Origin of the sequence: Xanthomonas sp. WHRI 10204 (assembly GCF_040202875.1) — a bacterium.
In the GTDB taxonomy this organism is placed as follows: Bacteria; Pseudomonadota; Gammaproteobacteria; order Xanthomonadales; family Xanthomonadaceae; genus Xanthomonas.
Window position 1 is genome coordinate 1,055,009 of the sequence record NZ_JBEGDW010000001.1, and the last position, 54,323, is coordinate 1,109,331.

General features: G+C 64.7%; 47 protein-coding genes, 3 other RNA genes and 1 pseudogene. 27 read left to right on the forward strand and 24 right to left on the reverse strand.

Annotated features, from left to right (window positions below):
• Positions 1-147 precede the first annotated feature (147 nt).
• A complete protein-coding gene (gene aroB, locus ABQZ00_RS04510) occupies positions 148-1,260 on the reverse strand; it encodes a 3-dehydroquinate synthase (protein WP_323537474.1) in 1,113 nt (370 codons plus the stop codon).
• Positions 1,257-1,799 carry a shikimate kinase gene (locus ABQZ00_RS04515; RefSeq protein ID WP_055850381.1) on the reverse strand — a complete coding sequence of 181 codons (543 nt, stop codon included), beginning with the start codon at positions 1,797-1,799 and terminating at the stop codon, positions 1,257-1,259. Before ABQZ00_RS04515 ends, aroB begins: the two co-directional genes overlap by 4 nt.
• A 229-nt stretch (positions 1,800-2,028) precedes the next feature.
• Between ABQZ00_RS04515 and pdxH the strand changes: the two genes are divergently transcribed.
• From pdxH to ABQZ00_RS04560, 9 genes are all read left to right on the forward strand, one after another.
• Positions 2,029-2,628, forward strand: a complete 600-nt coding sequence (pdxH, locus tag ABQZ00_RS04520; RefSeq protein WP_323537473.1) for a pyridoxamine 5'-phosphate oxidase — start codon at positions 2,029-2,031, stop codon at positions 2,626-2,628.
• A 335-nt stretch (positions 2,629-2,963) separates the two neighbouring features.
• Positions 2,964-3,380, forward strand: a complete 417-nt coding sequence (locus tag ABQZ00_RS04525; RefSeq protein ID WP_323537472.1) for a YjfI family protein — start codon at positions 2,964-2,966, stop codon at positions 3,378-3,380.
• A gap of 12 nt (positions 3,381-3,392) precedes the next feature.
• Complete coding sequence (locus ABQZ00_RS04530; protein ID WP_323537471.1) at positions 3,393-4,166, forward strand: PspA/IM30 family protein; 774 nt, start codon at positions 3,393-3,395, stop codon at positions 4,164-4,166.
• Positions 4,167-4,232: 66 nt separating this feature from the next.
• Positions 4,233-4,308, forward strand: a non-coding RNA gene (locus ABQZ00_RS04535) — sX9 sRNA.
• Positions 4,309-4,339: 31 nt separating this feature from the next.
• A complete protein-coding gene (locus tag ABQZ00_RS04540) occupies positions 4,340-5,419 on the forward strand; it encodes a potassium channel family protein (RefSeq protein ID WP_323537470.1) in 1,080 nt (359 codons plus the stop codon).
• On the forward strand, positions 5,416-6,093 hold the full coding sequence (locus ABQZ00_RS04545) for a YjfK family protein (protein WP_323519797.1): 678 nt from the start codon (positions 5,416-5,418) through the stop codon (positions 6,091-6,093). Before ABQZ00_RS04540 ends, ABQZ00_RS04545 begins: the two co-directional genes overlap by 4 nt.
• A gap of 34 nt (positions 6,094-6,127) precedes the next feature.
• Positions 6,128-6,532, forward strand: coding sequence for a DUF350 domain-containing protein (locus ABQZ00_RS04550; protein WP_115513533.1), 405 nt, complete (start codon positions 6,128-6,130; stop codon positions 6,530-6,532).
• Positions 6,533-6,545: 13 nt separating this feature from the next.
• Positions 6,546-7,118 (forward strand): DUF1190 domain-containing protein, encoded by a 573-nt coding sequence (locus ABQZ00_RS04555; protein WP_115513532.1) that lies wholly within the window; start codon positions 6,546-6,548, stop codon positions 7,116-7,118.
• Position 7,119: 1 nt separating this feature from the next.
• Positions 7,120-8,286 (forward strand): glutathionylspermidine synthase family protein, encoded by a 1,167-nt coding sequence (locus ABQZ00_RS04560; protein ID WP_323537469.1) that lies wholly within the window; start codon positions 7,120-7,122, stop codon positions 8,284-8,286.
• A 465-nt stretch (positions 8,287-8,751) separates the two neighbouring features.
• On the opposite strand, the gene ABQZ00_RS04565 is transcribed toward ABQZ00_RS04560, so the two are convergent.
• Positions 8,752-10,122 (reverse strand): MFS transporter, encoded by a 1,371-nt coding sequence (locus ABQZ00_RS04565; RefSeq protein WP_323537468.1) that lies wholly within the window; start codon positions 10,120-10,122, stop codon positions 8,752-8,754.
• Positions 10,123-10,219: 97 nt separating this feature from the next.
• Here ABQZ00_RS04565 and soxR point away from each other — a divergent pair, with 97 nt between their 5' ends.
• On the forward strand, positions 10,220-10,666 hold the full coding sequence (soxR, locus tag ABQZ00_RS04570; RefSeq protein WP_055850382.1) for a redox-sensitive transcriptional activator SoxR: 447 nt from the start codon (positions 10,220-10,222) through the stop codon (positions 10,664-10,666).
• Between the two features lie 589 nt (positions 10,667-11,255).
• On the forward strand, positions 11,256-13,262 hold the full coding sequence (locus tag ABQZ00_RS04575; protein ID WP_323537467.1) for a M1 family metallopeptidase: 2,007 nt from the start codon (positions 11,256-11,258) through the stop codon (positions 13,260-13,262).
• Between the two features lie 618 nt (positions 13,263-13,880).
• Here the strand turns inward: ABQZ00_RS04575 and ABQZ00_RS04580 are convergent.
• A non-coding RNA gene (locus tag ABQZ00_RS04580) (sX9 sRNA) lies at positions 13,881-13,957 on the reverse strand.
• 174 nt (positions 13,958-14,131) lie between these two features.
• Here ABQZ00_RS04580 and ABQZ00_RS04585 point away from each other — a divergent pair.
• The 4 genes and pseudogenes from ABQZ00_RS04585 to ABQZ00_RS04600 all read left to right on the forward strand — a co-directional run bounded on the left by ABQZ00_RS04585 (position 14,132) and on the right by ABQZ00_RS04600 (position 21,091).
• Positions 14,132-17,287, forward strand: a pseudogene (locus tag ABQZ00_RS04585) (TonB-dependent receptor).
• A 450-nt stretch (positions 17,288-17,737) separates the two neighbouring features.
• The gene (locus ABQZ00_RS04590; protein WP_323537466.1) at positions 17,738-18,499 is read left to right on the forward strand and encodes a SapC family protein; all 762 of its coding nucleotides are present in this window, start codon (positions 17,738-17,740) and stop codon (positions 18,497-18,499) included.
• A 4-nt stretch (positions 18,500-18,503) separates the two neighbouring features.
• Positions 18,504-19,532: a cupin-like domain-containing protein gene (locus ABQZ00_RS04595; RefSeq protein WP_323537465.1), complete on the forward strand. Its 1,029-nt coding sequence runs from the start codon at positions 18,504-18,506 to the stop codon at positions 19,530-19,532.
• Positions 19,533-19,573: 41 nt separating this feature from the next.
• Positions 19,574-21,091 carry a tryptophan halogenase family protein gene (locus ABQZ00_RS04600; protein ID WP_323537464.1) on the forward strand — a complete coding sequence of 506 codons (1,518 nt, stop codon included), beginning with the start codon at positions 19,574-19,576 and terminating at the stop codon, positions 21,089-21,091.
• Between the two features lie 90 nt (positions 21,092-21,181).
• Here ABQZ00_RS04600 and ABQZ00_RS04605 read toward each other — a convergent pair whose 3' ends face one another.
• From ABQZ00_RS04605 to ABQZ00_RS04615, 3 genes are all read right to left on the reverse strand, one after another.
• Positions 21,182-21,553, reverse strand: a complete 372-nt coding sequence (locus tag ABQZ00_RS04605; RefSeq protein ID WP_323537463.1) for a hypothetical protein — start codon at positions 21,551-21,553, stop codon at positions 21,182-21,184.
• A 131-nt stretch (positions 21,554-21,684) separates the two neighbouring features.
• Complete coding sequence (locus ABQZ00_RS04610) at positions 21,685-22,677, reverse strand: MBL fold metallo-hydrolase (protein WP_323537462.1); 993 nt, start codon at positions 22,675-22,677, stop codon at positions 21,685-21,687.
• A 67-nt stretch (positions 22,678-22,744) separates the two neighbouring features.
• Complete coding sequence (locus ABQZ00_RS04615; RefSeq protein ID WP_323537898.1) at positions 22,745-23,152, reverse strand: hypothetical protein; 408 nt, start codon at positions 23,150-23,152, stop codon at positions 22,745-22,747.
• Between the two features lie 487 nt (positions 23,153-23,639).
• Here ABQZ00_RS04615 and ABQZ00_RS04620 point away from each other — a divergent pair, with 487 nt between their 5' ends.
• The gene (locus ABQZ00_RS04620; protein ID WP_323537461.1) at positions 23,640-24,284 is read left to right on the forward strand and encodes a hypothetical protein; all 645 of its coding nucleotides are present in this window, start codon (positions 23,640-23,642) and stop codon (positions 24,282-24,284) included.
• 300 nt (positions 24,285-24,584) lie between these two features.
• Here the strand turns inward: ABQZ00_RS04620 and ABQZ00_RS04625 are convergent, their stop codons facing one another.
• Together ABQZ00_RS04625 and ABQZ00_RS04630 are read right to left on the reverse strand one after the other, a co-directional pair.
• Positions 24,585-25,982: a trypsin-like serine peptidase gene (locus ABQZ00_RS04625; RefSeq protein ID WP_115513523.1), complete on the reverse strand. Its 1,398-nt coding sequence runs from the start codon at positions 25,980-25,982 to the stop codon at positions 24,585-24,587.
• A 445-nt stretch (positions 25,983-26,427) separates the two neighbouring features.
• The gene (locus tag ABQZ00_RS04630; RefSeq protein WP_323519747.1) at positions 26,428-27,810 is read right to left on the reverse strand and encodes an APC family permease; all 1,383 of its coding nucleotides are present in this window, start codon (positions 27,808-27,810) and stop codon (positions 26,428-26,430) included.
• A 189-nt stretch (positions 27,811-27,999) separates the two neighbouring features.
• On the opposite strand from ABQZ00_RS04630, the gene ABQZ00_RS04635 reads away from it, so the two are divergent.
• From ABQZ00_RS04635 to cydB, 8 genes are all read left to right on the forward strand, one after another.
• On the forward strand, positions 28,000-28,764 hold the full coding sequence (locus ABQZ00_RS04635) for a helix-turn-helix transcriptional regulator (RefSeq protein WP_115528581.1): 765 nt from the start codon (positions 28,000-28,002) through the stop codon (positions 28,762-28,764).
• Between the two features lie 405 nt (positions 28,765-29,169).
• Entirely contained in the window at positions 29,170-30,111 is a 942-nt protein-coding gene (locus tag ABQZ00_RS04640) for a proline iminopeptidase-family hydrolase (RefSeq protein WP_323537460.1), read from the forward strand.
• Positions 30,112-31,022: 911 nt separating this feature from the next.
• Positions 31,023-32,084 (forward strand): pectate lyase family protein, encoded by a 1,062-nt coding sequence (locus ABQZ00_RS04645; RefSeq protein WP_115513519.1) that lies wholly within the window; start codon positions 31,023-31,025, stop codon positions 32,082-32,084.
• A gap of 536 nt (positions 32,085-32,620) precedes the next feature.
• Positions 32,621-34,000 carry an amino acid permease gene (locus ABQZ00_RS04650; protein ID WP_115513518.1) on the forward strand — a complete coding sequence of 460 codons (1,380 nt, stop codon included), beginning with the start codon at positions 32,621-32,623 and terminating at the stop codon, positions 33,998-34,000.
• A gap of 412 nt (positions 34,001-34,412) precedes the next feature.
• A complete protein-coding gene (locus ABQZ00_RS04655; RefSeq protein ID WP_323537459.1) occupies positions 34,413-35,642 on the forward strand; it encodes a membrane dipeptidase in 1,230 nt (409 codons plus the stop codon).
• A gap of 150 nt (positions 35,643-35,792) precedes the next feature.
• Positions 35,793-35,868, forward strand: a non-coding RNA gene (locus tag ABQZ00_RS04660) — sX9 sRNA.
• A gap of 275 nt (positions 35,869-36,143) precedes the next feature.
• On the forward strand, positions 36,144-37,541 hold the full coding sequence (locus tag ABQZ00_RS04665; RefSeq protein WP_115513516.1) for a cytochrome ubiquinol oxidase subunit I: 1,398 nt from the start codon (positions 36,144-36,146) through the stop codon (positions 37,539-37,541).
• The gene (gene cydB / locus ABQZ00_RS04670; RefSeq protein WP_115513515.1) at positions 37,541-38,557 is read left to right on the forward strand and encodes a cytochrome d ubiquinol oxidase subunit II; all 1,017 of its coding nucleotides are present in this window, start codon (positions 37,541-37,543) and stop codon (positions 38,555-38,557) included. The genes ABQZ00_RS04665 and cydB overlap by 1 nt, the downstream gene beginning before the upstream one ends.
• 165 nt (positions 38,558-38,722) lie before the next feature.
• On the opposite strand, the gene ABQZ00_RS04675 is transcribed toward cydB, so the two are convergent.
• From ABQZ00_RS04675 to ABQZ00_RS04745, 15 genes are all read right to left on the reverse strand, one after another.
• On the reverse strand, positions 38,723-39,562 hold the full coding sequence (locus ABQZ00_RS04675; protein ID WP_323537458.1) for a carboxylesterase family protein: 840 nt from the start codon (positions 39,560-39,562) through the stop codon (positions 38,723-38,725).
• Positions 39,563-39,659: 97 nt separating this feature from the next.
• Complete coding sequence (mgtE, locus tag ABQZ00_RS04680) at positions 39,660-41,021, reverse strand: magnesium transporter (RefSeq protein WP_055849537.1); 1,362 nt, start codon at positions 41,019-41,021, stop codon at positions 39,660-39,662.
• Positions 41,022-41,311: 290 nt separating this feature from the next.
• Positions 41,312-43,042, reverse strand: coding sequence for a phosphoenolpyruvate--protein phosphotransferase (gene ptsP / locus ABQZ00_RS04685; RefSeq protein ID WP_323537457.1), 1,731 nt, complete (start codon positions 43,040-43,042; stop codon positions 41,312-41,314).
• A gap of 58 nt (positions 43,043-43,100) precedes the next feature.
• Positions 43,101-43,370, reverse strand: coding sequence for an HPr family phosphocarrier protein (locus tag ABQZ00_RS04690; protein WP_005913389.1), 270 nt, complete (start codon positions 43,368-43,370; stop codon positions 43,101-43,103).
• Positions 43,363-43,755: a PTS sugar transporter subunit IIA gene (locus ABQZ00_RS04695; protein ID WP_055849544.1), complete on the reverse strand. Its 393-nt coding sequence runs from the start codon at positions 43,753-43,755 to the stop codon at positions 43,363-43,365. The genes ABQZ00_RS04690 and ABQZ00_RS04695 overlap by 8 nt, the downstream gene beginning before the upstream one ends.
• A gap of 493 nt (positions 43,756-44,248) precedes the next feature.
• The gene (gene rapZ, locus ABQZ00_RS04700; RefSeq protein WP_055849548.1) at positions 44,249-45,121 is read right to left on the reverse strand and encodes an RNase adapter RapZ; all 873 of its coding nucleotides are present in this window, start codon (positions 45,119-45,121) and stop codon (positions 44,249-44,251) included.
• On the reverse strand, positions 45,118-46,068 hold the full coding sequence (gene hprK, locus ABQZ00_RS04705; RefSeq protein WP_016904610.1) for an HPr(Ser) kinase/phosphatase: 951 nt from the start codon (positions 46,066-46,068) through the stop codon (positions 45,118-45,120). Before hprK ends, rapZ begins: the two co-directional genes overlap by 4 nt.
• On the reverse strand, positions 46,065-46,523 hold the full coding sequence (locus ABQZ00_RS04710) for a PTS sugar transporter subunit IIA (protein WP_323537456.1): 459 nt from the start codon (positions 46,521-46,523) through the stop codon (positions 46,065-46,067). Before ABQZ00_RS04710 ends, hprK begins: the two co-directional genes overlap by 4 nt.
• A gap of 21 nt (positions 46,524-46,544) precedes the next feature.
• Positions 46,545-46,862, reverse strand: a complete 318-nt coding sequence (hpf, locus tag ABQZ00_RS04715) for a ribosome hibernation-promoting factor, HPF/YfiA family (RefSeq protein ID WP_011037930.1) — start codon at positions 46,860-46,862, stop codon at positions 46,545-46,547.
• 87 nt (positions 46,863-46,949) lie between these two features.
• A complete protein-coding gene (locus ABQZ00_RS04720; protein WP_323537455.1) occupies positions 46,950-48,389 on the reverse strand; it encodes an RNA polymerase factor sigma-54 in 1,440 nt (479 codons plus the stop codon).
• 40 nt (positions 48,390-48,429) lie between these two features.
• Positions 48,430-49,149 carry an LPS export ABC transporter ATP-binding protein gene (gene lptB / locus ABQZ00_RS04725; RefSeq protein ID WP_055849562.1) on the reverse strand — a complete coding sequence of 240 codons (720 nt, stop codon included), beginning with the start codon at positions 49,147-49,149 and terminating at the stop codon, positions 48,430-48,432.
• Entirely contained in the window at positions 49,149-49,703 is a 555-nt protein-coding gene (lptA, locus tag ABQZ00_RS04730; RefSeq protein WP_115513511.1) for a lipopolysaccharide transport periplasmic protein LptA, read from the reverse strand. The genes lptB and lptA overlap by 1 nt, the downstream gene beginning before the upstream one ends.
• Positions 49,681-50,256 carry an LPS export ABC transporter periplasmic protein LptC gene (gene lptC / locus ABQZ00_RS04735; protein WP_323537454.1) on the reverse strand — a complete coding sequence of 192 codons (576 nt, stop codon included), beginning with the start codon at positions 50,254-50,256 and terminating at the stop codon, positions 49,681-49,683. Before lptC ends, lptA begins: the two co-directional genes overlap by 23 nt.
• Positions 50,253-50,801 carry a KdsC family phosphatase gene (locus tag ABQZ00_RS04740; RefSeq protein ID WP_323537453.1) on the reverse strand — a complete coding sequence of 183 codons (549 nt, stop codon included), beginning with the start codon at positions 50,799-50,801 and terminating at the stop codon, positions 50,253-50,255. Before ABQZ00_RS04740 ends, lptC begins: the two co-directional genes overlap by 4 nt.
• A gap of 48 nt (positions 50,802-50,849) precedes the next feature.
• Positions 50,850-51,851, reverse strand: a complete 1,002-nt coding sequence (locus tag ABQZ00_RS04745; protein ID WP_115528567.1) for a KpsF/GutQ family sugar-phosphate isomerase — start codon at positions 51,849-51,851, stop codon at positions 50,850-50,852.
• Positions 51,852-51,904: 53 nt separating this feature from the next.
• Here ABQZ00_RS04745 and ABQZ00_RS04750 point away from each other — a divergent pair, with 53 nt between their 5' ends.
• From ABQZ00_RS04750 to ABQZ00_RS04760, 3 genes are all read left to right on the forward strand, one after another.
• Positions 51,905-52,132, forward strand: coding sequence for a BolA family protein (locus ABQZ00_RS04750; RefSeq protein ID WP_017157709.1), 228 nt, complete (start codon positions 51,905-51,907; stop codon positions 52,130-52,132).
• 131 nt (positions 52,133-52,263) lie between these two features.
• Complete coding sequence (gene murA, locus ABQZ00_RS04755) at positions 52,264-53,538, forward strand: UDP-N-acetylglucosamine 1-carboxyvinyltransferase (RefSeq protein ID WP_055849581.1); 1,275 nt, start codon at positions 52,264-52,266, stop codon at positions 53,536-53,538.
• Positions 53,535-53,858, forward strand: coding sequence for a hypothetical protein (locus ABQZ00_RS04760; protein ID WP_055849585.1), 324 nt, complete (start codon positions 53,535-53,537; stop codon positions 53,856-53,858). Before murA ends, ABQZ00_RS04760 begins: the two co-directional genes overlap by 4 nt.
• Positions 53,859-54,323 lie beyond the last annotated feature (465 nt).

A 54,323-nucleotide genomic window follows, 5' to 3' on the forward strand; every position in this document is an offset into this window, starting at 1 on the left:
CCAGCCAACGCACCCTCAACCAGTCAACGCAACCTCAACCGGCCAAGGCCACCCCAACCAGCCAACGCAACCTCAACCAGCGAAAGCAACCTCAACCAGCCAACGCAACCTCAATCGGCCAACGCAACCTCAACCGGCAAGACAACCTCAATCCGCCAGAATCTGCAGCACCGCCGCCTCGTCCACATCGGGCACCACTTCGGCCTTGCCGATGCCGCGCCACAGCACCAGGCGCAGCCGGCCGGCGACATTCTTTTTGTCCAGGCGCATGCGTCCCAGCAGGGCCTCGGGCGACAGGCCGGGCGGGATCTCGGTGGGCAGGTCGAACTCTTGCAGCAGGGTGCGCAGCGCCTCGGTGTCCTGTGCGTCGCTCATGTCCAGCGCGGCCGACAGGCGCGCGGCCAGCACCATGCCCACCGCCACCGCTTCGCCATGGTTGAGGTTGTCGTTGCCGGGCGCGCCGTAGCCTTGCTCTGTCTCGATGGCGTGGCCAAAGGTGTGGCCGAGGTTGAGCAGGGCCCGCTCGCCCTTTTCCAGCGGGTCGCGCGCCACGATCTCGGCCTTGTGTTCGCAGCTGCGGGCGATGGCCTGTGCCAGCGCCGCCGCATCGCTGTCGAGCAAGGCGCGGCGTTCGGCGTGCAGCCACTGGAAGAACAGCGGGTCGCGGATGGCGCCGTACTTGATCACTTCGGCCAGACCGGCGCGCAGTTCGCGGGCGGGCAGGGTGTGCAGGGTGTCGGTATCGGCGATCACCGCGCGCGGCGGATGGAAGGCGCCGACCAGGTTCTTGCCCTGCGGGATATCCACCGCGGTCTTGCCGCCGACCGACGAATCCACCATCGCCAGCAGGCTGGTTGGCAGCTGCACGCAGTCCACGCCGCGCATCCAGCAGGCGGCGGCGAAGCCGGCCAGGTCGCCGACCACGCCGCCGCCGAGCGCGAACACGCAGGCATCGCGAGTGGCGCCCAGTTCGGCCAGCGCGGTGATGGCGGCGCCGAAGTTGTCAAGCGTCTTGGAGGCTTCGCCGGCGGCGATCACCAGCTCGCCCAGTTGCAGGTCCGGGCGCGCCTGCAGCAGCGCGCTGCGCACGCCGGCCGCGTAGTGCGGCGCAACCTGCGTGTCGCTGAGCAACAGCACGTGGCGGCCGCGCACATGGCTGGCCAGGCGCGCGCCGTCGGCCAGCAGGCCGGGAGCAATGGTGATGGTGTATGGCTGCGCACCGTCGACATCGACGCTGCGCGAGGAACGGGGAAGTGTCATGCGGGGGTACTCGACATGCGCCATTGCGCAGCCAGGCGCAGCACCAGCTGCGCGGTGGCCTCGGCGGGGGAGAAGTGATCGGTTTCCAGGGTGAGGTCGGCGACCTCCTGATACAGCGGGGTGCGATGTGCGGCCATCGCGTGCAGCACCTGCTCGCGGTCGGCGCGCTGCAGCAGCGGGCGATTGCGGTCGCGCGCCAGCCGGGTGAGTTGCGCCGGCACGCTCACGTGCAGATAGACCACAAACCCGCGCTCACGAATCCGCGCGCGGTTGAGCGGATCCAGCACCGCGCCACCACCGGTGGAAATGAGTTTGTTGTCCTGTTGCAACAGCGCCTGCAAGGTCTCGGTTTCATGCTGCCGAAAGCGCGCTTCGCCATGCTGTTCGAAGATGGCGGGGATGCTGCTGCCCACGTGTTCGACAATGGCCTGATCCACATCCACAAACTCCAGCCCGAAGCGCTCGGCCAGGCGGCGGCCGATGCAGCTTTTTCCGGCGCCCATCGGGCCGATCATCACGAGATTGGGTGCGGGGTTCATGCGCACGGATCGTAGCATTCTGCACGCGCGGACCGGGCCGCCCGACGTGCGCCGATACCCGTGCGGCCCGCACACGCCGATACCAGTGCGTCCTGCGCACGGCCGGTGCTTGCCGCAGCAACCGCGCGCCGATGGCAATGCCAACTGCGCAGGCGGCGACAGCCGGGCCATGCGACAAGCGCGGGCGATGCGCCCACAATAGGCGCTTCTCCTGCTGCCACCTACCGTCATGCCCGATCTGTACGCAGAAGCGCTTGCCACCTTTACCGCGCTGTATGCCGAGGCGCAAAACAGCGCCGAACTGGAAGCCAGCGCAATGACCGTGGCCACCGCCAACGTGGATGGGCGGCCGAGCGCGCGCACCGTGCTGCTCAAGGCCTTCGACACGCGCGGATTCGTGTTCTACACGCATCTGGACAGCGCAAAAGGCCGCGATTTGCAGACCCATCCGCAGGCGGCGCTGCTGTTCTTGTGGCGCAGCTTGCGCGAGGCCGGCATCCAGGTGCGTATCGAAGGCGGCGTGCAGCTGGTGAGCACGGACGAATCGGACGCGTATTTCGCCTCGCGCCCGCGCATGAGCCAGATCGGCGCGTGGGCCTCGTTGCAATCGCAAACGCTGGGCTCGCGCGAGGAGTTCGATGCGGCGATCGCCAAGGTCGAAGCCACCTTCGAAGGCCGTGAGGTGCCACGTCCGGACGGCTGGGGCGGCTTCCGGGTGGTGCCGCAGGCGTTCGAGTTCTGGTACGGCGCCAAGTTCCGCCTGCATGAGCGCTGGCGCTATGAAGCCGATGCGGCCAGCCGGTGGACCAAGCGGATGCTGTACCCGTAAGTCCGGCCATCTGCGGCGCGCTCGCGGGCGAACCGCTGGCGCACGGTGCGGCATTGGCGCTGCGACGCCTGCCAAAGAGAGGGTGCATCCGGTCGGTGCCACGCACAGCGGCCTTGGCATGCAGGCGCGCGACGCCCGGCGCCCGGCCTCTGCCGCCCTGTCCGGACGCCTCGCTGCCCTGGGCAGACCAGGACCCGGTCGTGCTGCGCATCCGCCCAAGCCGCGGCACTGGATGCGGCATAACCGGTGCCAAACGGCACGTTCTGCCGGTCGCGAACAGTCTGTAGTATGTCCGCCCATCGCTTGACCATCGTTTCCAAAGGACAGGACATCGTATGACGCAGTACACCACTGTCGAATTGCACGGCCTGCTGGCCGAGCGCTACCGCGACCAGCCGATCGAGGTCGAGTTGATCGACGGGCTGGAACCGGCCATCAACCTCATCCTGGCCGACCACGGCGATATGCAGATCCAGGTTGCCGCCTCCGGCTCGCAGGTGTTCGTTTCCACACTGTTGGCCAACGCCGACCAGGTCAGCGACCGCGCAGCCTTCAACGACGCCTGCCTGCGGCTCAATCCGCTCAATCCCTTGTCCAACCTGGGCCTGGTCCAGGTCGATGGCCAGGATGCCTATGTGGTCTTCGGCGAGCTGTCGGCGTCGTCCACGCTCGACCAGATCGACGAGGAAATCCAGACCCTGGCGGCCAATACGCTGGATGCCGCCGAATCTCTCAAGCCGTTCTTTTCCTAAAGGCGTGTTGTCATGAGTATTTTTTCCAAACTGATCACGCTGCTGCGTGGCACCGCACATGAAACCGGCCAGAAAGCGGTCGACGCCAATGCGTTGCGCATCCTGGACCAGGAAATGCGCGATGCCGGCGCCCAGCTCACGCGCTCGCGCGAAGAGCTGACCAAACTGATGGCGCAGAGCAAGCTGGCGCAGCAGAAGATCGACGCGCGTGGCGGCAAGATGGCCGAGTACACGCGTTACATCGAAGGCGCGCTGGCCAAGAACGACGAAGCGCTGGCGCATGACGTGGCGGTCAAACTGGCCGCGCTGGAAAGCGAAGACGCCGGCGACAAGGCGTCCAAGACGTCGCTGGACCAATCGGTGGTGACGCTCAAGGCCACCATCCAGAAGACCGAAAACCAGCTGCGCGGCATGCGCCAGCAGATCGACACCGTCAAGGCCACCGATGCAGTGCAGAAGGCGCAGGCCGCCATCGCTGCGCGGCATTCTGGTGCCAGCAGCAAGATGGGCTCGGCACTGGAATCGCTTGAACGCATCAAGGCGCGCCAGGCCGAAACCTCCGCACGCATCGAATCGGCCGAAGAGCTCGAATCGTCCACTGGCGATGGCGATCTGAATCGGCGTCTGGCCGCAGCCGGCCTGATGGAAGGCGAATCCAATGCGGCCGCGGTGCTGGCACGCTTCAAGAAGCCGGCCGCCCAGCTCGGCCACGACACCGCCAGTGGGGCCGCGCCGTTGATCGGCCAGGTGCGCGACGTGCAGCAGGTTCCCCGCAGCGACAGCTGACTTAGAACAGCTGATAAAACGACTGTGCTCACCGCCGGGCGGGCGCGGCCGGTGCTCGGAATCCTGATGTACCACGCGTACACTCCGGTTCCTCCGCGCCGTCCACACCCACCTGGCGACTGCTCGCTACGTTTTGTCAGCCGCTCTTACAGCGCCACGGCACAGGACGCGCCATGATCATCGTTGGAAAGCTGTTCCGGGTCTTGCGGCGCCATGTGCGCCGCGTCAGTTGGGGCATGGTGGCGCTGGCGTTGCTGGCCCACATGGGCCTGAGCTGGGCGTTGCTGTGGCTGGCTGGCGAGCACAAGCTGGTCGGCCTGGATGCGTTTCCGTATTACTACATGACCACCGCCACCACCATCGGCTATGGCGACCTGTCGCCGGGTTCGGTGGCCGGGCGCTATATCGCCGCGTTCGTGTTGATGCCGGGCGCGGTGGCGTTGTTCGCCACGGTGCTGGCCAAGACCAGCGGCGTCCTCATCACGTTTTGGAGGCGTCATTCCATGGGCAAGATGGCCTACGCCGATTTGAGCGGGCACACCATTCTGATCGGCTGGCAGGGCGCGGCTTCGGCACGCTTGCTGGAGCTGCTGCTGTCGGACACCGCCACCGACGACGAAGGCGTGGTGCTGATCGCCGAAGGCGTCGCTGAAAACCCGATGCCCGACCATATGCGCTTTGTCGCCGCCGAGTCGTACACGCATACCGAGGTGTACCTGCGCGCCGGCATCGCGGGCGCGGCGCGGGTGATCGTCAACCCGCCGTCCGACGACCAGACTCTGGCGGCAGTGTTCGCGTTGATGGCGCATGCGCCGCGCGCGCATGTGGTGGCGCATTTCGACTCGGCCAGCGCCGCGCGTCTGGTCAACCACCATTACCCGGCCATCGAGTGCACGCGCCCGATGACTGCCGAAATCCTGGCCCGCGCCGCGCAGGACCCGGGCAGTGCCGCCATCACCGCCGAGTTGTTGTCGGTGGACGATGGCCCCACCCAGTTCAGTCTTGCCGTGCCTGCGAATTTGGATGCGCTGGATTACAGCCGGCTCGCCGCCGATTTCAGCCAGCGCGGCGCCTTGCTGCTGGGGCTGCGCGCGCCCGATGGCGCATTGCGCTTGAACCCGCCAGCACGCACCGCTGTCGCCGGCGGTGCCATGCTGTATTACCTGGCCGAACAGCGGGTGCCAGCGCAGGCGATTGCGTGGCAGGCACTGCGCGCCGCCGACCCCATTCCTGCATCGCCACAAGGTGTCTGACGATGAGTTTTTTCAGCAAGTTGTTCGGCCAACCGCAACCGCCACCGTTGCCCAGCTCCGGCACCGGCGCCATCGGGCACGCACTGCCGCTGGGTCTGCGCGTGGGAGGGCAGGTGGCCATCGATACCACGCTGTACCGCATGGCGCCGGATGCCATGACCGCCGAGTTGCCGGGCGGCAATCAAGGCATCCCGTGCTATGGCCACGTCAATCTGGGCGATGGTTATTCGCTGCACCGGTTCTATCTGGACGACGATGCGTTTTTGCAGGTCACCACCGTGGGCGGCGATCTGGAAGCGATGAAGGCGTTCGTGTATTGCGAGACGGTGAACCCGCCGAGCAAGCAGGCGTTTCAGGAGTTCGTGATGCAGCACCCGCACCTGGGCGCGGCGCAGATCGAGTACGCCGGCAAACGCTGGGAGCGCGCCACCCAATCCACCGACGACGGTGCACGCATTCCGCCGATCGCCTACGACGAGGTGCTGTACCGCTATCAGCCGCCGCGCCGCGATGGCGACCTGACCCATTACGCCATGCTCTACAGCCGCGATGTGCCCGAGCTGCAGCGCGAAGAATTTTTGCTGGTGACTGGCGAGGATTCCGGACCCAACGAATTTTGCGTGACCTACGCAGTCGGTATCGACGTCACCGTCGCCGATCTGGACATCACCTGAGCGCGCGCTCGCCCTTCACTCAACCGGTCCTGTCATGAATCCGATCAATCTGCAGAGTTTTCTCGCGTTTCTTTCCTACTTCGGTACCGGCCTGGGCGTGTTGATCGTCGCGGTGGTGCTGGTGACCCTGGTCACCCCGCACAAGGATTTCACCTTGCTGCGGCAAGGCAATGTGGCCGCCGCCACCGCGCTGGCCGGCAACCTGATCGGGGTGGCGCTGCCGTTGCATTCGGCCATCACCCATTCGGTGAGTCTGATCGATGCCTTGATCTGGGGCGTGGTCGCCTGCGGTATCCAGGTGGTGGCGTATCTGCTGGCCAACCTGGTGGCCGGACGCATCTCGCGGCAGATCACCGACAACGTCGCCGCCGCCGGTATTTTTTCTGCTGGCGTGTCGATCGCCGTTGGCCTGATCAACGCCGCGGCGATCACGCCGTAACGGAGCCTGCGCCATGAAGCGATCACGCAATCTCAAGCTCACCCTGATGGCGGCATTGCCGGCCGCGCTGGTCACCGGCTGCGGCTCGGAGCCGGAAACCGGCGTGGTGCTGCAGTCGGCCTCCGACTGCTACCAGGTCAAGCAGGAACAGAACGACATCCAGCAATGCCTCAAGGCCTACGACGAGGCGGTGGCCAAGCACCAGCAGGCCGCGCCGCGTTTCAACACCCGCTACGAGTGCGACGAACAGTTCGGTAGCTGCACCGCGGTGCAGAATCAGGGCCAGCAGAGCTGGATTCCGCCAATGGGCGGTTTTTTGCTGGGTTACGCGCTGGGCAACATGACCGGCGGTGGCGGCTATCGCTACGGCGGCTCGATTCCGCTGTATCGCGATTACCGCAGCGGCGGCTATTACAAGCCCAATGGCGATCTGGCCAGCAATCGCATCGGCAGCGTGCGCGGACGTAGCGGTGCGATCGATATGCCGACGCGCGCGATCACCGTGTCGCGCTCGGGCTTCGGCTCCAGTGCGGCGGCACGCAGCTCGTTCGGCAGCGGCGGGCGCAGTTCCGGGTTCGGCGGCTGACATGCAACGCATCGCAATTGCCGAACGCCCGGATTGGCGCGCGCAGGCCGAGTCGCTCGGTTTTCATTTTCACACCATCGACGGCGAGCCGTATTGGGACGAACGCGCGTACTACGCCTTTTCGTTGCGGCAGATCGAAGACGACATCGAGGCGCCCACCCAAGACCTGCACGACATGGCGATGCAGCTGGTGGACGAAGTGGCCGGCTCCGAGGCGCTGCTGACCAAGCTGGCCATCCCGCCGTTTTACTGGGACTGGATCGCCAACTCCTGGAAGAACCGCGACCCGCATCTGTATGGCCGCATGGACCTGGCGTACTCCGGCAACGGCCCGGCCAAGTTGTACGAGCTCAATTACGACACGCCCACCTCGCTGTATGAGGCTGCGTATTTCCAGTGGTTGTGGCTGGAGCAGCAGATCGCCGCCGGCGCGCTGCCCGCCGGCACCGATCAGTACAACCTGATCCAGGATCTGTTGTGCGAAACGCTGGGCGCGCTGGCGGTGGATGGCGCGTTGGGTGCGCAGATGCATTTTTCAGCGGTGCGCGACTCGCTGGAAGACCGCGCCACTGTGCGTTATCTGCGCGATTGCGCGCATCAGGTCGGCATTGCGACCGAAGAAGTCGCCATCGAAGACATCGGCCTGAGCGCCGACGGCTGGTTCACCGATGACCAGGACCGCGTGATCCAGACCTTGTTCAAGCTGTATCCGCTGGAATTCATGATGGAAGAGCGCTTCGGCCCGGCGTTGATCGCCAACCGCGTGCGCCTGATCGAACCGGCATGGAAATCGGTATTGAGCAACAAGGGCATCCTGCCGCTGCTGTGGGAACGCCATGAAGGGCATCCCAATCTGCTGGCAGCGCGCTTTGCGCAGGCCGGCGAAGCACCCGCTGCCGGTTGGGTACGCAAACCGCTGCTCTCGCGCGAAGGCGCCAACATCGCGTTGGTCACCGCGCAAGGCGAGGCCGCACACACCGATGGCCCGTATGTGGACGGCCCGGCGATCCTGCAGGCGCACCACCCGCTGCCGGTCTTCGATGGCCGTCATGCGCTGGTGGGCAGTTGGGTGGTGGCCGATCGCCCTGCCGGGTTGGGCATGCGCGATGACGATGGCCCGATCACCCGCGACACCTCGCGCTTCGTGCCGCACGTGATCGTGGATTGATCTCAACGCGTCGGCGCGTTGCAGATAGGCGATGTGGTCGTAGCGACGATGCGCATCACGCGTGTCCAGGCAACTGCGGCGTTTGCTTTGCATACGCCGCAGTTGCGCGCAAGCCCTGCGGGCTGTGCGACGCAGCGCAGGTTTTCCACACCCCCTGTGGATGGAACTTGCACAAGGCTGTGGACAACTGCGTGCAGGCCCCGGCCCGCAACGCTGTCAAGATGGGTGGCGAAAAAATGACCAATCGCTCGCGGTGGGCAAGCAGGCGCAGCTTTTGTAGCGATCTGGACAGAATCGGCAAACTTCTGGAAGCGCTCTGCGTCGCGATGTCACTGCGGATGCAGTCGGCCAACCAGGCATGCTCGTTTGCAGAAGGCCTGCACGACGTATCCGCGTCGATCCGATGCGATATGCAGCATCGGCCTATCCGCACTACAACTCACCGCGACAGCCACGCAGCGCTCGTCACACCCGCCGCGCCACAAAAAAGCCCGCCATCGCTAGCAACCAGGCCAGCGCGAAGACGCTCAGGTAGGCCGCCCATGGTGCCGACGCCAACAGCGCGGCGAAGAGCGCGCCGGCCAGCGCCAGCATGCCGGCAACGGCAATCGCTTCGCTCAGCTGCATCGCAGAGCTGTTGGCGCCTTGCTGCGCCGGTGGCGACAAGGCCAGCGTCAGCACCGACAGGCTGGGATACACCAGGCCCATGCCCAGGCCGGTCAGCGCCCAGCCGGCGACGGCCAGCGGCACTGGAATCGCCGGCCACACCGCGCCTGCGCCGATCACGATGCCCAGCGTCATCAGCAGCGCGCCGGTCTTGAGCAGGCGCGGCCGCGACCAGCCAGCGCGGCTGTGGCCCTGGTACCACGAGCCGCTGAACCAGCCGAGCGCACCCACGCTCAGTGCCACGCCCGCCAGCAGCGGCGTGAGCCCACGTTCGCGCGACAGCAGCAACGGCAAGAACGCCTCGAACCCGAAGAACGCCGCCGCGGCGATGCCACGCAGCGCGATCACGCTGGGCAACCCGCGCGCCAGCCGCAGTGTGCCTGCCGGCAATAGTTGCCACGCGCAATACACCGTGAGCAACAGCGGCGGCAGCATCGCGCCCAGCGCAGTCATGCCGTGCAACTGACCGCCCAGATACACGCCCAGTACGCCCAATGCCGCGCCGATGGCCCAGCCCAGCGACGCAGTCGGCGCGGCGGGATCCGCATTGGTCCAGCTCCGCCCGCGCAGTGCCGGCCACAGCATCAACCCGGCCGGAATCGCCAGCAGCGGCACCGATAGAAACACCCAACGCCAGCCCACGTGCTGCACGATCAGCCCGCTGATGCTCGGCCCGATCAACGACGGCACTACCCAGCCGGCGGAGAACGCGGCAAACACGCGTGGCCGCAACGCTTCCGGATACAGCCGCCCGACAATTACGTACAACGCCACTGAATACGCGCCGGCGCCCAGCCCCTGCAACAGGCGCCCGGCGATCAGCGACGGCATGCTGGGCGCCAGTCCGGCGATCAATAGCCCGATCAAAAAACACAGCAGCCCGACGCCCAGCGCGCCGCCGGGGCCGTGACGGTCGCTCCAGCGCCCGGCGGCGGTCATGCCCACCACGCTGGTGGCCAAGGTGCCGCCGAAGGCCAGTGCGTACAGCGGTAAGCCGTTCAACTCGCGCGCCACGGTGGGCATTGCGGCGGCCACCGCCAGCGATTCGAAGGCATTGAGCGATACCAGCGCGACCATGCCGAGCGTGGCGGCGCGATATGGCGCTGCCAGGATCGAGCTGGGGTGCGTGGCGTGGGGCGGTGTGGCGGGCAGGGCGGTATCGGTGGGCATCGAACATCCAGAGCGAGTGAGCAGGGGCGTGACCGTGGCGCTTGCGTCGGTCATGGCCGCGCAGCATCCTGCCTCAACCAAGGTTGAGGTCAAGGCAATGCAGCGTGAGTTGTCGGTGGGCGAAGTGGCCAAGCGCAGTGGCGTGGCGGTATCGGCATTGCATTTTTATGAGCGCAAAGGCTTGATCCGCAGCCTGCGTACTGCAGGAAATCAGCGGCGTTATGCGCGCGATGTGTTGCGGCGCATCGCGGTAATTCGTGTCGCGCAACGGCTTGGAGTGCCATTGCAGCAGGTGCTGGATGCGTTCTCGGTATTGCCAGATCAGCGCACGCCCACGCGCGCGGAATGGGCGCGCATGTCCGCGCGCTGGCGCGGGCAGCTGGATGCGCGCATCAGCGAACTGCAGGCCCTGCGCGACCAGCTCACCGATTGCATCGGCTGCGGCTGCCTGTCGTTGCGCCGCTGCCGCTTGAGCAACCCGGACGACGCACTCGGCGCGGACGGCGATGGTGCGTTGCGACTGGGCAGCTTGATTCCGGAATAAGAGTGGCTAACAAAACGTAGCGAGCGGGCGCCTGGCGGTGAGTCTGGTTTTGTCGGCCGTGTCTTGGTGGATGCGGTCAGAAGTCCAGGTCAAACGCTGAGTGGATCGCGTGCGCTGTGCCTTCGCCGCTCGCGGCACACGCCGTGAACCTGTCCATGCGGGCTCGATGGCGGCATCCATGCCGCCACACGGTCCTGCAATCGGCGAGGACACCGCACCAGAGAGTTTGCTGGCTGCTTTACTCAAAGCCATGCATACCGACCATCCCGACTGGTCCTTGCCTGCCTACCGTCGCGGGACCTTACGCGGCATGGATGCCGCGTAAGCGCTGACAAGGACGTACTTGCAGCGTGTCCCGCGATGGTAGGTAAGGGCCCTGCAACCAAGCCGCAGATCAGCCGCTCTGCGGTACGCAGGCGTGGGTTAGTTTTGGTAACCGCTCTCAGCATCACCGGCATGGCCGTCGCGCAGATCGTCGAGCGGAGTGCTGCTGCCGCGGAATCGTGCAGCGCCATCCGGGACCAATGGCATTCCCGCGCGCGGCGAGGCACGCCGTAGGATGGAAGTCCCCCACGCCGCAGGATTTCGCATGACCCCCACCGTGCGCCGATCGCTTACCGTTGCATTGTCACTGGCATGCGTTGCCATGCCCGCACTTGCCGCTCCCGCAGCAGCCAGTTCCGCAACCGCAGCACCCGCACCGGCCAGCCCTTTCGATCCACTGGCCTTGTTCGCCCCGTTGCAATTACCCGATGCGCCCAATGCGTATCGCAGCGGCAGTGGCGTGCCCGGGCCGTTGTTCTGGCAGAACCGTGCCGACTACCAGCTCGACGCGCGCATCGATCCGGCCAGTCACACGCTCACCGGCACCGCCGCCATCCATTACACCAACCACAGCCCGGACGCGTTGGACGTGCTGTGGCTGCAGCTGGACCAGAACATGTACCGCGCCGACGCGCGTGCGGCGGCCAGCCGTCCATCGCGGCGCACCGAGTTCACCGACGGCATGCAGATCGCCAGCGTGGAGATCGAGCGCGATGGCCGCCGCCAGCCCGCGCATTTCGTGGTGGACGACACCCGCATGCGCGTGGATCTGCCAGAACCGCTGGCCGGGCAGGGCAAGGCGCTGACGCTGCAGATCCATTACCGCTACCGCATTCCCGGCACCTGGGGCGGGCGCACCGCCTACAGCGCAAGCAAGCAGGGCGAGATCTACGAGATTGCGCAGTGGTACCCGCGCATGGCCGTCTACGACGATCTGCGTGGCTGGGACACGCAACCGTATCTGGGCTCGGAGTTTTATCTGGAGTACGGCGACTTCGATTACGCGGTGACCGTGCCGGATGGATTTCTGGTGGCCGGTTCCGGTGCGTTGACCAACCCGGCCGAGGTGCTCAGCCGCGCCGAGCAGCAACGCCTGCAACAGGCGCGCGACAGCGACCGCACGGTGCTGATCCGCACGCCCGCAGAGGTCGCCGCACGCGCAGCGGCACCGGCAGCCAGCGGCACGCGCACCTGGCGCTTCCATATGGAGCACACGCGCGATGTCGCGTTTGCCGCATCGCCTGCGTTTGTATGGGATGCCGCACGCATCAATCTGCCGGGCGGCAAGCAGTCGCTGGCGATGTCGGTGTACCCGGTGGAAGGTGTGGGCGCGGATAAATGGAACCGCTCCACCGAATACGTCAAAGGTGCGATCGAACATTTTTCGCAGTGGTATGCGTACCCGTGGCCCGCTGCGATCAACCTGGGCGGCTACGGCGCGGGCATGGAATACCCCGGCATCGTCTTCGACGGCTTCGAAGACGGCGGCAAGGACCTGTTCTGGATCACCGCACACGAGATCGGCCACACCTGGTTCCCGATGATCGTCGGCTCCAACGAACGCCGCTATGCCTTCATGGACGAAGGCTTCAACACCTTCATCGATGTGTACGCATCGGATGCCTTCAACAAGGGCGAATACGCGCCCAAGCGCGACTCGGAATATGCGCCCAAGGGCGGAAACCCGGTCGATGAAATCCTGCCGTTGCTGGCAGATCGCACGGCGCCCACCTTGATGGATATCGCCGATGCCACCAGCGAAACCTACCGTCATCCGCTGACCTATTTCAAAGGCGCGTTGGGGTTGGTGTTGCTGCGCGAGCAGATTCTGGGGCCGGAGCGCTTCGATCCGGCGTTTCGCAAATACATCGCTACCTGGGCTTACAAACATCCCACGCCTTCGGATTTTTTCCGGTTGATGGAAAGCGAAAGCGGTGAAGACCTGAGCTGGTGGTGGCGCGGCTGGTATCTCAATAACTGGCAGCTGGACATGGGCATCGCCCGCGCGCAGTACGTCGATCACGACCCGGCCAAGGGGCTGCAGCTCACCTTGCGTAGCCGGCAGAAACTGGTGATGCCGGTCACCGTGCGGGTGGATCTGGCCGACGGCAGCCACCTGGATCGTCGCGTGCCGGTGGAGACCTGGCTGCAGAACACCGCCCCGACGTTGACCCTGCCCACCACGCAGAAAGTGCTGCATGTGACCCTGGACCCGGATCATGCGCTGCCGGATGCCGACCGCAGCGACGATCGCGTGGACGTGATCGGCTGACCGTCGCCAACGTGAGCGGGCTGACGACCCCGCTGGCCAATGCGCGCAATCGCCGCGCGCTGCAACTGCGCTCCACGGCGCAATCGATTGCGAAGATTGCGCCGTTTTTTCCTTGTACACCCGTCAGCGCTGCACTGGTTTCCAACGCCACGACGCCAGCCGGCATCAGTGCATGGCCATCGTGTGCGTCGCGCGTCTGAGTCAACCACGTTGTTGTCGATGCGACGTTTGCGCAATCGCCTTGCGCGACCCCGCTGCGCCGGTTTCATTGTGCGAATTTCACCGTGGCTGCCGCCGGTTTTCGCGCAATCGGATGATAACGCTTACAGCCGCGCTGCCATTGATTACCGCATGCGGGCTCAAGCGAGTGCTGTATCGGCTGTAACAGTGCGTGCTCATCACTATGCTGCAACGCACGGTGACAAGCGCTTTATCGCCTGACTAGGCTGCGCAGCGTGTTAGCGCTATCACTGGCAGACACACCGTGCAGGGCACGCGTTGCGCAGCTATCGCCGACATCACCTCTGTTGGCGATGTCTGCTGCAGGCATGCAATGCACAACGCAGTCGACGATCGTAGGGGCGATCGGCGGCATGCGCGCTAGGGGACCGTTAGAGCAACCAACAAAACGTAGCGAGCAGTGGTCAGGCAAGTGCGGACGGCGCGCTTAGAACCGGAATGTACGAGCGGTACATGCCGATTCCGAGCACCGGCCCGGTCCGCCTGGCGGCTGCACAGCAGGTTTGTCAGCTGCTCGTATTCATAGCAGTGCTGTTCCATCGCCCACCGGGCGGTGGTCATGACTTCGCCGTGTCGCATGCCGCGACATCGGCCGTAGGCGGTTGGACTCCACTCCCGAGGACACATCGATGCGTCGTACGTTGAACAGCTTCAAGTCGAAGGCCATGTTCACCTTCGTTGGCGGCCTGTTGGTCATCAATCCCGCGTTTGCGCAGGACGTCGCGCCGCCGACACCCGCGCCGCAGTCCAGCAGCGACTCCGCCACCACGCTCGATACCGTCAACGTCACCGGTATCCGCAGCAGCCTGGACCAATCGATGGGCATCAAGCGCGATGCCGCCGGTGTGGTGGATGCGATCAGCGCCGAAGATATCGGCAAGTTTCCGGACACCAACCTGGCCGAATCGCTGCAACGCATCACCGGCATCTCGATCGAACGCCGCGATGGCGAAGGCGCGCAGGTCACCGCTCGCGGCTTCGGCCCGCAATTCAATACGGTCACCCTCAATGGCCGCCTGATTCCCGGTGCCGACGCCTTCGGTGCGCCCGGGCAGACGCCGATCGGTGGCGTGGATGTGGGCACGCGCGCGTTCAATTTCGCCCAGCTCGCCTCCGAAGCCATTACCGGCATCGAAGTGTTCAAGACCAGCCGCGCCACTGCACCCAGCGGCGGTATCGGCGCCACGATCAACATCCAGACCGACAAGCCGTTCAATCACGAGGGCGTGGTGGCCAATGCCGGCGCCAAGATGGTGTCCGACCGCTCGCAGCCGTTCGGCGATTCGCTCACCCCGGAAGTGTCGGGCATCTTCAGCTACACCAACCCGGACAAGACCTTCGGTATCGGCCTGAGCGCCAGCTATCAGAAGCGTCATGGCGGTTCGGTGCAGGCCACCGAAAATCGCTGGAACATCCAGCGCTGGACCGGCACCGACCCGGCACTGCGTCCGGACACCGTGGTGACCAACGCCCCGGCCATCGGCCAGCTGTATGGCTTGCCCAACGATATCCGTTACGCGTTTGCCGATTTCCAGCGCGAGCGCATGAACGGCCAGGCGGTGATGCAGTTCGCACCGACCGACAGCCTCACGCTGACCCTGGATTACACCTATTCGTCCAATGAAATCCGCGAAGAACGCGGCGAGCAGGGCATCTGGCTGCAACGCGCCAACAGCTTCACCGATCTGACTTTCGACACCGGTCAGACCGTGGCCACGCCGGTGTATCTGCGCGATGTGCCCAACGGCGCCAAGGACTTCGGCATGGAGCAGCAGCGCAACGAGCAGAAGTACACGCTCGGTTCGCTCGGTTTCAATGCGGACTGGCAGGTGAGCGACCGCTTTCAGCTGACCTTCGATGCGCACAACTCCAAGACCCAGAGCCTGCCCAACGATCCGGTTACCGGCGGCAGCGCGACTTATTTCAGCTTTGCCGGCACCAACAACTGCACCGGTGGTCCGTCCTGCGGCGGCCAATGGGGGCAGGAGTTGTGGTTCAACAACTCGCTGCCGATCGGCGCACGCACGTGGTATCCCACCGTCGCCGATTCGCTGGCCGGTACCAATGGCGTGGTCAACCCGGACTTCACCAAGAACAATCTGGGTTCGCAGGTGCAGCGCATCTACTATCAAAAGCAGGTGACCGAGACCAAGGAAGGCCGCCTGGATGGCAAGTTCGATTTCGACGACGGGCGTTTCCAGTTCGGCGTCAGCTCGTCCAACACCACCATGCACCGCCTGACCAGCGACAATTACTCCACGCTGGGCGACTGGGGCGTGGCCAACGCCGGCAGGGAGCCAGGCATGACCGACCTGCTGCGGCCGGTGAGCATCGTCGGCATGTTCGATGACTTCAACGCCAATGGCGCCGCGCGTAATGCATGGCGCGGCGATGCCAGCCAGCTGGCGCTATGGGGTGGAAGCCAGTACGGCGCTGCGACGCGCTACAACCCGCTGTACAGCGCGGACAATCAGGTCGAAGAAAAGACCCGCGCGGCGTATGTGCAACTGGAATTGACCGGCGACATCGCCGGCATGACCACCAACACGCGCCTGGGCCTGCGTTACGAGCGCACCGATGTGGAATCCACCTCGCAGGTGGCCACGCCCGTCGCGCTGCAATGGCAGGCCAACAACGACTTCCAGTTGCTGCGCTCCGCCGAGCAGCAACCCTTCAGCGAAAAGACCAGCTACAACTACATCCTGCCGAATCTGGATTTCAGCATCGATATTACCGATCAGCTGAAAGGCCGTGCCTCGTTCGGCCAGACCATCGCGCGGGCGCCGTACAACAACCTCATCGCCGGACCCACGCCGAACACGCCGTCCGGCTCGGTCCTGATCAACCCGTCCAATCGCGCCAGCGGCGATTCGCAGACGCCGACCCTGGACCCGCTGGAATCGGACAACCTCGACCTGGCGCTGGAATGGTATTTCGCCGATGCCAGCTATGTGTCGGCCACGTTCTGGAACAAGCGCGTCAGCAACTTCATCGGCACCACAGTCTCGCGCGAAACCCTGTACGGCTTGACCGACCCGACCTCGGGGCCGGACGCGCAGGCGGCATTGGCGTTCCTGCAAAGCGGCGCTTGCACCGCGCAGGTGGGCGCCGCCGGCAACGACGTGGCGGCGGCCTGCTCGGCCAACGATACCTCGCTGTTTGCGGCAATGGCCTTGCTGCGTAACGCCGCTGCCACCGGTGGCCTGGGTGCGTATAACGGCGGCTCGGCGCAAAGCCTGGCGTTGGAAAATGCGTACGACATCGTGGGCAATGCATCCGACCCGCTGTATCAGTTCGATGTGTCGCGACCGGTCAACCAGAACAAGGCCAATATCCACGGCTGGGAGCTGGGCGGTCAGTATTTCTTCGGCAGCACCGGCTTCGGTATCTACGCCAACTACACCATCGTCGAGGGCGATGTAGCGTTCGACAACAACGTCATCGATCGCGATCAATTCGCGTTGCTTGGCTTGAGCGATACCGCCAATGTGATGCTGATGTTCGAGAAGTAAGGCTGGAGCGCGCGTCTGGCCTGGAACTGGCGCGACGAGTACCTGATCGCGGCCAATCAGGACGCCTCCAATCGCAACCCGTACTACGTGGAGGCTTATCAGCAGATCGATCTCAGCCTCAGCTACGCGTTCAACAAGCAGCTGTCGGTGGGTTTTGAGGCGATCAACCTCACTGGCGAAGACGTGCGTTGGCACGGACGGTCGGAGAAGCAGATCGTCCGCCTGATCGACCAGCAGCCGCGCTATACGTTGGGTGTGCGCTACGCGTTCTGAGTACATCGCAGGGGGGGTGATGCTCTGACGCCAGTGCGGCCTGTCTGCGCAGCCGGTGTGTGCCTTGGTGCACGCCGGCTGCCGCGCAGGCTGTCTCTGCGCGATACGCGCATGCGATGGTGCCAGTCGAGATCTGTGTGGGCGAAGCTGCCGCACCAGCCACACCAGCCACACCAGCCACACAGGCTGCATGCGTCATCCGGCAGCGATATCGGAGACGAGCGCAACAGGCGGCACAGTTGCGCTGCGTCATCGAAGTGAAACCGGCCCACGGATGACGTGTCCGCCAATCGACAGCCCATCATCTGCAGTCCGCCGGCACATGCTGCTCTGCCGCTTGCCGGCTTCGCACTTTTTGGCAATGCTCGCGGGCAGCAGGCGCGGCATGTCGTCGCGTGATCGATCCCCGACCGGTGCAGTGCCCATCGCAGGCCACTGCTGGAGCTTTAGATGACGCGATATGCAGTGCTCAACAATGTGGCGCACCACGATCTGCGCGTGATTCTGCGCTTTGGTGCCGAATTCGGCGATGCGGTGGGCTTTGTGCCGGCGTTCGTCACCGAGTACGCCGAGCTGCAACGCGAATACCCGCTGTTCTTTCGCAAGGATGCGGCCACCGGCGCCTATCAGTCGGTAGCCCTGCTGGGCTTTGCGCCCGACGAAAACCTGTTTCTGCAAGACGGCCGCTGGAATGCGGGTTACCTGCCGGGCATCGTCGCCAAGGGGCCGTTTCTGATCGGGTTTCAGGAGCAGCGTATCGATGGCGCACTGGTGCAGGAGCCGGTGATTCATGTCGACCTGGAGCACCCGCGCATCAGTCGCGCCGACGGCGAACCGGTGTTTCTGCCACAGGGCGGGCATAGCGCATATCTGGAACACATCATCAGCGTGTTGCGCGGCATCCGTGACGGCATGGATGCGGGGCAGGCCATGTGCGCCGCGTTCGATGCGCTGGGCCTGATTCAACCGGTCAAGCTGGATGTAGTGCTCGACGACAGCCACGGCGTGCACCTGGAAGGGCTGCACAGCATCGACCGCGAGCGATTGGCCGCGCTGGATGGCGCAGGCTTGCAGCAGCTGCATCACGCCGGGTATCTGGAAGGCGCCTTTTTGATGCTGGCCTCGCACCACAACCTGCGCCGGCTGATGGGCGAGAAACAGCGGCGGCTACAGCACGTGCAGGCCGCTGCTGCAGCCGCCGCACACGCTTGATCGCATGAGCGCATTGTCATCGATCGCCCCGTTGCCCGAGCGCAGCGACTGTCGGCCGGATGCGGCATTGCTGGCGCAGTTGTGCGCGGCCGCGCAACCGCTGGTGCTGCGCGGGGTGGCGCGCGACTGGGCGCTGGTGCAGGCCGCGCAGCGTGGTATATCGCAGGCCATGGCGCAGTTGCGCGGCATGGATACCGGCCGCGCACTGCAGTATTCGTATGGCGCTCCGGACATCGGCGGCCGGCCGTTTTATCGCGACGATTGCAGCGATCTCAACTTTGAGGTGCAGCGCGGCAGCTTGAGCGCGCTGCTGGACGCGATCGACGCGCATCTGGACGATCCGCAGCCGCCTACGTATTACCTGGCCTCGTTGCCGATCGATGCGCATCTGCCGGGTTTTGCGGCAGGAAATGCGCTGGATGTCAGCGCAGATGGCAATGCCGTGCCGCCCAGCATCTGGATTGGCAACCGGGTCATCGCCTCCTGCCATTTCGATGCGCCCAATAACTTGGCGGTGTGCGCGGTAGGCCAGCGGCGCTTCACGCTGTTTGCGCCCGAGCAGGTGGCCAATTTGTATCCGGGCCCGCTGGAACCCACGCCGGGCGGCCAGGTGGTGAGCATGGTGGATGTGATCAATCCGGATCTTGCGCGCTATCCGCGCATGGCCGATGCGTTGTCGCAGGCGCGTACGGCGGTGCTGGAACCGGGCGATGCGATTTTCATCCCCAGCATGTGGTGGCACCACGTGCAATCGCTGCAGCCGTTCAATGTGCTGGTCAATTATTGGTGGAGCACCGCTCCGGCGCAGCTGCCTGCACCGATGCAGGCCCTGTATCACGCGCTGTGGGCCATCCGCGACCGACCGGCGTCGGAAAAGGCCGCCTGGCGTGCGTTATTCGACTACTACGTGTTCGGCCCTGCCGAGCGTGCCGGCGAACATCTGCCCGAGCACGCGCGCCAGGTGCTGGGCCCGATCGACCCCACACTGGCGCGCCAGCTGCGCGCCATGCTGATCGGCAAGCTCAATCGCTGATCACCTCCATCGTGTTGTGCTCCCACTGACAGGAAAACGCCGTGAACCAGGCCAGGATTCGCAAGGTTGTCATCGCCGGGGGAGGCACCGCCGGCTGGATCGCCGCCTGCGCGTTGTCGCATCAATTTCGCGACTTGTTGGACATCACCCTGGTCGAGTCCGATCAGATCGCTACCGTGGGGGTGGGCGAGTCCACGGTGCCGCCCATCCGCACCTTTCATCGGTTTTTACAGATCGACGAACAGGAGTTTCTGCGCGCGGTCGCCGGCACGTTCAAGCTGTCGATCTCGTTCGAGCATTGGCGCCGGCAGGGCGAGCGCTATATCCACCCCTTCGGCATTACCGGCCAGAGCACGCTGGTGTGCGCGTTTCATCATCTATGGCTGGAAAGTCAGCGCCGCGGCATGCCCGGCGCGTTCGGCGATTACTGCCTGGAAACCGTGGCCTCGCGGGTGGACCGCTTCGCGTTGCCACGCGAACCGGCCGTCAACTATGCCTACCACCTGGACGCGGCGTTGTACGCGCGGTTTCTGCGCACGCGTAGCGAAGCGCACGGGGTCACGCGTGTCGAGGGCAAGATCCAGCAGGTGACGTTGCAGCCAGACAGCGGTGATGTGGCCGCGCTGGTGCTGGAGGACGGGCAGGTGATCGAAGGCGACCTGTTCATCGATTGCACTGGCTTCCGTGGTCTGTTGATCGAGCAGACACTGCACACCGGCTACGAAGACTGGAGCCACTGGCTGCCGTGCGACCGCGCGGTGGCGGTGCAGACCGAAGCAGTCGGCCCACCGGTGCCGTATACGCGCGCCATTGCGCATGAGGCGGGCTGGCGCTGGCATATTCCGTTGCAGCATCGCGTTGGCAACGGGCTGGTGTTTTCCAGCCAGCACATGTCCGATGACGAGGCGCACGCCAAGCTGCTGCGCGACACGGCCGCAACCCCGGTCAAGGAGCCGTGGTTGGTGCCGTTCCGCACCGGGCGACGGCTCAAGGCCTGGAACAAGAATGTGGTCTCGCTCGGTCTGGCCAGCGGTTTTATCGAGCCGCTGGAATCCACCAGCATCCATCTCACCATTGCCGCGGTGGTGCGGTTGATTACGCTGTTCCCGGCCGATGGCATCGCGCCGTCGCAGGTCGATGTGTTCAACGACATCAGCCGCACCGAGATGGAACACGTGCGCGATTTCGTCACCTTGCACTATCACGCCACGCAGCGCGACGAGCCGCTGTGGCAGCAGTGTCGCGACATGGAACTGCCCGACTCGCTGCGCCTGCGTCTGCGTGCCTGGCGCGAGCGCGCGCATGCCTGGCAAGGCACCGACGAACTGTTCCGCGTGGATTCCTGGACGCACGTACTGCTGGGGCAGGGCATCGTGCCGCAGCAGCATCATCCGCTGGCGGCGGCGTTGTCCGACACCGATCTGCGCCGCCTGCTGGATGGCATTGCGCAGCCGATCCAGCGCGTGGTGGAGCAGATGCCGTCGCAGCAGGACTTCATCGAGCGCTATTGCAAGGCTGACGAGCAGCTATGGGGTGGGCGCAGGCGGGTGGCTATGTAGGTATGTTTAGTTGCTTGTTTCCCACACCTTAAGATGCCTGCGTGCTCCAACCAAAGATCACGACATGAAGGCGATTAGGTGCGCTGCGTTTCAGGAGTAACGGGAAACGTGTTGATTGATCTGGAAGCCACAATGCCTGCAAGGTGCTGGCTGCTCCGCAGAGCGTAGCAATGCTGCCGGACCATGATAGGAACGCTTGCATTTTGGGCAGGGGCTGCGCAGAAATGGCAGCGCCGTCAATACGATAATGATGCCGCTCACCGCCGACAGTAGTACGCCAACCATCAGTAACGCGTTGTCCTTGAATAGATCTCGGACTTGGAAAAACGCCATGCCGGCGAACATCGCGATCAGTACACCGCTGCGCGCAAGCCGCTGGTTAGAGCGCATGCGCTCCATCGACGCGCGCAGACGGCGATTTTCCTGCATTGGATCAACGGGTGGTTCCATATCTTGCGACATTATTTTGGCCTGCGAAATGCCCTGCAACGGGCAGCTAAAATGATGAAATTTGACTTGTTCGATCTTTCAAATTTTGGATTTATTCTAAAGTCTGCGCAACATTGTCTTGACGCATATTGTAGTTCCGCCGGCTACAGCCGCATCAGATCGGCGCCGACCACGATCGGCCCGGCGTAGTGCTTGCGCGCGCCTTCACTCCACATCGCATCGGTGATGCTGGGATCGCCGCCAGGCACGAAGTGATTGAGCACCAGCATCTTGGTATTGGCCGCGGCGGCGATCCGCCCCACCTCTTCGCTGGTGGAATGGCTCTTGAGCAGGTGGTCCAGCAAGGTGGGGGCGTTGTCGTTGGTCTTGAGCATCTTTTCCAGCGCGGGCAGATACATCACCTCATGCACCAGGATGTCGGTGTCCTTGGCAAATGCAGCCAGCGCCGGCAGGTAGCGCGTATCACCGGAGAACACCACCGAGCGGTCGCGGGCCTGGAAGCGGTACGCGAACGCCGGTTTGAGCGTGTAGTGGTCCACCAGCGTGGCGGTCACCGTGACCTGATCGTTCTGCAACACGGTGCCGGCCTGGTCGAACTCATGCACATGGATGAGCGGCTTGAACGGCGGGCGGCCTTCCTCGCGGATGCGCGCTTCGATGTCGATGGCATGCATCTCGACGAACGCATCCACCATCTTGCCGATGCCCGGTGGCCCGTACAGATGCACCGGCGTCTGCAAGCCACTGGCCCAGGCCAGCCACACCACAGTGAGCAGATCGGCGTTGTGATCGGAGTGGTGGTGGGTCAGGAAGATATCGCGCAGTGCGGGGAGCCGGATGCCGGCCTTGGCCAGCTGTTGGGCCACACCGTTGCCGCAATCGATCAGGTACGGCTGCCCGTCGATCACCAGCGCATTGGCTGCCGCCGCGCGCAGCGGCGAGGGCGTTGGCCCGCCCTTGGTGCCGAGCAGCACCAGCACGCTGCCCTTGGCCGGGAACGGCGCAGGCGCGCTGCCGTTTGTTGCAGCCTTCTTGCGGGGAGCGGCGGCGAGTTGGCTTGCCGCCAGCAATGCGCCGGCACTGAGTGCGGTCTTGAGCACACCGCGGCGGCTGCGGAGAGTGGTGAAACTGGTCATCGCGGTTCCGGGATCATCGGGGGGACAGGATTTCGGCAGCGATCGAAACACGCCGCGCCGGCACGACTCAGCGTTGTTTCGCCACAAATTCGCGCAGCGCGGGCGAGCGATAGAACGCCATGCATTGCGCAAAGATGGTGGTGAACGGCCCGCGGCGTGCTTCGTCCTTCATCGGCACCTCGCCGCGGTGATAGTCCGCCGTCTGTTGTGCGACAAAGGTCTGCAACCGCCCGGTGGCGCCAGGCCTGGCATTGTCCAGCGCGTAGGTGGTGAGCAGATACGAGCGGTCGCGCAGTTGGTCGGGTTCCAGCCTGCCGCTACGTTCGTAGTTCTGCTGCAGGCATAGCTGCAACGCATAGGCCTTGACGTCTTCCGCGGCGGCCGGCGTCGCGGCCATCGCGGCAGTGGAGACGGCGGACACTGCGGCAAGCAGCGCGGCGGTGACGGCATGGCGATAGCGATGGGAAAACGGCATGCCGATCCTGGCGATGGAAGTGTTGGCAGTCTGCAGGATTGCCATGCGCTTTGCTCGCTTGAACATGCGGCGCGCTTGGCGTGGCAGGAGCGTGGGTCGCATGGCCGCAGCGATGGCTGCGCAGGCACTACAGCATGCCACCACATGGATTGTCGGGGATTGCGCTTGGTGGCGTCTCCGCGAGGCCAGTCGGTTTCCAAAGCAGGTCGGCCCAACGTCCTGCGACGCGCCGTCATCCTGCCTGGCACCCGCACTGCCTTGGCAGCGCCGCACACGCTTGCCGCCATGCAGGCGAGTCCGCATAGTGCGGCACCATCGAACCAAGAGCGTCGCAGCCATGGATGTGCGCAACACCACGAGACGGCGCGAGCGCCGTCGCTACGCATGCCAGCTCGCAGTGCTGACCTTGCTGATGTCGTCGCAGGCGCAGGCTTGGCATCCGCAGTATCCGCCCTGGTCGCGGCCGCCCGTTGGCTCCGAGTGCAAAGTGGACTCACTACCCGCAGTAGAAGGCAGCGTGCAGTGGGAGGGCGTGACCCATTTTCGCGATGCAAACACTGTGCTCGCCATGGACAACCGCGGCGCAGCGCCGATGTTGCAGGTACGCGACGCAGCCGGACGCGTGCTGCTGACACCGGTCGAATTGGGTGGTGGGCTGCTTGGTTTTCATGACGTGGAGCGCGTGGATCTCAATGGCGACCGTCGTCCGGATTATGTGGTGACCCTGGGCAGTGGCGGCGTTGGTCTGGCCGGCGGCAATGCGTGGCGCACCGTGGTGTTGTCGCAGGGCGATCGCTACCGCGCGCTACGTGTGCCAACGCATGAACCCACCACCGACGATTACCGGCGCGTGCCACGCCGTCGCGGTTGCGCGTTGCTGCAGCTGTCGGTGATCACCGCCAACCCGGCTGCGACCCGCGACCATCGCTGGCATACGTTCTGGGTGTACGGGTTGATGCGTTTTCAGGGCGCTCGCGCGATCGAAGCGAACCGCGCGTTCCCGGGCCTGCCGAACTGGATTCTGTACACGCATCGCACCGGCAACAGCACCGCGACCACGCTGTTGAACGATGCCAGCAAGAGACAGTTGTGGAACGACCCATCGCGGGAGCGCATCACCGCGTTGCCGTAACTGCGCCAGGCAAGACGCTGGACACATCGATCATGCAGATCGCTGTGCGGAGCACCGCTGTGCTTCTAAGAGTGGCTCACAACACGTGGCGAGCAGTCGTCCGGCGCATGTGGACGACGCACAGGGAACGGAGTCTAGGAGTAGTGGTCCATGAGAATGTTGGGCAACTTCCACGCCTGCCTGACGGTTGCGCAGTAGTTTTGTAAGTAGCTCTAGATCGGCACGGCCCAGTACGTGGCATGCAAACGCGTGACAGGCGATCTACCGCCTGCCACGCATTGCACTACAACGCTTTGACGATTACTGCCCGAAGAACGTGGAGATCGACGAATACACGTCGGAGAAGCGCGAGTAGTAATCCGGATCGGTCTGCGCGGTGCAGTACGAATAGCCGCCATACAGGCCGCCGCGCAGCTGATACGCACCGCCACTGGCAATGGTGAACAGCCCCGAGCCGGACGAGCCGCCTTCGGTCACGCCGTCGTTCCACACCACGCGGTACAGCGGCGTCTTGCCGTCGATGGAGGTGTTGAGCCCATTGACCGTGCCCAGCGAGTACTTTTTGACGTCACCCGCGGGGTGATGGATACCCACGATCGAAGTACTGGTGGCACCGATCGCCGCGCTGTTCCATGCGGCATAAAACGCGCCGCTCGGCGGTGCGGTCTTCAGTTCCAGCAGCGCGGTGTCGCGCGTGGTATTGGCATGGCGCAGGAACGCGCCGCCGGTGAGCGTGGTCGCCTGCGAACTGGCGGTGTTGCCATTGCAGCTGGCCGCATCGTAGAACCAGTACGTCTGCAGGCTGTTGGCCACCGTCTGCGTGCTGATGCAGTGCGCCGCAGTCCAGAACAGATTGCGCTTGGGCGTGTTGGTGTTGTTGAGCAGGGTGCCAGTGCACAGGAACGAGCCCTGGCTGGTGGTGTACAACATGCGCGCCACCGCCTTCGCGGCGCTGGTAAAGCCGGCGGTGGGATTGGCGCGGCACACGATGTCGTTCTGGCAGGAATCGCTCTCGCCGATGGCAATGGTCATCATGTCGCGCGGGCTGGCGGTGGGGCTGATATCCAGATGCGACAGCTGCGGAATGCTGAGGCTGAAGTTCTCCGGGTACAGGCCTGCCGGCAGCGACAGCTCGACCAGCAGGTTTTCGCCGCTCACCGTCGGCGACCAGCCGATGGCATCGCCGGTGCCGACGAAGCTGGCACCGGATTGTTCGAACACACGGCCGTCGTCGCCTGCAAAGCGCAGTGTCACCTTGGACGGGTCGCCCGGTTTTGCGCCGGCACCACGCAGCAGCAACGCCGCACGCAATGATGCCGCCTGCGCGGAGCCCAGCTTCAAGGTCGCAACGCGCGAACCGTCGCCGGCCATCTGCCAATCGAGCTTGGCCAGGTTGACCAACGGCTGCGCCACCGCGCGCGTAAAGCCGATCTGCAGCGGCTGCCCATGCTTGACCTGCGCAATACGGCGCTCACGCACGGCGCCAAGTTCCTTGCTGCTCGGTGCAGCCAGTTGCGCCACGCGCGTGGGCATGATGCCGCCGCGCAGGCTGGCCGACTGCAACGTCGCCGCGCCGAGCTTGGTCGCCTGCGGCGCGCTACTCACCGGTGCGGCATCCATCTCGGTGGGCGGCGCAGCCAGCGCAACGCCGGACACAGCAGAGAGCAGCGCGAGGTACAACGCATTCTTGCGATTCATGGGTAGTCCTTCTCGTCAGGGATCGGCAGGGTGCGGCGGGGGCTACACCCTTCGGCGCCATCGTTGGCGCCGAACGAGACTAGCGAATGTTTAGAGCTGAATATGTGCTGAAAATCTCGTTCAGAGACGGGCGATCAAGAAAAATACAATCGCTTTTGTACACATCGATGCGTTGCGTCGCATGCGCGATGGACATAGGAGCGTCGCGCGTGCGTGTACTTAGTGCACGTGCACGCGTGCGTGCACAGCACTGTTGGAACAGCACGTTAGGGAGGCTGGCTGCGCGACTCCGCGGGTCGACGAAAGATGCGCGCGCGGCTAATGCATCGCGACATGCCGCATTCGAGCGGGCGTTGATTTCCACAGCAGACGCGCGCACTGCAGCGTGCACGCAGTGCACAGTGGCATATAGACACTGCATACGCTCAACGCCGCGCGCGAAGCGCTATTGCACTGCGTCGCTGGCGCGGAACTCGGTCGAGCGACCACTGACTTTCAAGAACGCCAACACGCACAACCCCACCACCATCCATGCGCTGCCGCCGAGCTGCGCATGGCGGTCGGCGTTGATCAACACATAGGCCAGGATCACGATGCCGATCAGCGGCACCACGCCATGCAACACGATCCGGCCCTGGTTGCGAAAGTGCCAGAGCACGGCGAGATGCAGCAGTACGAATGCGGTCAGCGCACCGACGTTGCACAGCGACGACAGTAGCGCGATCTGGCCGACGAACACTTCGCCCAGCACCATGCTCAACGCCGCCACCAGCAGGATGGCGCGCTGCGGCACGCCGGTGCGTGGATGGATGTACCGCAGGAACGCCGGCAACTGGCGGTCGCGTGCCATGGCGAACAACAGACGCGAAGTTGCTGCTTGCGCCACCAGCGAATTGGCGATTGCCGCACTGATTGCCACCGTCAACGCAATGACGATCTGCAACCACGGCCCGGCAATCAGCCGGCCGATGTCGAAGAACGCATCGTTGGAGGCCTGCGCGCTTGGGTAACGCTGCAGCGTCGGTTGCAGCAACGCAGCCAGCCAGGTCTGCAGTACAAACAGGCCCGCCACCAGCACCAAGGCCAGCAAGGTGGCGCGGCCCACCACGCGGTTGCCGCCACGCGTTTCTTCCGACAACGTGGAGATCGCATCGAAACCCAGAAACGACACCACCGCCACCGACAGCGCGCTGAAGATCAGCTGCGGCGAAAACGCCTGCGGGTTGTAGAACGGGCGCAGCGTCCACTGCGCGCCGTTGACGCCGCGCTGGATCGCCAGCGTCGCTAGCACCACGAACACCGCCAGCACCACCAACTGCGCGAACAGAAAAAATCGATTCGCCCGCGCCGTCGTTTCGATGCCGCGCAGATTGACCACGGTATTGAGCACCACGAAGAACGCGATCCATGCCGGCTGCGGTACCCCCGGCAACACGTTATGCATGGCATTGGCACCAACGACGTAGAGCAGGGTGGGCACCAGCAGATAGTCGAGCAGGATCGCCCAACCAGCGAGGAAGCCCATACCGCTGCTCAATCCCCGGCCAACATACGCGTACACCGAGCCGGCCACCGGAAATGCCTGCGACATCTGCTGATAGCTCAAGGCGGTGAACAGCATCGCCACGAAGCCGACCAGATATACCAGCGGCACCATCCCCGCACTGATGTCGAACACCCCGCCGAAGATCGAGAACGGCGCGGTCGGCACCATGAATACCAGGCCGTAGATCAGCAGATCCTTCAGCGTGAGCTGGCGCTTGAGCTCCTGCGTGTAGCCAAAACGTTCCAGCTCTGCCGCATCGTCGCGGCGTGGTGTATCGGTCATGCAGATATCCGCTGTAAGGAAGGCAGGTTCAGCGCAGGCGCGCGGTCCGGGGCGTCGATGCTGCACTGCAGCTGTGTGACCGGCATTGTGACGATAATGTGGCCGGCAAGCCCATCCATTGGTAAAAGTGCTAGGTTTTCCGTGCTGGATGTCATCCAGCAATGGCGTCAACGGCTCCGAAGGACCCCCATGTTCGACACTCTGGCCAGCCTGGGCCGCGATCTGCAGGCACTGCGTACGCTCAATGCCTGTCTGGATCGGGTATTTGGCGACGTGTGCGCGTTGGGCTTTCAGTCGCTGGTATACGACTACGCGCCGGTGCCGCTGAGTATGGAAGGTGCGCTGATCACCCCGACCGTGTTCATGCAGCGCAATGCGCCAGGCGATATGCAGCATGTCTGGTGCGAGCACGGTTACTACCAACATGACCCCGTTCAGCAGCGTGCTACGCGACGCACCACGCCCTTCGTGTGGTCGTACCGCACCGATGGCGACCGGCCCGGAGTGGAATACGTCGGCGCGCAGCACCGCCAGGTGACGCGCTATCTGTGCGACAGCGGCATGGCTACCGGTGTCACCGTGCCGCTGCATCTGCCCGGCGGCGCGTTTGCCACGTTCAGTGGCGCGGTCGACGCGAGTGCCGCCGAAGCGCCGCGCCTGGCCGAAGCGCAGCTTGCTCCGTTCTTGCTGCTTGCGCATGCGTTTCAGGCGCGTGCGCAGGAGCTGTTGGACCCGCAGGAGCGTCGTTGCCACCACATCGCGCTGACCCGGCGCGAGCGCGAATGCCTGCAGTATTCGGCCAAGGGGCTGACCGCCAAGAGCATCGCCGCCGCGCTCAATCGTTCCACCGCCACGGTCAATCTGCATCTGAATTCGGCCGCGCGCAAACTGGGCGCACGCAATCGTGTCGAGGCGGTGGTACGTGGCATGCACTACCGATTGCTGGAGCCTTAAGTACGTTGCGGTGGCTGCTTGTGGCATTGATTGCACGCCACGCATCGATGTGCGGCGATCGACGCTTCCAATCGCCAGCGCCGCTTTGCGCAGGCTGGGTACGGCGCCTGACGTGATAGCAGGGCGCGCGCCTGCGCTGCAGTGCGTGATGCTGAAGACCTGGTTACGCTGCGCATCGCAGCAGTTGCAGTGGTGTGGTCGATAGTCGTCGACCTTGAACATCGAATTTGCGATTGGTCTGCACAATCGTCTGTACTTTTAGGCGTTGGTCCACAGCCTGTCTAACGCGCAAGCCATCAACACGATGGCCTCGAAACCGCTGCAAACCTGTGAGATTTGCCAGTTAACCCAGACGCAGCTGCCCGCTAGGCTCGGCGCTCATCATTAGCCGAGCAGGCGCAGGTCATGCAGTCCACCGAGGGGTATGTCCAATTCCGCGGCTATCGCACCTGGTACCGCATCAGCGGCGACCTGCGCAGCGATGCCTGCCCGCTGGTGGTGGTGCATGGTGGGCCCGGTTGCACGCACGACTATGTCGACAGCTTCAAGGACCTGGCCGGCAACGGCCGTGCGGTGATTCATTACGACCAGCTCGGTAATGGCCGCTCCACCCATTTGCCCAACGCGGATTCCGCGTTCTGGACGGTCGGCCTGTTTCTGGACGAGTTGCAGACGCTGATCGACCACTTGGGCCTCTCGCAATACGCCCTGCTGGGGCAGTCGTGGGGTGGGATGTTGGCCGCCGAACACGCGGTGCGCCGGCCCAGCGGGTTGCGTGCGTTGGTGATCGCCAATTCGCCGGCGTCGATGGGCTTGTGGCGCGCGGCAGCGCTGCGTCTGCGCGCTGGCCTGCCCGAGCAGGTACAGGCCGCGTTGGACCAACACGAAGCTGCCGGCACGCTGGATCACCCGGAATATCGGGCGGCCAGCCAGGTGTTCTACGCGCAGCATGTGTGCCGCCTGGTGCCGTGGCCGGACGAGGTGGCACGCACTTTCGCCGCCATCGATGCCGACCCGACCGTGTATCACGCCATGAATGGCCCAACCGAATTCCACGTGGTGGGCAGTCTGCGCAACTGGAGCATCATCGAGCGCCTGCACCGCATCATGGCGCCCACGCTGGTACTGTCCGGCAAGTACGACGAGGCCACGCCGGAAACCGTCGAGCCGTACGCACGTCTGATTCCGGATGCACGTTGGCATGTGTTCGCCAACTCCAGTCACATGCCGCACGTGGAAGAACGCGCTGCCTGCATGCGTCTGGTCGGCGACTTTCTCGATGACCACACACCGTGGCCGGGCGGCGAGCTTGCGCATGTATCGGGATCGATCGCTCGCGCTGTGTAAAGGCGCGGTGCTCCAGGTGGACAGCTTGTCTGCCTGCTGCGTCGCGGCGTAGCACTGGCGCTGTCGCGCTGTCGCGCGTCGACTATCGTGCAAAGCCGAGCATTGTCGCGCGAGCGTGTCGCAGTGGTGCCCTGCATCAGTCATGCGGCCTGTGGGTGAAAACATTGCGCCAGCGCTCGACGAGACATCGACTGCGTGCGTCGGTGATATGCGGTCACCCTGATCGTTCACTGCGTTGCCTGCCGCACAATTGCGCGGCAAGCGGGTTTCTGCGCCCACTGTGGCGTCATAGCGCTCGCAATCCACGCGCTGTCGGTCGCGCGTACTGCATTTAACCCGGTGGCTGCATCAGCCTGTCAGCGCCAGCAGCATCGGCTGATCTGACACTGCGCGGCTTGCGCCGGCATGTCATCAGCACTCGCCGCAGCGTGCCGTGCCTTCGGGACTGGTGCGCCATGTCATCGCTGCAACGCGGAGGCGAGGCAGCGGTGTTGCATACGCTTGATGGTCTATGACGCACGCACATCGTCGATGTGCAGGTTGTGCTGCGTTGCGTGGCGCTGCATTGCAACAACCGATCGAAGCGACGCGCTGTCTCAGCGCAACCGTGCAGTAATCAGCGCCGATGTAGCTGCGTCCGCGCGCATCGTACGCATCGCAAATACCTGCATCTAGCCGCCAATCGCGCGTGGCGTTGCATGCACAGCAGTGTCCTGTCCTGCGTGTCTCTTGCTGTCTCTTTTGCATGTCCTGCAAAGAGAACACCGTGGTGCGTCAAAGTTTCAAAGATGGATAATTGTTTTATGTTCTAAATCGCGCGAAGAATGCGGCCCCCACGCACTGCTTTGCCGACGTCGTTGCCATCGCGCAGACGTCGCGCATCGCCTATCGACTTCTTTGGGAGAGGCTGCATGATTAGCAAGATGCTCCAGGGCGCACTCGCGCTTGCACTGTCCACGTGTGCCGCAAGCGCCATTGCCGGCCCGGTTGGCTACGGCGCTGCCACCACTGGCGGCGGCAACAAGACACCGGTCAACGTGGCCACCTTCGAAGCGATGCAGGCGGCCATCGACGGTTATTCCGGCAGTGGTGGTCTGGTGCTCAACTACACCGGCAAGTTCGACTTCGGCACCATCAAGGATGTGTGCGCGCAGTGGAAGCTGCCGGCCAAGACCGTGCAGATCAAGAACAAGAGCGATGTCACCATCAAGGGTGCCAACGGCTCGGCGGCCAACTTCGGCGTGCGCGTGGTCGGCAACGCGCATAACGTGATCATCCAGAACATGACCATCGGCCTGCTGCAAGGCGGCGAAGATGCCGATTCGATTTCCCTCGAAGGCAATTCCACTGGCGAACCTTCCAAGATCTGGGTCGACCACAACACCGTGTTCGCCTCGTTGACCAAGTGCTCCGGCGCCGGCGATGCCTCGTTCGATGGCGGCATCGACATGAAGAAGGGCGTGCACCACGTCACCGTGTCCTACAACTACGTCTACAACTATCAAAAGGTCGCGCTCAACGGCTACAGCGACAGCGACACCAAGAATTCGGCCGCCCGCACCACCTATCACCACAACCGCTTCGAGAACGTTGAGTCGCGCGTGCCGCTGCAGCGTCGCGGGTTGAGCCATATCTACAACAACTACTTCAACAACGTCACCACCTCGGGCATCAACGTGCGCATGGGCGGCGTCGCCAAGATCGAGTCCAACTACTTCGAGAACATCAAGAACCCGGTGACCTCGCGCGACAGCAGCGAGATCGGCTATTGGGACCTGATCAATAACTACGTCGGCAGCGGCATCACCTGGGGCACGCCGGATGGCAGCAAGCCTTACGCCAATGCCACCAACTGGGTCAGCTCCAAGGTGTTCCCGGAATCGCTGGGCTACATCTACACCGTCACGCCGGCCGCGCAGGTTAAGGCCAAGGTGATCGCCACCGCAGGTGCAGGCAAGAATCTGGCCGAGTAAGCGTCGGCGCAGCGTTGCACCCACAGATCCCCGGCAATGCCGGGGATTTTTTTATGTGTCGCGATGTTGCCGGCCACGCCAGTTGCATGTGTCTGAGGTGGCCGCGCGCCGCAGCGACATGCCGTTGGTAGGAGGGAAGGGCGATGACGGCCGCGCATCGCCACGCAGTTGGTGTGGACGGTGCCGCAGACGCGTTATCGCAATACGAGATCACGGTGTGGCCAGGCCGCCTTCGATCAGCGCGCACGCTTGGCAACGTCGCCACGTTGCAGCCTGTCTTCAGACCGATCCGCGCGTCGCCTCGCCTTGGCAATGCCAATGCCGCCGTCGGCGTTGCTCCTGCGGCCAGTGTGCACTGCAGCATGACGCGCGAGCGCGTCGCGCAACGGCATGGCCTTGGGCAATCGCTTCGGAGCGAGCGCACGCTGTCGGCGGCGCGGCCGCAACTTGAGCCTGGCCTGGACGTCTTCGTCAAGAGGCGCGGCCGGCGCCACGACGCGGTATCGTGTCGCGTTACCACCTTCGCGATTCCGTCCATGTCGCTTCCGACCGATCCTGTTGCTGAGACCGCCGCGCCTGCGTTGCGCCATGCCTTGAAACCGCGGCAATTGATGATGATGGGCCTGGGCACGGCGATCGGCGCCGGGTTGTTCCTGGGCTCAGGCGTGGGCATCCATGCGGCCGGTCCGGCCGTGCTGGTGTCCTATCTGATTGCCGGCGCGCTGGTGATCATCGTGATGAACGCACTCGGCGAGATGGCCGCGGCCAAGCCGGCCAGCGGCGCCTTCTCGGTGTACGCGGCCGATGCGATGGGGGCGACTGCCGGCGCAACCGTGGGCTGGCTATGGTGGCTGCAGATCGTGGTGGTGATCGCCGCCGAGGCGGTGGGCGCGGCGAGCCTGTTGGCCACGGTGTGGCCGGCATTGCCGGTGCCGCTGCTGGCGTCGATCTTCATGGCCACCTTCACCGTGATCAACTTGCTGGGCGTGCGCAATTTCGGCGAGTTCGAATTCTGGTTCGCCATCCTCAAGGTGGTCGCCATCGTGATCTTCCTGTTACTCGGCTGCGCATTGCTGGCCGGCCTGCTGCCGGGTGTGGCGTCGCCGGGGCTGTCCAATTTCACCCAGCACGGCGGCTTCGCGCCCAAGGGCCTGGCCGGCGTGGGTACCGCGTTGCTGGTGGTGGTGTTCGCCTTCGGCGGCACCGAGATCGTGGCCGTGGCGGCCGCCGAAACCGCCGACCCGGGGCGCAGCCTGGCGCGCACCATCCGCACCGTGGCCTGGCGCATCCTGGTGTTCTACATCGGTTCGATCAGCGTCATCGTGGCAGTGGTGCCGTGGACCAGCGCCGCACTGAGTTCGCCGTTCGCCGCCGTGCTGGAAGTGGCGCGGATTCCCGGCGCGGCCACCGGCATCACACTGGTGGCGGTGGTGGCGCTGTTGTCGGCGCTCAACGCCAATCTCTACGGCGCCTCGCGCATGATCTTCTCGCTGGCCCAGCGCGGTGAGGCGCCGCGTTGGCTGAGCAACACCAGCCGCCAGCAAGTGCCGTTGGTGGCGGTGATCGCCAGCGTGCTGTTCGGTTTTGCCGCCGCCGTGCTGGAATTGCTGTATCCGGGCAAGGTGCTGCCGATGCTGCTCAATATCGTGGGTGCCACCTGCCTGCTGGTGTGGACCATCTCGCTGCTGTCGCAGTTGATCCTGCGTGCGCGTGCCGACCGTGCCGGTATCGCCTTGCCGTTCCGCATGCGCGGATATCCGGTGTTGACGCTGCTGGCGTTGGCGATCCTGGCGGTGATCTTCGTGCTGCTGGCGTCCTCGGCCGACACCCGCGCGCAATTCCTGTCGATGGTGGGGCTCACTGCCGGCATCGCCTTGATCAGCGAACTGGCACGCCGGGTACGCGCCGCGGCGTAATCGTGCCGGGTGCGTAGAGCCGACGCATCGGTTTGCATCGGCAAACTGTCGGCGCCTGCAGTTCAGCGACCTGCAGGCGGGTATCGGCGGCAATGTCATGCCGCCGGCTCGATCCCGTCGCTGCACGCACTTGCGGTTGCCGACGGCAATGCCATGACACGCGCGCATCCTGCGGTCGAATGACGCCAGTCAGAGGGTCGGCTACCCATCACCGCCAATGAGCACGCACGTCGCCTTGTGGATGCGCTCTCAAAAAAGCGCTGCGCCCGTGGACTTGCCGGAACGGTTCCATTAGCTTTTAGGCGGTCGAATCCAGCGCTTTCAGCGAGTTTTCCGGATGCCATCTTTTATAATCCAACGCTCATAGGGCGCTGTGAGTCGTGCGTTTTTCAGGGGCATTGCCGGAGCGTCCATGAGTGCCGTGTCATCCCAGGAGTCTGCAGGCCCGACTGTTGCGCAGACGTTGGAGGCCGTGCATGCGCTGGCCTATCCGGTCGACACGCATCTGGATTCGCTGTATCTGTCGCGGGTGGGCGGTTACGATTTCTGGAAAGGCGACTGGAAGGCGCATCGACGCTCGTTGATCCTCTGGCTGATGAACAAGACCTCGCCGAGAGGTCGCAATCAACCGCTGATGCACCATGTGAGTGGCCCCGATTTTCTTGCAGGCGGTTACGGCGGTGCCTGTTTCAGCGCCCACGCGCTCTGGGAAAACCTCGTTGCCGTGCCGTTCTTCGACCCCTGGAAAAACTGGGTGGATCATCGGCGCTATGTCGAGGCGATGGTGGAAGCGAGCCGGGGACGCTTACGGTTGGCACGCAGCGCCGCCGAGCTGCGTGCGATTCGGGCCGAAGGTCTGTGTTGCGCGATCCTGTCGTTGGAGGGGGCGCATATGCTCGGTCCACGCGGCAGTCGCAGCCAGGCGTTGCGGCTGGAGCGTCTGGGCACCGCTGCCAAGGAAGGGGCCGCCTACCTGACACTCAACCATTTCAGCCATACCGACATCTCGCAGGCCGGCTATGCCGCGCTCAATCCGTGGCGCATGATCGAGGGGGCAGGTCTGTCGGAATTCGGTCGGCAGGTCGTGGAGCGCTGCATCGCGGTCGGACTGCTGGTGGATCTTTCGCATACCTCGAGCCAGGGGGTGATCGACGCGTGCGAGATCTGCGTGCAGCGCAACGTGCCGGCCATGGCCTCGCACGCCGCATCGCGCAGCATTACCAGGGGCACCGAAACGCGGCCATCGCATCATCTCGAGCGCGGCTTCGACGATGCGGCGATCCGCGCCATCGTGCAAACCGGTGGCTGCATCAGCGTCATTCTGGCGCCGTACTTTCTGCAACATGCGTATCTGGCCGACGACACGCCGAATATGGATGCCGATCTGGCCTTCGTCATTGGCTACTACGAAGCCTTTGCCCGGCTGATCGCCGGCATGGGAATCGTCGAAGATCCGTGGAAGCATCTGAGTTTCGGTAGCGATTTCGATGGCGGCATCTCCAGCCTGCCGATCGGCATGCGCAGCGGCGCGGATCTGCCCCGGCTCACCCAGGCGATGCTCGATGCAGGCTGGCCCATCCAGCGCATCGTCGATGTCTATAGCGGCAATTTCGTGCGCGTCTGGGAGCAGGTGCGGCCATAGCGGCCTGGGTGATGCGGCGGCGTCATGGGGGGCAATGCGCTGTCAAGCGGCTCGGCGGTGCCGGTGCCGGCAGGGAGGCGGACGACTAAGAGCAGCTAACAAACCTCCTGTGCTCACCGCCAGGCGGGCGCGGCCGGTGCTCGGTGCGGCATGTATCCCTCGTACACTGCGGTTCCTCCGCGCCGTCCACACCCACCTGACGACTGCTCGCTACGTTTTGTTCGCCGCTGTAAGTGCACGGCGAGCGATGCGACGTGCGCGCATCGTCTGAGCGGGTCGCACTGATCAGGGCCTTGCCGCATGCGCACCGGTGCGCCGTTTTTGCCTGGCAGCTGCGACACACTGCCGCAGATGCGACGCCATGTCGCATCGGGAACGGGCGCATCCGTCCATACCATGTTGGTGTCGCGTAGACGTCGCGATCGACCACCGTAGTGTGTCTCGGCGATCGATTTGCAGCGTGTGCGCCGACGCTTCCCACCTTTTCCTGGAGCACTCTCCGTGGACGCTCTGCTGCTATCGCGTATCCAGTTCGGATTCGTCATCGCCTTCCACGTCTTGTTTCCCGCCTTCACCATCGGGCTTTCCAGCCTGCTGGCGTTTCTGGAATGGCGCTGGTTGCGCACCCGTTTGCCGGTCTGGCGTGAGCTGTACTTCTTCTGGCAAAAAATCTTTGCCGTGTCGTTCGGCATGGGTGTGGTCAGCGGCATCGTGATGGCCTTCCAGTTCGGTGCCAACTGGCCGGAACTGAGCCGCATTGCGGGCGGAGTGATCGGGCCGTTGCTGAGCTACGAAGTGCTCACCGCGTTCTTCCTCGAAGCCAGTTTCCTGGGCGTGATGATGTTCGGGTGGGGACGCATTTCCGAGCGCCTGCACTTCTTTGCCACCTGCATGGTGGCGCTGGGCACGCTGTTGTCCACATTCTGGATTCTCTCGTCCAACAGCTGGTTGCAGACGCCGGCCGGCTACGAGGTGATCGACGGCATCGTGCATCCAGTGGACTGGTTGAAGATCATCTTCAATCCCTCGTTTCCGTATCGGCTTGCGCACATGGCGCTGGGCTCGTTCATCACCACCTGTTTTGTGGTGGGCGCGGTGGGTGCGTGGTATCTGCATCGCGGCGTGCACCGCGAGGCCGGCCTGCGCATGCTCAAGCTGGCGGTGGTGTTCGCGTCCATCACCGTGCCGCTGCAGATCTTTGTCGGCGACATGCATGGCTTGAATACGCTCAAGCATCAGCCGATGAAGATCGCGGCGATGGAAGCGCACTGGCATGCCGAAGAACCAGGCAAGGGATTCCCGCTGGTGGTGTTCGCCCTGCCGAATGCGCAGGCCGAGCGTAACGACTACGAGCTGGCGATTCCGCGCCTGGGCAGCCTGATCCTGACCCACAGCCTGGACGGCAACATCGCGCCGCTGACCTCGGTGCCGGCGCACGACCGCCCGCCGGTGACGCCGGTGTTCTTCGCCTTCCGCATCATGGTGGGGATCGGCTCGTTGATGTTGCTGGTGGCCTGGGTGTCGGCATTCGCGTTGTGGCGCGGCAAGCTGGTGCAGTGGCGCTGGTTGCTGGCGACCTGGCGCTGGATGCTGCCGAGCGGCTTCATCGCGCTGATCTCCGGCTGGTTTGTGACTGAAATGGGTCGGCAGCCGTATGTGGTCTACGGGCTGTTGCGCACCGCCGATGCGGTGGGACCGCAGTCGGCGCTGATGACCGCCATCTCGTTGGCGGTGTACGTGGCCGGCTATGCCTTCGTGTTCGGCTGGGGCATCTGGTACCTGGTCAAGATCGGCAAGACCGGGCCGACCCCGCACGATGCACCGCATCTGGACCATGGCGAACACACCCCCGCACGGCCGTTGTCGGCGGCCGATGCATCGATCGACGGAGCCGCATGATGGACATGACAACAGTGTTGCCGGTGGCATGGTTTGCGGTGATCGGCTTCGGGGTGCTGATGTACGTGGTGCTGGACGGCTTCGTGCTCGGCATCGGCATCCTGGCGCCGTTTCGCAAGGACGAAGCACAGCTGGACCTGATGATGAACACCGCCGCGCCGATCTGGGACGGCAACGAAACCTGGCTGGTGCTGGGCGGGGCAGGGCTGCTGGCGGCGTTTCCGAAGGCCTACGCAGTGATTCTGTCGTCGTTGTATCTGCCGGTGTTGCTGATGGTGATGGCGTTGGTGTTCCGCGGTGTTGCGTTCGAGTTCCGGTTCAAGGCACAGCGTTCGCGGCGGCTATGGAGCAATGCGTTTGCCGCCGGCTCGATTCTGGCCACCTTCGCGCAGGGCGTGATCCTGGGCGCCCTGGTGCAGGGCCTGCCGATCGAGAACGACCGCTATGTCGGCGGGATCTGGGGCTGGTTCAGCCCGTTCGCGATGTTGACCGGCGCGGCATTGGTATTCGGTTATGCGCTGCTCGGCAGCACCTGGTTGATCCTCAAGACCGAAGGCCACGTGCAAGCGCTGGCGCGTCAGCTGAGCCGGCCATTGACCCTCAGCGTGCTGGTCTTCATCGGCCTGGTCAGCGCGTGGCTGCCGTCGTTGCAATCGCATGTGATGGATCGCTGGTTCAACGATGCGCATTACCTGTGGCTGATGCCGGTGCCGGTACTGGTTGCCGTGGTGGGCTATGCGCTGTGGCGCGCGACCGAACCGGGGCGGCCGGACACACCGCCGTTCCTGCTGGCGATGGGCTTGTTCGTGCTCGGGTTTCTGGGCCTGGTGCTGGGCATGTGGCCGTATCTGGTGCCGCCGGTCTACACCATCTGGCAGGCCGCCGCGCCGCCGTCTTCGCAACTGTTCGCGATAGTGGGTCTTGTGATGTTGCTGCCGCTGATCCTGGGCTACACGGTGTGGTCGTACCGGGTGTTCCGCGGCAAGATCACTGCGGAGACTGGTTACCACCATTGATGGCGGCGGTCAGGTCATCGCGTGCTGTTCGGGTGGAAATCAACTGGCAGGCACAACGCGCGGTAGCGCAAGGTAGGCGCCGGCAGAATCACCGCCGGCCTTCGCCTTCACTGCAGCAGTCCCGCGCGCCTGAGCGCGCGTCCTCTGCATCCAACTGCAACACGCTCAACGCAGGCGCTGCTTGAACATCCACTCCCACATCGCCGGGTCCGCGTAGGTCACGTCCCAGACGTTGTGGTTGCCTTCGGGATATTCGCTGTAGCGCAGGTTAGCGCCCACGCCTTTTGCCGCGCGGTACAACGCGCGGTCGTCGTGCGGTGGCACGGAGGTGTCCTTGGCGCCGTGGAATGTCCAGATCGGCACGTGCTTGAGCTGTGTGACCGCGGCCGTGTAAGGGTCGGCTTCCTTGGCCACCAGGCTGACGTATAGCGTGTGGCGCTCGTCGCGTGGCGCCTTGAGTGCGCCGCAGACCGGCACGATCGCGGCGAATCGCTGCGGCTGCATCAGCCCGATTTCCCATGCTCCATAGCCGCCCATCGAGATGCCGGTGAGGTAGGTGCGTTGCGGGTCGGCAGCGAATTCGGCGCTGGCCGCATCCAGCGCGGCGATCGCCATACGCGCATTGATGCCCAGCCATTCCTCGTCGTCGGGCACCTGCGGCAATACCACCAGTGCAGGGAATTCGGCGGTGTGTTCGCTCAGGTAAGGCCCGACGCCGACTTCGGCCTGATCGCGACCGTTGTCGCCGCGCTCGCCCGAGCCATGCAGAAACAACACGATCGGCCGTGGCTGCGGCGCCTTGGCGGCCGGCACGAACACCTGATAGCGGTATAGCCGGCCCTCCAGCTGCAGGGTGCGGGCGACGAAGTGGCCGCGCCGCCCGTCGTGCTGGCGCTCAGCCATGCTGGAGCAACCGGCGAGCACCAGCGCAAGAATTGTAAGTAAGACGCAACGAACGATCACGCAGCACTCCCCATCGATCACAGAGCTGCAGTATCGCCGCATGCAGCTGCGCTGGCACGTCGCGCTGCGGCGATCGGCATGGACGCGTCATGCGGTTCTTCACTCTTGGCTGCGCGCACACACGATCAGGCACACGCGCTCACGGCATCAGGATCAACGTGGCCAGGCCCAGGAAGCTCAAAAAGCCCATCACGTCGGTCAGTGTGGTCAGGATCACGCCGCCGGCCAGCGCCGGATCGAAGCCCAACCGTTTGAGCGTCACCGGCACCAGCACGCCGCCGAAGGCAGCGGTAAGCATGTTCAAGGTCAGCGCGGTGCCGATCACCAGCGACAGCATCGGCTGACGGAACCAGGCCAGCACGATCAGGCCAAGCCCCACGCCCAGGAACAGGCCGTTGATCAGCGCGACCGTGAGTTCCTTCTTGAGCAGGGTCATCACGTTGGACGAGCCGATCTGCCCCAGCGCCAGGCCGCGCACCATCAGTGCCAGCACCTGGGTGCCGGCGTTGCCGCCCATGCCGGCCACGATCGGCATCAATGCCGCAAGCGCCACCAGTTTTTCGATGGTGCCTTCGAAGCGGCTGACCACGCTGGAGGCCAGAAAAGCGGTGCATAGATTGATGCCCAGCCAGATCAGCCGGCGACGGAATGCACGCCGCGCCGGGCTGAACATGTCCTCGTCTTCGTCCAGACCGGCCGCGCTCATGGCCTGGTGCTCGGCCTGCTCGCGGATGATATCCACCACGTCATCGATGGTGATGCGACCGAGCAGGATGTTGTTGTCGTCCACCACCGGGGCGGAGATCCAGTCGTGATCGGAGAAGCGCCGCGCCACCTCGTCCGAGCCATCGCCCACATCGATCGCCGGTTGTTCGTCGTCGATCAACCGGTTGACCGGCGTGCTGTCCTCATGCGTGACCAGCGCGGCCAGCGACACGCGGCCCAGGTACTGATGACGTCGGCTCACCACATACAGGTGATCGGTGTGATCGGGCAGCTCGCCGCGCAGGCGCAGATAGCGCAGCACCACATCGACATTGACGTCGGCGCGCACCGTCACCACGTCCGGGTTCATCAGGCGGCCGGCGGTGTCTTCCGGATACGACAGCACCTGCTCCAGCCGCTCGCGGTTCTCGCGGTCCATCGACTTGAGCACTTCGTCGATGACGGTGTCGGGCAGGTCTTCGACCAGATTGGCCAGATCGTCGATGTCCAGGTCTTCGACCGCGGCGACGATTTCATCGGTGTCCATGTCGGCCAGCAGGCTTTCGCGCACTTCGTCGCCGACATGCAGCAGCACTTCGCCATCGTCTTCCGGGTCGACCAGACCCCACACCACTTCGCGCTTGCCGGGCGGCAGCGATTCGAGCAGGTTGCCGATCTCCGCCGGCGCCAGCGTGTTGACCAGCCGGCGTACCGGTCCCAGGCGTCCGCTATCCAGCGCGTCGGACAGCAATCGTAGCTGGCGCGCAGTCTTGTCGTGGCGGACGGCTTCGGCCATGCGCGGCTCCCCGGAAGAGTGGACGCGCCGTCAGTAGGAGACGCGGTGCTGGATCAGCACGGCATTATCGCTTGCGCATGGTGACGAAACATACAGCGGCGTGGCGATCCGCATGCAGATTGCCGAAGCGGTGCGGCAAGCGCCCTGCTGCGGTGAACGCGTTTGCGCAGATTCTTGCCGTATCGGGCGAACGACGCGCTACGTGCGCCAGTGGCGATGGAGTGGCCGACTCTGCGTACCGCCTGCATGCGCGGAAGGTCTGGCGTCGTGGTGCATAGTCGCTGCTGTCGCTAACGCAACACAGCCTGCGCATTGCAGGCCAGCCACTTCTCGATGCCCTTGCGGTCGCGTGCGCGCAATAGTTTGTCGCCATGCACGCGCAGCTCGCCCAGGTGGATGTCGCGTACCGCGCGGCGCACTTCCAGCAAGGTGGCCGGGTGCAGGCTGAACTCGGTGAGCCCCAACGCCAGCAACATCGGCACGAACCGCGGGTCGCCGGCAATCTCGCCGCACACCGCCACTGGCTTGCCGTACGCCCGCCCGGTGGCGATCACCTGCGCAATCAGCCGCAACACCGCCGGATGCAGTGGCGAATACAACTCGCCCAGCGCCTCGTTATTGCGATCCACCGCCAGCAGGTACTGCACCAGATCGTTGGTGCCGATCGACAGGAAGTCGATGTCGTCGATAAAGCAATCCAGCGCCAGTGCCGCGGCAGGCACCTCGATCATCGCGCCGAGCGGAATGTGCTCGGCAATCTCGTGGCCTTCATCACGCAGCTGCGCGGTGAGCTTTTTCAGCTGTTTGCGCACCAACTGGATTTCTTCGCGGCCGCTGACCATCGGCACCAGAATGCGCACCGGGCCATAGCCGGAGGCGCGCAGGATCGCGCGCAACTGCGCCTGCGCCACCGCAGGGCGGGCCAGCGACAGGCGCACGCCACGCAGGCCCAGGGCCGGGTTGTCTTCGTCGCTCAAGGTCAGGCCGGTGCGGTCGGCCTTGTCGGCGCCCAGATCCAACGTGCGAATGGTTACCGGGCGGCCGCTCATGCCCAGTACGGTGTCGCGATAGGTCTGGAACTGCTCGTCTTCGTCCGGCAGCTCGTTGCGCTGCAGGAACAGGAATTCGGTGCGGTACAGGCCCAGACCGCTGGCGCCCAGCGCATGCGCGCGCGCGACGTCTTCCAGCGACTCGGCGTTGGCCAGCAGGGTGATATCGACGTTGTCGCGGGTGCGCGTGGGCTTGGAGCGCAGCCGGCCGAGTTCGCGCTGCTCCTTGGCCAGCGTGCGTAAACGCTCGCGGTAGTCGCGCAGATGGTCGGGCGTGGGGTCGACGATTACCTGGCCGGAGCCGGCATCGACGATCAGGACATCGCCATCGTCGATCCGCTGCACCGCGTCGGCCACACCCACCACCAGCGGCAGATGCAGGCTGCGCGCCAGGATCGCGCTATGCGACAGCGCGCTGCCGGCGGTGGTGACGATGCCGACCACGCCTTGCGCCTGCAGCTGCGCCAGTTCGGACGGCGCCACGTTGTCGCAGACCAGGATCTCGCCGGCCACGCCCTTGAGGTCGGGCGCACGCTTGTGCAAGAACGCATGGATGCGGCCGATCACGTGATCCAGATCGTCCATGCGGCTCTTGAGATACGCGTCTTCCATGCCATCGAACACTGCCGCCAGCCGGTCGCGCTGCACGCGCAGCGCGTAGTCGGCGCTGTAGCGGTGGGTGCGAATCAGCTCATCCAGCCCCAGCAGCAATTCCGGGTCGTCCAGCAGCAGCGCATGCAGTTCGAGAAATTCGCCGACTTCGCGCGCCAGCGCACCATGCAGGCGGTCGCGCAGCTCCTGCATTTCGACGCGTGCTGCCTCGATGGCGGTGTGCAGGCGCTGCAACTGCGTTTCCACCTGGTTGGCGGGCACGCGTTGTTCGGCCACTTCCAGCGTGTGGCTCTGGCGTACGCGCGCGCGCCCGAGCGCATTGCCGCGCGAGGCGCCATGTCCGCGCAGGCGCAGACTCATGCGTGTGCCTGGCGCAGCGGCGCCGTGTCGGTCGCAACAGCGCCGACGCCGCGCATGCTCAGCTGTCCTCGTCGAAACGACGCTCGAACAAGTCCACCAGGGCCTGCAAGGCCTCGGCTTCGTCTTCGCCATCCAGTCGCACCACCACGCTGGTGCCTTGGCCGGCGGCCAGCAACATCACGCCCATGATGCTCTTGGCGTTCACCTCGCGGCCCTTGGCGGCCAGCGTGGCGTTGCTGCGATAGGACGACAGCGTCTGCACCAGCTTGGCGGTTGCCCGCGCGTGCAGTCCGAGTCGGTTGGACACAATGAGTTCGCGTTCAAGCATCGTCGATGATCGCTCCGTTGCGGGTACCGGCCGCCGCGGTGGCGGGCAGCTCCTGCAAACCTTGTTCTGGGTAATTCATCACCCGCAGCAGCATCGGCAGGCTCAGCGCGGACACCCGGCGAACCGGCGTGCCCAGCTTGGCCAACCGGCTGGCGAGATTGCTGGGGCTTGCGCCATACAGGTCGGTCATGACCAGCACGCCGTCGCCGCTGTCGACCCGACGCATCGCCGTCGAGGCCTGGGGCAACAATGCGTCCAGGTCTGCATCGAACGGCACATCGAATGCTTCGGTCTTCAGCGGCAAATGCCGCAACAGCCCCGTCGCCACGTTCAACAACGCTGCGCCGATGCCGGGATGAGTAATGAGGAGAATGCCACAGGCCATGCTGAAACGTTAACAGGTCAGCGTGACTGCGCGATAGCGTTTACCTGCACCGATGCGTTGCGAACTGAATAGCCGTTTAGGACCGCAGCAACAGAGCGCGTGCGCGGCGCGCAACAAGCGCGTTGCAGCGGCTGTGACGAATGATCCATGACGCGCATCAGGTCGCTGCCGAACACACAGTAAGCGAGCGCTGCAGTTCGCACTTTGCGGAGCAGTGCACGTCCAGATAAAGGATGAGGCCTACAGGTTCTGCAAAGCGCGCGCGCATGTCCAAGCACCTGCAATCTGCGATGCCGCATAAAGACTAAGCAAGCCGCAACAAAGCGCGCCAGCTACATCCAGTCCCGCGATCCACGCCAACGACGCGTAGGCAACGCGTCAACCCGCAAAAGAAACCTTCCAATCCAGTTCAGTCAAATTCGTCACAGCACGCAGGACAGCGCTTGATCGCTTTGACCAATCCCCAATCCCGAATTCCAAATCCCGGCCCCAATCAGTCCTGCTCGCGATGAAACGTCGCCACTTCCGGCCAGCCCTGTTCGCGCGCATGCCGCGCCATGCGTTCGGCCATGTATACCGAGCGATGCTTGCCGCCGGTGCAGCCGAAGGCGATGGTCACGTAGCTGCGGGTATCGTTGCGCAGCCGCGGCAGCCAGGTATCGAGCAGGTCCACGATCTGCGCACTGTAGCGCTGCACGTCCGCCTCGTTATCCAGATAGTTGCGCACGCCGGCATCGCGGCCGGTGAGCGGGCGTAGCTCGGGGTCCCAGTGCGGGTTGGGTAGCACGCGCGCATCGAACACGAAGTCGGCTTCGGCCGGCACGCCGCGCTTGTAGGCGAACGATTCGAACAGCAGCGACAGACGGTCGTTGGAGCCGAGCGCAAACTCGGTGACCACGCGGCGACGCAGTTGATGCACGTTGAGCGTGCTGGTATCGATGATGGCGTCGGCCTGCGCGCGTAGCGGCTCGGTCAACTGCCGCTCGCGCGTGATCGCCTCCGGCAACGCCAGGCCGAGATGGCTCAGCGGATGACGGCGGCGGGTGTCGGCATAGCGTTTGATCAGCGCTTCGTCGCTGGCTTCGAAAAACAGCAGGCGTGCCTCGATGCCGTATTCCTGCGCGGCCTGGCGCCATTGCGCCAACTGGGTGAGGTCGCTGCGACTACGCACGTCGATACCGACCGCCAGGCGCTGGTCGCCGATCGGGTTGCCGCGCAGGCGGCTCTTGACGAAGTCCGGCAGCAGCTCGACCGGCAGATTGTCCGAGCAGTAGTAATCCAGGTCTTCGAAGGTTTTCAGCGCGACCGATTTACCCGAGCCGGACAGCCCGCTCACGATCATCAGCGTGGAGGGCGTGATGCTCATGGCGTGCGTCGCTCCAGCAGGTTGCTGTGGCGGGCGATGAACATCGCCGCCGGGTCGATGCCCTTGGTGCGCAGGATATGCAGCCGGGTGGCAGCCTCGGTGAGCACGGCCAGGTTGCGGCCCGGCATCACCGGCAGGGTGATCAGCGGCACATCCAGATCCAGCACGTGGCGGCTGCCGGAATCGCCGGTCAGGCGCTCATAGCCGGACGGCGTGGGCTCGGTCATCGGCCGGGTCAGGTGCACGATCAGGCGCAGGTACTTGTTCTTCTTCACCGCGGTGTCGCCGAACATGTCGCGCACGTTCAACACGCCCAGGCCGCGCACTTCCAGCAGGTCCTGCAGCAATTCGGGGCAGGTGCCATCGAGTACGTCGGGAGCGATCTGGGTGAATTCCGGCGCATCGTCGGCCACCAGGCGGTGGCCGCGGCTGAGCAGTTCCAGCGCCAGCTCGCTCTTGCCCGAGCCGGCTTCGCCGGTGATCAGCACGCCGATCGAATAGATCTCCATGAACACGCCATGCAGCGTGACCCGCGGCGCCAGCGTGCGCGCCAGGTGGTAAGAGAGGTGGTTGAGCAGCTCATGGCCGCGCTTGGGTGAGATCCACAGCGGGGTGTTGGATTCATCGGCCGCCGCGCGCAGATCTTCCGGGCACGACTGGTTCTTGCTGATCGCCAGTGCCAACGGCTGCACCTGGATGATCTTTTCGATGGTTTCCCAGCGCTGCCGCGCGTCCAGCGAATCCAGCCAGGCCAGCTCTTCGGTGCCCAGGATCTGCACCTTGTTGGGATAGATCACATTGAGATAGCCGGCCAGCGACGGGCGGCGGGCATTGTTGCTGCCGGCCTCGATCTCGCGGTGCTCGCCTTTCTGCCCGGCGACCCAGCGCAGCGCCAGCTTGTCGCGCTGCTGGTCGAACAATTCGCGTGCGGTGATGCTGGTATTCATGCCGCGCTGGCCTGTGGTGGAGGCGCATCGGTGAGCAGGGCCATCAGCGCGTCGGCATCGGGCGCGGCGCGCAGCTGCTGACGGAACTGCGGGTCGGAGAAGCGCTCGGCCAGTTCAGACAACAGCATCAGGTGTTGGTGGGTGTAGTGCGCAGGCACCGCCATGGCGAATACCAGATCCACCGGTTCGTCGCCGCCGAACACGACCGGGGCGTCCAGCCGCAGCAGGGCGCCGCGGGGTTCGGTCAGATTGGGGCAGCGTCCATGCGGAATGGCGATGCCATGGCCGATGGCGGTACTGCCCAGGGCCTCGCGCTCGCACAGGTTGGCGTAGAGCTCGTCGGCGCCGGCCTGTCGGCAGGACAGCAACTCGGCGGCGGTGTGCAGGACGGTGTCGCGATCGGCGGCCGGCGACACCACGGTGCGCACGGCCGCCATCAGATCGGTTAAAGGCATGAGGGCATCAAGCGGGAAGCGTCATGCGGGATTGTCGCGCACCTCGCGTGCGTGGTGGTTACATTTCTTTTCTTTGTGCTTGAGCACCAGGCGGTCGAGCTTGTCGACCAGCAGGTCGATGGCCGCATACATGGTGGAGCCGCTGGCATCTGCGTGCAGGGTGCGACCGGGAAGGTTGACGGTGGCGACCACGTGGTGGTCCGGCTTGCGAACCGCCAGCTGCGTTCGAACTTCGCAGTGCTGGTCGAAATGGCGCTGCAGTCGCTGCAGCTTGCTTGCCACGTAGTCCCGCAGGGCGGGGGTCACTTCAAGCTGGTGGCCATACGTCTCGATGCGCATCGGATACCTCCATTGGTCGGTGGGCCAATGAACCGTTCCGGTGATCCGACTAACCCGGCGCAGGCCGGCGTTGCGGTGGTTGCAACGTCAGGCGATGCGTACGCGTTCGTGGGAGGCGGAAATGTTCATGGCCTCACGATACTTCGCAACGGTGCGCCGCGCCACTGGTACGCCGGAAGTTTTCAACAGATCTGCCAACTTGGCGTCCGACAAGGGTTTGCGCGGGTTTTCCGCGTCGATCAGGCGCCGGATCATGGCCTGGATGGCGGTGCTGGAGGCTTCGCCGCCGCTGTCGGTGTCGATGCCGGAGGCAAAGAACGAGCGCAGCGCGATGGTGCCGCGCGGGGTGCGCACGTATTTGCGGGCAATGGCGCGGGAAATGGTGGATTCGTGCAGGCCGAGCTCGCCGGCGATCTCGCGCAGGGTCAGCGGGCGCAGCGCCTGCGCGCCGAATTCCAGAAACCCGGCCTGGTGCTGCAACAGGCAACGCACCACCCGCAGCAGGGTTTCGCCACGAGCTTCCAGGCTCTTGAGCAGCCAGCGGGCCTCCTGCAATTGCCCGCGCAGATAGCCGGCGTCGGATTCGCCGCAGCTGCGGATCAGGTTTTCGTAGCCGCGATGGATGGTGACCTTGGGCTGCGAGCGGCCGGCCAGCGACGCGCGCCAGACGCCGCGCTGGCGCCAGATCACGCAGTCGGGCACCACGTAGGTGTCCTGCGACAGGTCGCCGATCTGCTTGCCCGGGCGCGGGTCCAGCGAGCGCACCAACTGCACGGCCTGTTCGACATCGGCGGCGGAGCGTTTGAGTTCGTGCGCCAGGCCGGGCACACCGGCACGCGGCAGCCGTTCCAGCGGGCCGGCGACGATCTGCAGCGCCAGGTCGCGCCCCGGGATGGCCGGGTCGAGCACCGCCAGCTGCAGCGCCAGACACTCGCCCAGCGTGCGCGCACCCACCCCGACCGGGTCGAAACGCTGGATCTGATGCAGCACGGTCAGTACTTCCGCCTCGTCCACCGCAGCGCCCAGCGCCAGTGTTTCGAGAATGGCCGACAGCGGTTCGCGCAGATAACCGTCTTCGTCCAGCGCGTCGATCAGCATCGCGCCAATCTGGCGGTCGCGTGGCGACAACGGCGACAGGTGCAGCTGCCACAGCAGATGGTCGGCCAGGGTTTCCGATTCGGCCACGCGCTCGGCGGCATCGCCGGACTCGTCATCGTCGAAACTGCCGCCGCTGCCCGAGCCGGTCCACTGCAATTCGTCCTGCGACCAATCGTCGTCGCGTTCGGCAGGTGCCGGTTCTTCGCGCTGGGGTTCCTCGCTGGACGAGGACGACGAGGACTCCACCGGTGTGTCGCCGGCCGCATGCGCGGCTTCGTCGGCCCATTCCAGCAGCGGGTTGGTTTCCACCGCTTCGGCGATTTCCAGTTCCAGCTCGGTGGTGGACATCTGCAATAGCTTGATCGCCTGACGCAATTGCGGCGTCATGACCAGCTGCTGTCCTAGCGATGTCTGAAGCCGGGCTTTCATGCAGGCACTGACTGGAAGAATCGATGGCGCGGCGACGCGCTCAAAGGCGGAAAGTTTCCCCCAGATACACGCGACGGACGTCGGGATTGGCTAGCAGCGCGTCCGGTGCCCCCTGCGCCAGCACGCCCCCCTCGGCGAGGATATACGCGCGGTCGCAGATTCCCAAGGTCTCGCGCACGTTGTGATCGGTGATCAGCACGCCGATGCCGCGTTCCTTGAGGTGAATGATGATGCGCTGGATCTCGCCGACCGAAATCGGGTCCACGCCGGCAAACGGTTCGTCCAGCAACATCATGCGCGGCTTTGCGGCCAGCGCGCGGGCAATCTCGCAGCGGCGGCGCTCGCCGCCGGAGAGGCTGGCGCCGAGCTGATCGGCCACGTGGGTGATCTGCAATTCTTCCAACAGCGAAACCAGTTCCTTCTCGCGGCCGGCGGTGTCCAGTTCCTCGCGCAGCTCCAGCACCAGCCGGATGTTGTCGGCCACGGTGAGCTTGCGGAAGATCGACGGTTCCTGCGGCAGGTACCCCACACCTAGCTTGGCGCGAGCGTACATCGGCTCGGCGGTAAGGTCGCGTCCATCCAGTTCGATGCGCCCGGCGTCGGCTTCGACCAGGCCGACGATCATGTAGAAGCAGGTGGTCTTGCCGGCACCGTTGGGGCCGAGCAGGCCAACCACTTCGCCGGCCTCGAGCGTAAGGCCGAATTCCTTGACCACTTCGCGTTGCTTGTACTTCTTGCGCAGACCGGTGGCGACCAGCATTACTTCTTCCCCTGCGGCTTGGCGGCAGGTTTGGCGGCCGGTGCCGGCGTTGCCGCGGCGGGGGCTGCATTCTTGGGCTGGATGATGGTGCGCACGCGGCTGCCATCGCCGCCGCTCTGCATATTGCCGGTCTTGGTGTTGTAGACCATGCGCTGGCCGGCGTTGGTGCCCTTGGGCGAGTCGACCTTGTAGTTGCCGGTCAGAATGATGATCTCGTCGGCGACCTTGTATTCGATGTTGTCGGCCTGGCCGTTCATCATCGCGCCGTCGTCCATCTGCTGCTTGAGCGTGGCCTGCTTGCCGTTGAGCACCACACGGTCGGTCTGGCCGTTCTTCTGGAAGATGTCGGCGGTATCGGCGTGGATTTCAAGCGTGCCCTGGGTGATCACCACATTGCCGCTGAAACGGCACTTGCCGCTGTCGTCGAGCATGTTGCAGTCGTTGGCATTGGAGTCGATCGCCATCGGCTGATTGCGATCGCTGGTCTTGGCCATCGCCATGGCAGGCAACAGCAGCGCGGCAAACGCCAGTTTAGCGGGCAGCATTCGGTTCATAGCGGGTCTTGACCTGAGAAAGGAGCTTGTACTGGCGTGATTTGAGATCGGCCTCGAAGCCGACCCCGCTTTGCATGATACCCGGCCGGCGCATGGTCACCGGAGCAGCGGTCTTGGCGAGGTTTTGCTGCGGAAACACGTCCAGACTCTCGGTACGGAAGGTGGTGGGCGGCGTCGCGCCGGCGGTCGGGCTGTCCCCTTCGACATCGCCGCGCAAGCGCAGCTCGTCGCCCTTGGGGCTGACCCAGCCGGTCTTTGCGCGCAGCGTCCACGGCTGGTTTGCGTTGTCGGGCAGCAAGAACACCGGCGTGGTGATGTCGGAGGTCTGATCGGCGCGGTTGCGGTGCATTTCCGGCGCGCGCAGCGTCATCGATTCCTTGCCGCTCTGCTTGTCCAGGGCGATCAGTTCGAAGTCGCGCAGCACGTAGTCGACTTTCGACTCGTCCACCGCTGCCGCAACCGGGCGCGCGCGCTGCTGCCATGCCGACCAGCCGGAGATGGCGGCCGCAGCAAACAACACGACGCCTAGCATGGTGCGCCAGTTCAAGTTCATGCGGAAAACCTTTCGATGATGCCCTCGACCTGGCCTTGCGCGGCAAGCACCACATCGCAGACCTCACGGGCGGCGCCTTCGCCGCCACGGGCCTGGGTGTGCCACTGCACGCGCTCGGCGACCCAGGGGTGCGCATTGGCCGGTGCCACCGGCAGGCCAACCGCCAGTAACGCCGGCAGGTCGGGCAGGTCGTCACCCATGAACAACACCTGGTCCAGCGACAGGCCGTGTTCCTGGCACAGCGCCAGCACCGCCAGGCGCTTGTTCTTGACCCCGATCTGCACGTGCAGGCCCAGATCCTGGCCGCGCTTTTCTGCCGACAGGCTGGCGCGCGCGGTGATCAGCGCCACGTGGATGCCGGCATGGTCCAGCTGTTTGAGGCCCTGGCCGTCGAGCACATTGAAGGACTTGCTCTCATTGCCGGCGTGGTCGTAGTACAGGCGCCCGTCGGTCAGGGTGCCGTCGACGTCGAAACAGGCCAGGCGGATACGCGCGGCGCGTTCGATCAGCTCGGCGGGGAGGTGCTGCAAAGGAGAGTAGGGCATCGGCACGAATGGGTGAGAACGGGGTTCCGCGGTTGAAAACTGAACCTGTTAAACCACCTTGGCGCGCAACAGGTCGTGAATGTTCAATGCGCCGACGGCGCGCTGCTGCGCGTCCACCACGATCAGGCCATTGATCTTGTAGTCCTCCATCAGCCGCGCGGCCTCGGCGGCCAGCTGGTCGGCGCCGATGGTGCGCGGGTTGCGCGTCATCACCTCGGCAATGCCGGCGCTGCGCACGTCGATGTCGCTGTCCAGCGCGCGGCGCAGGTCGCCGTCGGTAAATAGCCCGATCAGGCGACCGTCGTTGTCGACCACCGCCGTCATGCCCAGGCGCTTGCGGCTCATTTCCATCAGCGCCTGGCTCAGGCTGGCATCTTCGCGCACGCTGGGCAGGTCATCGCCGCCGTGCATGACGTCGGTGATGTGCAGCAGCAGGCGCCGGCCCAGGCTGCCGGCCGGGTGCGAGCGCGCAAAGTCGTCGGCGGTAAAACCGCGCGCATCCAGCAGCGCCACCGCCAGCGCATCGCCCATTGCCAGCGAGGCAGTGGTGCTGGAGGTCGGCGCCAGGTGCAGCGGGCAGGCCTCGGCGGAGACGCTGACATCCAGGTGCACGTCGGCGGCCAGGGCCAGACTGGAGCCGGGGCGGCCGGTCATGGCGATGATCGGGTTGCCCTGGCGCTTGAGCACCGGCAGCAGCATGCGCACTTCGTCCGATTCGCCCGAATACGACAGCGCCAGCACGATATCGGCCTCGGTGATCATGCCCAGGTCGCCATGCCCGGCTTCGCCGGGATGCACGAAGAACGCCGGGGTGCCGGTGGAGGCCAGGGTGGCGGCGATCTTGCGCGCGATATGGCCGGATTTGCCCATGCCGGTGGCCACCACCCGCCCGCGCGACGCCAGCACCAGCCGGCAGGCCGCGGCAAACGCGTTGCCGATGCGCGCGCCCACGCTGGCGAGGGCTTCACGCTCGATCTCCAGCACGCGCTGGCCGCTGGCGACCAGGCTGGCGTCGCTGACGGTGGCGGTGGGCAGGTGCGAGACGGCCATGCGGGACTCGGGTGAAGAGTAGAATGTGCGCTCATTTTATGAGGAAACGCCCTGTGGACGCCGAAACCATCCGTAAACTCATCGAATCCGGCTTGCCCGAAGCCCGCGTCGACGTGCACGGCGACGACGGTGTGCACTTCGAGGCGACCGTGGTCAGCCCGGCATTCGCCGGCAAGGCCCCGTTGGCGCGCCACCGCATGGTCTACGCGACCCTGGGCGATTTGATGGGTGGCGCGATCCACGCGCTGCAGCTCAAGACGCTGACCCCCGACGAAGGCTGAGCGGCGCCGTCGGGCAGACCGGCCCCGGCCGTAGTGCCGCCCGGGGCGCGTCGTCCGGCACGCCGTTGTCTCAGCTCTTATCCCGCGATATCTCATTCCCCCGACATCTCTTTCGGATCTCCCAAGCTCCCATGGCAAAAATCGTAGTGACCGGCGGCCAAGCGCTGCATGGCGAAGTCAATATTTCCGGCGCCAAGAACGCAGTGCTGCCGATCCTGTGCGCCACCCTGCTGGCCGATGCGCCGGTGGAAATCAGTAACGTGCCGCACCTGCACGATGTGATCACCACGGTGAAGCTGCTCAGCGAGCTGGGCGCCGAGGTCACCATAGACGAAGGCACGCTGGCCAAGGGCCGCTCGATCCTGGTCGATCCGCGCTCGGTGACCCATCAGGTTGCCCCGTACGAGCTGGTCAAGACCATGCGCGCCTCGATCCTGGTGCTGGGCCCGCTGCTGGCGCGCTACGGCACCGCCGAAGTGTCGCTGCCCGGCGGTTGCGCGATCGGTTCGCGCCCGGTGGACCAGCACATCAAGGGCCTGCAGGCGCTGGGTGCAGAGATCAGTGTGGAGAACGGCTACATCAAGGCCACCAGCAATGGGCGTCTGAAGGGCGGCCGTTACGTGTTCGACATGGTCAGCGTCACTGGCACCGAAAACGTGCTGATGGCCGCCGTGCTGGCCGAAGGCACCACGGTGCTGGAAAACGCGGCGATGGAGCCGGAGGTCACCGACCTTGCCGACTGCCTGATCGCGCTAGGTGCGCAGATCGAAGGTGCCGGTACGCCGCGCATCGTGGTGCACGGCGTCGAGCGTCTGGGGGGCGGGCACCACGCGGTGCTGCCGGATCGCATCGAAACCGGCACCTTTCTGGTCGCTGCGGCGATGACCGGTGGTAGCGTCACCGTGCGTCGCGCGCGTCCGGACACCCTGGATGCGGTGCTGGACAAGCTCACCGAAGCCGGCGCCACCATCACCACCACCGCCGACAGCGTCACCCTGGACATGCACGGCAAGCGCCCGCGCGCGGTCAACCTGACCACCGCGCCGTACCCGGCGTTTCCCACCGACATGCAGGCGCAATTCATGGCGCTCAACTGCGTGGCCGACGGCGTGGGTGTGATCAACGAAACGATCTTCGAAAACCGCTTCATGCACGTCAACGAACTGCTGCGCCTGGGCGCGGATATCCAGGTCGAAGGCCACACCGCCATCGTGCGCGGCGCCGAACGTCTCAGCGGCGCGCCGGTAATGGCGACCGATCTGCGCGCGTCGGCCTCGTTGATCCTGGCCGGGCTGGTGGCCGATGGCGACACCACCATCGATCGCATCTACCACCTGGACCGTGGGTACGAAAACATCGAAGAGAAGCTGGGGGCGCTGGGTGCGACCATCCAGCGCATCGCATGATCCTGCGCGGGCGCTTCACCACCCGACGCAAGATCCTGCTCGGCGTGATCGTGCTGATCCTGGCGTGGCTGGCCTACGCCTGGAGCGTGGGCATGGCCATCACCCAGGGCGTCGAGTTCAAGGACATGGACTGGAACGGCGACGGCAACGCCAGCCGCAACGAGATCGCGCAATCGTTCTACGCGGTGGCGGTAAAAAAGACCGTCGAAGGCAAGCGCCATTGCGATCTGTTCTATTGGCGCAAGAACGACGCGCAGATCCGCGTGGATTGCCGCACGGTGTTCAGTACCGGCGATGACAAGGCTGCTGCCAAGCCCTGAGAAGGGATGGGTGCGTGCGGATGGATCACCATTGGCGCAAGCGGTAGGTCAGCGCGGACAGATTACTTGTGGAGCGGCTGATCTGCGGCTTCGTTGCAGGGCCCTTGCCCGCCCACCGTCGCGGGACACGCTGCAAGTACGTCCTTGTAAGCTCTTACGCGGCATCCATGCCGCGTAAGGTCCCGCGACGGTGGGCGGGCAAGAACCAGTCATGATGGTCGGTGTGCATGGTGCAAGCAGTGCATGAGGTGCTTCTGATGCGCTGAATCTCATGTAGTTGCGGCCGTACTCGCAAGCCAATGCAACCCGCGAGATGGCAACCTTTTACTTGGCTACCGACCAACTTCCTGGTGCGGTGTCCTTGCCGCTTGCGGGACCGTGTGGCGGCATCGATGCCGCCACCGAGCCCCCAGGGATGGGTTCACGGCGTGTCCCGCGAGCGGTGAGGGCACCGCGCCCTCGACG

What these genes read in the sequence shown, in the direction of transcription:
- ABQZ00_RS04720 (WP_323537455.1), bottom strand. Translation starts at nt 48,389, where the DNA reads ATGAAAGCCCGGCTTCAGACATCGCTAGGACAGCAGCTGGTCATGACG.
- ABQZ00_RS04655 (WP_323537459.1), top strand. Translation starts at nt 34,413, where the DNA reads ATGAGTGCCGTGTCATCCCAGGAGTCTGCAGGCCCGACTGTTGCGCAG.
- lptC (WP_323537454.1), bottom strand. Translation starts at nt 50,256, where the DNA reads ATGAACTTGAACTGGCGCACCATGCTAGGCGTCGTGTTGTTTGCTGCG.
- soxR (WP_055850382.1), top strand. Translation starts at nt 10,220, where the DNA reads ATGCAGCGTGAGTTGTCGGTGGGCGAAGTGGCCAAGCGCAGTGGCGTG.
- ABQZ00_RS04590 (WP_323537466.1), top strand. Translation starts at nt 17,738, where the DNA reads ATGACGCGATATGCAGTGCTCAACAATGTGGCGCACCACGATCTGCGC.
- mgtE (WP_055849537.1), bottom strand. Translation starts at nt 41,021, where the DNA reads ATGGCCGAAGCCGTCCGCCACGACAAGACTGCGCGCCAGCTACGATTG.
- hpf (WP_011037930.1), bottom strand. Translation starts at nt 46,862, where the DNA reads ATGCGCATCGAGACGTATGGCCACCAGCTTGAAGTGACCCCCGCCCTG.
- lptA (WP_115513511.1), bottom strand. Translation starts at nt 49,703, where the DNA reads ATGAACCGAATGCTGCCCGCTAAACTGGCGTTTGCCGCGCTGCTGTTG.
- murA (WP_055849581.1), top strand. Translation starts at nt 52,264, where the DNA reads ATGGCAAAAATCGTAGTGACCGGCGGCCAAGCGCTGCATGGCGAAGTC.
- ABQZ00_RS04605 (WP_323537463.1), bottom strand. Translation starts at nt 21,553, where the DNA reads ATGTCGCAAGATATGGAACCACCCGTTGATCCAATGCAGGAAAATCGC.
- ABQZ00_RS04740 (WP_323537453.1), bottom strand. Translation starts at nt 50,801, where the DNA reads ATGCCCTACTCTCCTTTGCAGCACCTCCCCGCCGAGCTGATCGAACGC.
- ABQZ00_RS04695 (WP_055849544.1), bottom strand. Translation starts at nt 43,755, where the DNA reads ATGGCCTGTGGCATTCTCCTCATTACTCATCCCGGCATCGGCGCAGCG.
- ABQZ00_RS04650 (WP_115513518.1), top strand. Translation starts at nt 32,621, where the DNA reads ATGTCGCTTCCGACCGATCCTGTTGCTGAGACCGCCGCGCCTGCGTTG.
- ABQZ00_RS04595 (WP_323537465.1), top strand. Translation starts at nt 18,504, where the DNA reads ATGAGCGCATTGTCATCGATCGCCCCGTTGCCCGAGCGCAGCGACTGT.
- cydB (WP_115513515.1), top strand. Translation starts at nt 37,541, where the DNA reads ATGGACATGACAACAGTGTTGCCGGTGGCATGGTTTGCGGTGATCGGC.
- ABQZ00_RS04575 (WP_323537467.1), top strand. Translation starts at nt 11,256, where the DNA reads ATGACCCCCACCGTGCGCCGATCGCTTACCGTTGCATTGTCACTGGCA.
- ABQZ00_RS04690 (WP_005913389.1), bottom strand. Translation starts at nt 43,370, where the DNA reads ATGCTTGAACGCGAACTCATTGTGTCCAACCGACTCGGACTGCACGCG.
- ptsP (WP_323537457.1), bottom strand. Translation starts at nt 43,042, where the DNA reads ATGAGTCTGCGCCTGCGCGGACATGGCGCCTCGCGCGGCAATGCGCTC.
- ABQZ00_RS04640 (WP_323537460.1), top strand. Translation starts at nt 29,170, where the DNA reads ATGCAGTCCACCGAGGGGTATGTCCAATTCCGCGGCTATCGCACCTGG.
- ABQZ00_RS04610 (WP_323537462.1), bottom strand. Translation starts at nt 22,677, where the DNA reads ATGACCAGTTTCACCACTCTCCGCAGCCGCCGCGGTGTGCTCAAGACC.
- lptB (WP_055849562.1), bottom strand. Translation starts at nt 49,149, where the DNA reads ATGCTGGTCGCCACCGGTCTGCGCAAGAAGTACAAGCAACGCGAAGTG.
- ABQZ00_RS04555 (WP_115513532.1), top strand. Translation starts at nt 6,546, where the DNA reads ATGAAGCGATCACGCAATCTCAAGCTCACCCTGATGGCGGCATTGCCG.
- hprK (WP_016904610.1), bottom strand. Translation starts at nt 46,068, where the DNA reads ATGAATACCAGCATCACCGCACGCGAATTGTTCGACCAGCAGCGCGAC.
- ABQZ00_RS04710 (WP_323537456.1), bottom strand. Translation starts at nt 46,523, where the DNA reads ATGCCTTTAACCGATCTGATGGCGGCCGTGCGCACCGTGGTGTCGCCG.
- ABQZ00_RS04675 (WP_323537458.1), bottom strand. Translation starts at nt 39,562, where the DNA reads ATGCGGCGATACTGCAGCTCTGTGATCGATGGGGAGTGCTGCGTGATC.
- ABQZ00_RS04745 (WP_115528567.1), bottom strand. Translation starts at nt 51,851, where the DNA reads ATGGCCGTCTCGCACCTGCCCACCGCCACCGTCAGCGACGCCAGCCTG.
- aroB (WP_323537474.1), bottom strand. Translation starts at nt 1,260, where the DNA reads ATGACACTTCCCCGTTCCTCGCGCAGCGTCGATGTCGACGGTGCGCAG.
- ABQZ00_RS04565 (WP_323537468.1), bottom strand. Translation starts at nt 10,122, where the DNA reads ATGCCCACCGATACCGCCCTGCCCGCCACACCGCCCCACGCCACGCAC.
- ABQZ00_RS04760 (WP_055849585.1), top strand. Translation starts at nt 53,535, where the DNA reads ATGATCCTGCGCGGGCGCTTCACCACCCGACGCAAGATCCTGCTCGGC.
- ABQZ00_RS04525 (WP_323537472.1), top strand. Translation starts at nt 2,964, where the DNA reads ATGACGCAGTACACCACTGTCGAATTGCACGGCCTGCTGGCCGAGCGC.
- ABQZ00_RS04635 (WP_115528581.1), top strand. Translation starts at nt 28,000, where the DNA reads ATGTTCGACACTCTGGCCAGCCTGGGCCGCGATCTGCAGGCACTGCGT.
- ABQZ00_RS04630 (WP_323519747.1), bottom strand. Translation starts at nt 27,810, where the DNA reads ATGACCGATACACCACGCCGCGACGATGCGGCAGAGCTGGAACGTTTT.
- pdxH (WP_323537473.1), top strand. Translation starts at nt 2,029, where the DNA reads ATGCCCGATCTGTACGCAGAAGCGCTTGCCACCTTTACCGCGCTGTAT.
- ABQZ00_RS04615 (WP_323537898.1), bottom strand. Translation starts at nt 23,152, where the DNA reads ATGCCGTTTTCCCATCGCTATCGCCATGCCGTCACCGCCGCGCTGCTT.
- ABQZ00_RS04550 (WP_115513533.1), top strand. Translation starts at nt 6,128, where the DNA reads ATGAATCCGATCAATCTGCAGAGTTTTCTCGCGTTTCTTTCCTACTTC.
- ABQZ00_RS04530 (WP_323537471.1), top strand. Translation starts at nt 3,393, where the DNA reads ATGAGTATTTTTTCCAAACTGATCACGCTGCTGCGTGGCACCGCACAT.
- ABQZ00_RS04560 (WP_323537469.1), top strand. Translation starts at nt 7,120, where the DNA reads ATGCAACGCATCGCAATTGCCGAACGCCCGGATTGGCGCGCGCAGGCC.
- ABQZ00_RS04645 (WP_115513519.1), top strand. Translation starts at nt 31,023, where the DNA reads ATGATTAGCAAGATGCTCCAGGGCGCACTCGCGCTTGCACTGTCCACG.
- ABQZ00_RS04515 (WP_055850381.1), bottom strand. Translation starts at nt 1,799, where the DNA reads ATGAACCCCGCACCCAATCTCGTGATGATCGGCCCGATGGGCGCCGGA.
- ABQZ00_RS04540 (WP_323537470.1), top strand. Translation starts at nt 4,340, where the DNA reads ATGATCATCGTTGGAAAGCTGTTCCGGGTCTTGCGGCGCCATGTGCGC.
- ABQZ00_RS04625 (WP_115513523.1), bottom strand. Translation starts at nt 25,982, where the DNA reads ATGAATCGCAAGAATGCGTTGTACCTCGCGCTGCTCTCTGCTGTGTCC.
- rapZ (WP_055849548.1), bottom strand. Translation starts at nt 45,121, where the DNA reads ATGAGCATCACGCCCTCCACGCTGATGATCGTGAGCGGGCTGTCCGGC.